Origin of the sequence: Agromyces lapidis (assembly GCF_009749405.1) — a bacterium.
Taxonomy (GTDB): Bacteria; Actinomycetota; Actinomycetes; order Actinomycetales; family Microbacteriaceae; genus Agromyces; species Agromyces lapidis.
On sequence record NZ_WBIQ01000006.1, the window covers coordinates 114803 to 171282 of the forward strand.

Below are 56480 nucleotides of genomic sequence, written 5' to 3' on the forward strand. Positions count from 1 at the left end.
GATCTCGCCGGCGGGGATGCGCGGCACGACCGAGTAGGTGCCGTCCTTCTGCATGTTCGCCATCGCCCGGTCGTTCGTGTCCTGCAGGCCGCCGCGGCCGCCGTCGAGGATGTACGAGCCGTGCTGGGTGGCGAGGATCGAGGCGATCACGGGCTTGCAGATGTCGCAGCCGAGACCGGTGCCGAGGCGCTCGATGATCTCGTCGAACGAGGTCAGCCCGATCACGCGCACCGACTCGAACAACTCCTGGCGGGAGAGCTCGAAGTGCTCGCACAGCGCCCGCGAGAGGGCGACGCCCGACTTCTTCAACTCGCCCTCGAGGAGCTTCTTCACGAGCGGGACGCACGAGCCGCACTGCGTGCCTGCACGGGTGCACGACTTCAGTGCTCCGAGCTCCGTGCAGCCCTCCACGTGGCCGTCGCCGGCGATCGCGTCGCGGATGGTTCCCGCCGTCACGTTGTTGCAGGCGCAGACGAGCGCCGCCGCGGGCAGCTCGTCGCCCGCTGGAGGTTCGACCCCCGAGGCCGAGAGGTACGCGGCCGGCTCGCTCGAGAGCTCGGTGCCGAGGAGCGGGCGCAGGCTCGAGTACGGCGAGGCATCGCCGACGAAGATCCCGCCGAGGAGCGTCTTGGCGTCACCCGTCATGACGAGCTTCTGGTACAGCCCGCGCGCGGGGTCGGCGTAGACGATCTCGAGCGCGTGCGGGGTGCGGGCGAGCGCATCGCCGAAGCTCGCCACATCGACGCCCGAGAGCTTCAGCTTCGTCGCGTCGTCGACCGTCGTGAATTCGGCCACGCCGCCGAGCAGACGGTCGGCGACGACCTCGGCCATCGCGTTCGCCGGTGCGACGAGCCCCGTGCAGCGCCCCTCGAAGCTCGCGACCTCGCCGATCGCCCGAACATGCGGCAGCGACGTCGCGCAGGCCGAGTCGATCGCGACGCCGCCGCGCGGCCCGAGCTCGAGACCGAGTTCGCGGGCGAGCTCGTCGCGCGGGCTGATGCCGATCGCGAAGACGACGAGATCGCAGTCGATGCGGCGCCCGTTCGCGAGGTCGACGCCGACCACCGCGTCGTCGTCGACGAGCAGCGCGGTCGGGCGCACGCCGAGGTGCAGGCCGATGCCCTGGCCCGCGATGATGCGGCCGAGCGCCCGCCCCGCGCCCTCGTCGAGCTGGGCCGACATGAGCCAGCCGCCCGAATGCACGATCGCGGCATCGGCCCCGAGCGCGGTGAGTCCGCCGGCCGCCTCGAGCCCCAGCAGGCCGCCGCCGGCGACGACGACCCGGGCGGGCCGTCCGTGAAGCGCGGCGATCGCCGCGGTCTCGGCGACGAGCGCGTCGACGTCCTCGATGGTGCGATACACGCGGGCGTGCTCGGAACCGGGCAGCTCGGGCACCGGTGCGCTCGAACCGGTCGCGAGCACGAGTTCGTCCCAGTGCAACCGGCGTCCCGTCGAGGTGGTCGCCGTGTGCGCGACGGGGTCGATCGTCACGACGCGTTCGCCGACGACGAGCTCGACGTGCCCGCCGTCCCACATCTCGCTCGGTTGGAGTGAGAGGTCGGTGGTGCGGTCGGCGAGGCGGGTGCTGAGGGCGACCCGGTCGTAGGGCGCGTGCGGCTCTTCGCCGACGACGGTGACCCGCAGGCTCCGGGCCGCGTCGCGGGCGTGCAGGCTGTCGGCCAGCCGGTGCGCGGCGGGCCCGCCGCCGACGATGAGGACGTCGCGCACCCCGGTGCTGCGGCGGTGCTCGGTCGTGCTGCCGGTCATGCTGCCTCCCCGGATCGGATGAGGCGAGCGTAGGAGCGAGTCGTTTCCGGGCTGTTTCGGCCCGGTAACCGCGGAACGCGTGCGCCGCACGCTCGCAGGCGGGGGAGGTGAGGCGGTCTTCACCGCGCCGAAACACGGCGACCGGTCGGCCGAAACGACCCGGGGTTAGCGTCGGCGCAGGCACCGCCGGGCAGGAGCGCCCGGCTCGACCCTGGAGGAACCGCCATGACGCCGACCGCCGCCGACACCGCCACGAGGACCACCTGGCTCGCGGCCTGCCTTCTCGACGATCTCGAGCCGGAGTGGGGCGAGGTCGCACTGCACGGCCGCCGGCAGATCGCGCTCGTGCGCCTCCGCGACGACGAGGTCTACGCCGTCGACCATCTCGATCCCCACACCGGGGCGCCCGTGATGGCGCGCGGCATCGTCGGATCGCGGGGCGAGCGCCCCACCATCGCCTCGCCGCTGCACAAGGAGGTCTACGACCTCGGAACCGGCGAGTGCTTCACCGATGCGGCGCTCGCTCTGCGCACCTATCGCACGAGGATCGTGGGCGGCATGATCGAGGTCGAGCTCGACGGGTGAGCGCCGTCAGCGGGGCGCACCGCGCCCCGCTGCCTCGAGTAACGCATCAGCCGCGCTGCGTGAGCACGATCGGGTCGCCGTCGGTGATGGCGATCGTGTGCTCGGAGTGCGCACCGCGCGAGCCGTCGGCACTGCGCAGCGTCCAGCCGTCGGGGTCGGTGAAGATCTCGTCGGTCGTCTGGAGGAACCACGGCTCGATCGCGACGACGAGGCCCGGCTTCAGCGGCAACCCGCGACCCGGTCGCCCGTTGTTCGGGATGTGCGGGTCGCCGTGCATGGTGCGACCGACGCCGTGGCCGCCGAAATCGGTGTTGATCGAGTAGCCGTCGGCCTTCGCGACGTCGGCGATCGCGCGCGAGATGTCGCCGATGCGGTTGCCGGTGCGGGCGGCGGCGATGCCGGCGTCGAGTGCGCGCTGCGTCGTGTCGATCAGGCGCAGGTCCTCGTCGCGCGGGGTGCCGACGACGACCGAGATCGCCGAGTCCGAGACCCACCCGTTCAGCGAGGCCGCGAAGTCGAGGCTCAGCAGGTCGCCGTCGCGCAGCTTGTAGTCGCGCGGGAGGCCGTGCAGCACCGCGTCGTTCACCGAGGTGCAGATGACCTTGCCGAACGGGCTCGCCCCGAACGACGGGTGGTAGTCGATGTAGCAGCTCTCGGCACCCGCCTTGCGGATCATCTCGTGCGCGAGCGCATCGAGCTCGAGCAGGTTGACGCCGACGGCGGCCGCCTTCGACGTCGCCTCGATCACGCTGGCCACGAAACGGCCCGCGGGCCGCATCTCCTCGAGCTCGGCGGGGGTCCTCAGTTCGATCACGCTCATCATCTCCGAGACCATTCTGTCGTCTCCGCCCTGAGTGAACACCCGGCGCGCTCACGGCCCGGCGGATTACGCTGGCCTCATGCTCATCCGGCGCCTCTTCTACCGCTGGCAGTTCATCGCGATCGTCGCACTGCCGGTGTGGCTGCTCGTGGGCTGGGCGATCTTCGGCTCGGGGGGCTGGGGCACCCTCGGCCTCGTGATCGTCGTGCCCGTCGCCTTCCTCACCCTCGGGGTCGTCGCGCTCCTGGTGAACGCGCGGACGACGGTGCGGAGTGAGCGGGCGGTCTCCTGGACCGACGTCGGCGTGATCGGCGCCTGGCACGCCTCCCTCATCGCCACCGGCTTCTACACCGAGGGGTCGACGTTCTTCGGCGTCCTCGCGATCGTCGCGGCGATCGCCGCGTTCTGGGTCGCGCTCTGGCAGCTCGTGAAAGACGGCGCGAAGCGCATGAACGCCTCGATGGCCGAGTTCGAACGGCTCGCGGCCGAGCAGCAGGGCGGTGCGCCGCGTCAGGATGCCCCCGGCACGCGCCGTCCGCCGTTCGACGACGGCGACGACGTCATCATCATCCACGAGGTGCGCGACTGACGCGTGCGGCGGCGGCGCCGTGGCATCCTCGGGACTGTGTCGCCCGCTTTGCCTGCCGGGGGATCGGCATGGCACAATAGAGGATTGTGCCGCTGCGGGAGCGATCCCGCCGACGTCTCTGCCTCCGGGGAGCATGCGACGCACGGGTCATCCGTGCGAGGCGGCACCAGACACTTTCCATTCAAGATCCGCGTTCGACCGGTTGCGGGCGCAGAGAGCGAACATCATGCACATTCTCGACCATGTCGACGCCGCGAGCCTGCGGTCGGACATCCCCGACTTCCGCCCCGGCGACACCGTCAAGGTGCACGTGAACATCATCGAAGGCACCCGCTCGCGCATCCAGGTCTTCCAGGGCGTCGTCATCGGCCGCTCGGGCGAAGGCGTGCGCGAGACCTTCACGGTCCGCAAGGTCAGCTTCCAGGTCGGCGTCGAGCGCAAGTTCCCGGTGCACTCGCCGGTCATCGACCACATCGAGGTCGTCACCCGCGGTGACGTGCGTCGCGCGAAGCTCTACTACCTGCGCAAGCTCCGTGGCAAGAAGGCCAAGATCAAGGAGAAGCGCGACGCCTGATCCGTCAGCGCGAATCGCGGTCACCCGCGAACTCCGACCGAGCTCCTCACCAATAGACTGGTGGGGAGCTCGGGCGGTTAAATGACAGAAGACACCACCATGCGCGAAGATCGCGCTGGTTCGGCATCGGCACGCGGCAGGCAGCGCGGCATCCTCCTCTTCCTGAGGGACCTGCTCGTCATCTTCGTGGTGGCGGTGCTCGTTTCGTTCCTCATCAAGACGTTCCTCATCAGATCGTTCTTCATCCCATCGCAGTCGATGGAGATGACGCTCGTGAAGGACGATCGCATCATCGTGAACCAGCTGGTTCCCGAGGTGACGCCGATCTCCCGCGGCGACGTGGTGGTCTTCAAGGACCCTGGCGGCTGGTTGCCGGCCCGTGTCGAAGAGCCGCAACCGCCGCTGATCGCGGCGGTCGACTGGTTCATGGCCTTCGTCGGGCTCTCGGCGCCCGATTCGAACGATCACCTCGTCAAGCGGGTGATCGGACTGCCCGGCGACCACGTCGTCTGCTGCAACGCGCTCGGACAGATGAGCGTCAACGGCGTGCCGCTCGACGAATCGGCCTACGTCGCCCTGCCGCCCGGTGACACGAAGGTCTCCGAGGTCGACTTCGACGAGACCGTGCCCGAGGGGGCGCTCTGGGTGATGGGCGACAACCGCGGCAACTCGAAGGACTCGCGCTTCAACGGCGACACGCCGCTCAAGGGGTTCGTGCCGATCGACAACGTCGTCGGCCGCGCGTTCGTCGTCAGCTGGCCGATCTCGCACTGGGCGTGGCTCGACAACTACCCGACGGTCTTCGAGGGCGTCGACGAGGGCGCGGGTTGATGGCCGGGCAGGCGATTCCCAATCTCCGCGCCGAGCGCGAGCTCTTCGACGAGGGGGCGCCATTCGTGCTCGCCTGCGACGAGGTCGGCCGGGGGGCGCTCGCGGGCCCCGTGTCGGTCGGGCTCGTCGTCATCGACCCCGCCGTGCGGCGGATGCCCACTGGCCTTCGCGACTCGAAGCTCATGACCGAGCCCAAGCGTGACGCGATGGCGCCGCGCGCCGGCGCCTGGGTGCGCGCGTGGGCGGTGGGCGAGGCCTCCGCCGCCGAGATCGACGAGCTCGGCATCATGGCGTGCCTCGGGCTCGCCGGTGCCCGTGCCTTCGCCGCGCTCGCCCCCGGCACCCCGCTCGCCGACGAGGTGGCCGGCTCGCCGCTCATCCTCGACGGCAACCACGACTGGCTGAGTCCTGCGATCGCCCGACGGGTGGCCGTGCGCACCCGCATCAAGGCCGACCGAGACTGCGCTTCGGTGGCGGCAGCGTCGGTGCTCGCGAAGGTGCATCGCGACGGCGGGATGCGCCGCGCCCACGCCGAGACCCCGCTCTACTCGTGGGACGAGAACAAGGGCTACTCGAGCCGCGCGCACTTCGCCGCGATCGACGAGCACGGTCCCGATGCCCTGCACCGACGCACCTGGCTGCACGAGCGTGCACCCGAGGCGCCGGCGCTCTTCGACCTCGGCGTAGGATGAACGACGATGGATGAAGACGAGTTCGAAGACTACGACCGCGAGGTCGAGTTGGCCCTGTACCGCGAGTACCGAGACATCGTCTCGCAGTTCAAGTTCGTGGTCGAGACCGAGCGACGGTTCTACCTCGCCAACGAGGTCGAACTCGTGCGCCGGGACACCGAGCACGACTTCTACTTCGAGCTGACGATGAAGGACGTCTGGGTCTGGGACGTCTACCGTGCCGATCGCTTCGTGAAGGCCGTGCGCGTGCTGACCTTCAAGGACGTGAACGTCGAGGAGCTGGCGACCCGCGAGTTCGAGCTTCCGAAGGAACTCGCGCTCGACGAGTAGTCGTTCGCCGGAGTCGCCTCGCCGCCGCCCTCCGGCGCGGTCGTTGCGCACCGTCATCGGCGCCGCGCCCGGCTCTTCCAACTGCCGTCGACGTCGCGGGCGACGAGCAGATCGACCTCGAGCTCCGCCAGCGTCGACATCACGAGCCCGGGTGCCATGCCGCTACGACGGGCGAGGTCGTCGACCGTTCGCGGGCTTCTCGGACTGAGTGCGTCGAGCAGGCGAACGGCGTCGGGCGAGGGCTCCGGCTGGGTCGTGGGGCGACTCGGCGAGCCCGCCGCGCCGATCCCGAAGCCCATGCCCGAGGCGAGTTCGGCCATCTGCGCCGCGTCCACGACGCACATCGCGTTGTGCTCGCGCATCAGGCGGTGGCATCCGGCCGACGACGGACTCGTCACCGGACCGGGGACGGCGCCGAGCGGGCGGCCCAGCTGCGCAGCGTGCCCGGCGGTGTTCAACGAACCCGAGCGGAGTCCGGCCTCGATCACGACCGTCGCCGCACCGGCTGCGGCAATGAGCCGGTTGCGCTGCAGGAAGCGCCACTTGGAGGGCGCCGTGCCGCAGGACACCTCCGAGATGATCGCGCCGGCCTGGGCGATGCGGGTGAGCAGCGCATCGTGGCCGGTCGGATAGAAGCGGTCGATGCCGCCGGCGAGGAACGCGACCGTCGTGCCGTCGCTCGCGAGCGCCGCACGGTGGGCGGTGCCGTCGATGCCGTACGCGCCGCCCGAGACGATGAGGAACCCGCGATCCACGAGGCCCGACGAGGCCTCGGCAGCCACGTGCTCGCCGTACCCGCTCGCGGCGCGGGCGCCGACGAGTGCGATCGCCGGCTGGGAGCCTGCGAGTGCGTCGGGTCGACCGCGCACCCAGAGTGCGAGCGGGGCGTTGGCGCCGAGATCGTCGACGCCCATCGGCCACTCCGCGTCGCCGGGGATCAGGAGACGGGCACCGACGCGGGCGGCCTGCTCGAGCGAGCGCTCGAACGCCGTCGCGTCGATGCGCGGGCGCCAGCGCCGTATTCCGTGTGCGATCGTCGGTTCGGCGAGGATCCCGCCCGCCTCGCCCGATGCTCCGAGCGCGGCCGCGAACTCGGCGGGCCGGGCGCCCGCGACGACGAGGTCGAGCACCGCGGGCGCGCCGGCGGCGGCGACGAGGCGGCCGAGCACACCGTCACCGGGCTCGGAGAGGAACCCGAGCGCGGCGCGTGCGGCCGCCTCGGCACGGCGCTCGTGGTCGTCGGGCGCATGGCCGCCCCTGACCGCGGCGATCGCGGAGGAGTACGCGGCGACGGTGCGGAGTGTGGCGCTCACGTGGCGACTCCCGTCTTGAAGAACATGGCTCGGCCGACGTGTTCCGCGTTCGGAGCGGCGGTCCCGGCGAGGTCGGCGAGGGTCCACGCGACCTTCAGGATCCGGTCGTACCCGCGCATCGTGATGCCGCCGCGTTCGAGCAGCCGATCGAGCGTGGTGGTCGCACGGCTTCCGGGGTGCAGCCGGCCGGCCCCGCGGAGCCACGGGCCGGGCATCTCGGCGTTGGTCCGCCAGGGAGTGCCGCGCAGTCGTTCGGCCGCGGCGGCGCGGGCCGCCGAGACCATCACTCGCCCCTGCGCGGTGGAGACCCCGCCCCCGTCGGTCATGCGCATCGCCGCGACGGTGACCCTGGGCACGCGCAACTGCAGGTCGACGCGGTCGAGCAGCGGCCCCGAGAGGCGCGCGAGGTAGCGGCGCTGCACGATCGGTGCGCACGTGCACTCGGCGGTGCCCGAGTTGCCGCATGGGCACGGGTTGGCCGCGAGCACCAGCTGGAACCGGGCGGGAAAGGTCGCGACGGCGTTCGCCCGGTGGATGGAGATCGTGCCCGACTCGATCGGCTGGCGGAGCACGTCGAGCACGGCTCTCGGGAACTCGGGCGCCTCGTCGAGGAAGAGCACCCCGTGGGTCGCCCGCGCCGCCGCTCCCGGCCGGATGAGCCTGCTGCCTCCGCCGACGATCGCGGCTGCGGTGGCCGTGTGGTGCGGCGCCTCGTACGGTGGCCTGAACGAGAGCTGCCCACCGGGTCGGCGACCCGCCAGCGAGTGGATCGATGCGACCTCCAGAGCCTCGTCGGCGTCGAGGTCGGGGAGGAGCCCCGGCAGACGCGAGGCGAGCATCGTCTTGCCGGCGCCGGGCGGCCCGAGCATGGAGACGTGATGCCCGCCGGACGCGGCCACGAGCATCGCCTCGACCGCGTCGCTGTTGCCGGCGACCTCGGCGAGGTCGCCGGTTGGTTCGGGCGCGTCCTCGACGGGCGACTGGCCGGGCACAGGGTCGCTGACCCGGGGTTCGAAGGCGCCGCCGTGCCAGATCGCGGCGTCGAGCAGCGACGCGACGCCGACGACCCGCGCACCGGGGACGAGCGACGCCTCCTCGGCGTTGGCCGAGGGGACCATGACGAGGTCGTGCCCCGCGCGGACCGCGGCGAGGACGGCGGGCAGGATGCCGTCGATCGGGCGGAGGCGGCCGTCGAGCCCGAGTTCGCCGAGGTGGACCACCCGTGCGACCGACTCGGTCGAGAGCTCTCCCGCCGCCGCGAGGCAGGCGATCGCGATCGCCAGGTCGAACCCCGAGCCGTGCTTGGGGAGGGCCGCGGGCGAGAGGTTCACGGTGAGGCGGCGGCTCGGAAGCGGGCAGCCCGCGTTGCTCGCCGCCGAGCGCACCCGATCGCGTGCCTCGCCGAGCGCGGCGTCGGGCAGGCCGATGATGACGACGCCCGGCAGCTGTGCGGAGAGATCGGCCTCGACCTCCACGATCGAACCGGTGAGCCCGAGCAGGGCGACCGAGGCCGTGCGCGCGACCGGCATCAGCTCACCCCCTCGAGATGCTCGATGTCGGCGGGCGCGTCGCGCGGCAGGGTGACGGCGATCGCGTCGATGCGGATCCGGGTCGGGTGCGCGCCGGACTGTTCGCACCAGGCGATCGCGAGTCGTCGCATCCGAGCGAGCTTCGGGGGCGTGATCGCCTCGAACGGGTGCCCGTAGCCATGACCGGACCGCGTCTTGACCTCGACGAACACGACGGCCTCGCCGTCGCGGGCGACGAGGTCGATCTCGCCGAGTCGACATCGCCAGTTGCGCTCGATCACCGACATTCCACGCGCCTCGAGATGCTCGGCCGCGAGTTGTTCGCCGTGCCGGCCGAGCTCCGTGTTGTGGGCCAAAGCGACCACCTCCGCGTCGAGCCTCGCGTGCCGCGGCGACGGATCCACGCCGGGCGCCCGCTCCGTGGAGAGCCGGCGCCGGGCGGGAGCTGTGAAGGAGAAGTCGGCGGTCACGGCCCGGCGCCCGTCGGCTGTCGGTGCCGGATCGTAGGCTGGCCCACGAAGGGCGGGGGAGATGGAACGACTCGGCAGGTACCCGGCGGCGACGACGGTCATCGCCCATGTCAGCGACACGCACCTGCTGTCGGGCGGCGCCCCGCTCGGCGGTGCCGCCGACACGGTCGCCGCGCTCTCGCAGACTGCGGCGCAGCTCGAACGGCTCGGCGCCTCGCTCGACGCGGTCGTCGTCACGGGTGACGTGGCCGATCTCGGCGAGCCCGACGCCTACGTGCGCGCCCGCGCCGCGCTCGACCCCCTCGCGCGGGCGACCGGTGCCGAACTCGTCTGGGTGATGGGCAACCACGATGAGCGCTCGGCGTTCCGGTTCGGCCTGCTCGACGAGGAACCCGGCGGTGCGGCGTTCGATGAGCCGGTGCACCGCGTCGTCGACCTCGACGGACTCCGGATCATCGCGCTCGACACGACCGTGCCGGGCTATCACCACGGCGAGCTCGATGCCCGCTCTCTCGACTGGCTGTCCCGAGCGCTCGCCGAGCCGGCGCGGCGCGGCACGATCGTCGCCATGCACCATGCGCCGATCGCGACGCCGCTCGCCCTCATGGACGTGCTCGAGCTCCGCGGACAGGATGAACTGGCCGGGGTGGTGCGCGGCAGCGATGTGCGGATGTTCCTCGGCGGACACCTCCACTACGCAACGCACGGCGCGTTCGCCGGCATCCCCGTCTCCGTCGCCGGGGCGACCGCCTACACGATGGACCTCTCCGCGCCGCCGCGGGAGTTGGTCGGCATCGACGGCGGACGCTCGTTCTCGCTCGTCCACATCTTCGAGGACTCATTCGCGACCTCGGTCGTGCCGGTCGGCCCCTTCGAGGTCGTCACGAGCTTCGGCGAGTCCTATCTCGCAGAGCTCGAGGCGATGACTCCGGCCGAGCGACTCGAGCGGTTCTCACGCAAGCCGTCGCCGTGACCTCGCCCCTCGACGTCGTCGTCGACGACTACCTGGCGCACGTCCGCACGGAGCGCGGCTACTCCGAGCACACCGTCTCGGCGTACCGTTCAGACCTCGCCGATCTCCTCCGCTTCGCCGAGGAGCAGGGCGTCGCCGAGATGGGCGAGATCGACCTTCCGATCCTGCGGGACTGGCTCTGGGCGGCGACCGAGCGGGGGCTCGCACGGGCGACGATCGCACGTCGCGCCGCCTCGGCACGCGGGTTCACGGCATGGATGACCCGGCGCGGACTCGTGCCGGTCGATCACGGCGCGCGTCTGCGGGCCCCGCGGGCCCAGCGCACGCTGCCGCGCGTCGTGGCGGCGCCCGCCCTCGACGAGGCGCTCGCACGGCTCGAAGCCCGGGCGGTCGCCACCCACGACCCGATCGACGTGCGAGACGTCGCGATCGTCGAGCTGCTCTACGCCTCGGCGCTGCGCGTCTCCGAGCTCGTCGGGATCGATCTCGGCGACGTCGATCGGCGGCGTCGCACCGTGCGGGTGGTCGGCAAGGGGGCGAAAGAGCGGGTCGTGCCGTACGGTGCGCCCGCCGCGCGAGCCCTCGACCGGTATCTCGACGAGGGCCGCCCGATGATCGCGGCGGGGGCAGCGGCGAAAGAGGGAGTGAGCGGCGCGCCCTCGTCTCCCCGTGCCGCGCCGACGGCGAGCGATGCGTTCTTCCTCGGCGCCAGGGGAGCGCGCATGGGCACCCGCAGCGTCTACGCGCTCGTCGCCAGGCTCCTCGCCGAGATCCCCGGCGCCGGACCGAGCGGGCCGCACACCTTCCGCCACACCGCGGCGACGCACCTCCTCGACGGCGGCGCCGATCTTCGTGCGGTGCAGGAGTTCCTCGGCCACGCGAGTCTCGGCACCACGCAGATCTACACCCACGTCTCGGCCGAGCGGCTGAAAGAGAGCTATCGCACGGCCCACCCGCGGGCGTGACCGGCCGCGTCACGCGGAGGGCAGCAGCACCGCACGCGGGAGGCCGCCGAGGAACAGGAACGGCGAGACGTACTCCCCGTCGACCCGGACGCCGAAGTGCACGCAGTCGCCCTCGCAGTGGCCGCCCTGAGATGCCGTGCCGATCGCTGCGCCGGCGATGATCGGGTCACCCGCTTCGACCGAGGGGTCGACGGGCTCGATGGCGCTGACCACGCCGTCGCCGTGATCGATGGCGACCACGCCGCGGCCGGCGACCATTCCCGCGAAGCTCACGACGCCCGATTCTGCGGCGACGAGGGGTGAGTCGCGCTCGACCGCGAGGTCGATGCCCCGGTGGCCCGAGGCGTACGGGGTCGGCGGAGCCCGGAACGGCGAGACCACTCGGATGGGCACCGGCACCGGCCAGACCCACTGCACCGTCTCGACCCGTGGCGCCTCGGCGGGAGGCGTTGCCGACACGAATCCCAGGGCGAGCGCCGCCGGGGGAGAGACGGCGATGAGCGCGGAGAGCGTTGCGAGCACGAGCGTCGTCGCCGCGATGGCCGAGGCGATCGCGCGGCGAGGCCGCGGGGCGGGGGAGGGCGGGCGTCGGTCCATGCCCACGAGCATGGGGCGACCGCGAGGCATCCGGCCCGACCGACCGCCCCATGGTGGACGACCCGCACCGCCCTGCGGTTGGGGAGGAGGAGTGCCGATGGTAGAGTGTCCAGAGCGCCTCGCGTGTCGAGGTGACTACGCGTGCCCATTCGGCGATCGACTCCATTCAGTCCGACCCCTGAGATCTCAGGGAGACGGCGGAGCCGTGCCGGGCACCAGGGCTCCCGGCCGCCGGCCGGTTGCGACAACTGAGAACAGAAGGAGAACGGCTCATGGCCGTCGTCACCATTCGCCAGCTGCTCGACAGCGGCGTGCACTTCGGGCACCAGACCCGCCGTTGGAACCCGAAGATGAAGCGCTTCATCTTCACCGAGCGTTCCGGCATCTACATCATCGACCTGCAGCAGTCGCTCGCCTTCATCGACAAGGCGTACGACTTCGTCCGCGAGACGGTCGCCCACGGCGGCACCATCCTCTTCGTCGGCACGAAGAAGCAGGCCCAGGAGTCCATCGCCGAGCAGGCGACCCGTGTCGGCCAGCCCTACGTCAACCAGCGTTGGCTCGGCGGCCTCCTCACCAACTTCCAGACGGTCTCCAAGCGCCTCGCGCGCATGAAGGAGCTCGAGGAGCTCGACTTCGAGGGCACCACGAGCGGCTTCACCAAGAAGGAGCTCCTCATCAAGAAGCGCGAGCTCGACAAGCTGCACAAGTCGCTCGGCGGCATCCGCAACCTGTCGAAGACGCCGTCGGCCCTCTGGGTGGTCGACACCAAGAAGGAGCACCTCGCGATCGACGAGGCCAAGAAGCTCGGCATCCCCGTGATCGGCATCCTAGACACCAACTGCGACCCCGACGAGGTCCAGTACCCGATCCCGGGCAACGACGACGCGATCCGCTCCGTGAGCCTGCTCACCCGCATCATCGCCGACGCCGCGGCCGAGGGCCTCATCGAGCGCCACCAGAAGCCCGAAGAGGCCGGCAACGTCTCGGCCGTCGAGCCGCTCGCCGAGTGGGAGCAGGAGCTCCTCCAGCAGAGCGCCGCGACCGAGGCTGCGTCGCCCGCTGAGGGCGCCGAGACCGTGGCTGAGGCCGAGGTCGAGGCCGCCGAGGTCGAGGCCGCCGAGGTCGTCGACGAGGTCGCAGCGACCGAGTCGGCCGCTGACGCCGAGGCCGCCGAGGCCGCCACTCCCGCCGAATAAGTCCCCGAAGGAGACAGCCAGACATGGCAATCAGCATCGCTGACATCAAGACCCTGCGCGAGCAGCTCGGCACGGGCATGGTCGACACCAAGAAGGCGCTCGAGGAGGCCGACGGCGACCTCGAGAAGGCCACCGAGATCCTGCGCCTCAAGGGTGCAAAGGGCAACGCCAAGCGCGCCGACCGCTCGACCACCGAGGGTCTCGTCGCGGCGAAGGAGTCGCCCGCCGGCTACACGATGATCCAGCTCGCCTGCGAGACGGACTTCGTCGCGAAGAACGACAAGTTCGTCGCGCTCGCCGACAAGGTGCTCGACGCGGTCGCCGCGGCCGGTGCCACCGACGTCGCGTCGGCGCTCGCCGCCCCCGTCGACGGCAAGACCGTCGGCGAGGTCATCGACGAGCAGGCCGCGACCCTCGGCGAGAAGGTCGAGCTCGCGAAGGCCGTCACCCTCTCGGGCGACGAGTTCGCGGTCTACCTGCACAAGACCTCGAAGGACCTCCCGCCGCAGATCGGTGTCGTCGTCGCCTACTCGGGCGCCGACGCCGAGACGGCTCGCGCCGTCGCGCAGCACATCGCGATGTTCGACCCGCAGTACCTCACCCGTGAGGACGTGCCGGCCGAGCTCGTCGAGAAGGAGCGCGACATCGTCACGGAGATCAGCCGCAACGAGGGCAAGCCCGAGGCGATGCTCGAGAAGATCGTCGACGGTCGACTCACCGGCTTCTTCAAGCAGATCGTGCTGCTCGAGCAGGGCTACGCCCGCGACGACAAGCAGCAGGTCAAGAAGGTGCTGGAGGACGCCGGTCTCACCGTGACCGGGTTCGCCCGCTTCAAGGCCACGGCGTAACGCCTTGGTGAGGGAGTCCGGATCGTTCAGTCGATCCGGACTCCCTTTTCCATGCGCGGATGCTTCGGCGCGGGCGTCCTCGGACGCCCGCCCGCCGCGCGCCGCCGGCCCGGCACTGTGCCCGGGCGCGGTGAAGCACTAGTTTTGACACGGGTACCGGAAGGACGGCGGGGATGACGGAACGCAAGCGCAGAGTGATGCTGAAGCTCTCAGGGGAGGCATTCGGCGGCGGAGCGCTCGGGGTGAACCCCGACGTGGTGAGCGCCCTCGCACGCGAGATCGCCGATGCGGCCAAGACGGTCGAGGTCGCGATCGTGGTCGGCGGCGGCAACTTCTTCCGCGGTGCCGAGCTCAGCCAGCGCGGCATGGACCGCGGCCGGGCCGACTACATGGGCATGCTCGGCACGGTGATGAACTCGCTCGCGCTCCAGGACTTCCTCGAACAGGCCGGCGCCGAGACGCGCGTGCAGTCGGCGATCGCGATGACGCAGGTCGCCGAGCCGTACATCCCGCGCCGCGCCGAGCGCCACCTCGAGAAGGGCCGCGTCGTGATCTTCGGCGCGGGTGCGGGCCTGCCGTACTTCTCGACCGACACGGTCGCCGCGCAGCGCGCGCTGGAGATCGACGCCGAAGTCGTGCTCGTCGCGAAGAACGGCGTCGACGGCGTGTACTCCGACGACCCGCGCACGAACCCCGAGGCGACGAAGATCGACCGGATCAGCTACCAGGAGGCGTTGCAGCGCGGCCTCAAGGTCGTCGACTCGACCGCCTTCAGCCTCTGCATGGACAACGGCATGCCGATGCAGGTGTTCGGCATGACGCCCGCCGGAAATGTGACCGCTGCGATCCTCGGCGCCGACCTCGGCACCGTCGTGAGCAACGGTGTGGAGCCGACCAGTCGATAGACTGGGTCGAGTAGCGAACCGTAAGGAGTTCCCGTGATCGCGGATGTACTTTCCGATGCCACCACTCGCATGCAGAAGGCGGTCGAGGTCGCCAAGGACGACTTCGCCACCGTTCGGACGGGCCGGGCGAACCCCCAGCTCTTCCAGAAGATCATGGTGAGCTACTACGGCACGCCCACGCCGCTCGCGCAGCTCGCCTCGCTCCAGAACCCCGAGGCGCGCACCCTCGTCGTCACCCCGTACGACAAGGGCGCGATGAAGGACATCGAGCAGGCCATCCGCGACATGCCGAACCTCGGGGCGAACCCGTCGAACGACGGCAACCTCATCCGCGTCACGCTTCCCGAACTCACCGAGGAGCGCCGTAAGGAGTTCGTCAAGATCGTGCGTTCGAAGGGCGAGGACGCGAAGGTCTCGGTGCGCAACATCCGCCGCAAGGCGAAGGACGACCTCGACGCGCTGAAGGGCGAGGTCGGCGACGACGAGGTGGCGCGCGGCGAGAAGGAGCTCGAGCAGATCACCAAGTCGAACGTGGACGCGATCGACGAGGCGCTCAAGCGCAAGGAAGCCGAACTCCTCGAGGTCTGAGGGAGCGAGATGTCAGGCGTCCCAGAAGAGGGCAAGTCGGACGCCGGGGGGCATGAACGGACCGCGCGCGGCGAGTTCCGCGCCCAGGTGAACGCACGCAAGGCGGGCCTCGAGCGTCAGTTCGAGGCATCCAAGGCGCAGTTCGACGTGGCGCAGGAGAAGATCAACGCGCGCACCGGGCGCAACCTGCTCGTGGCCATCCTCATCGGCCTCGTGTTCGGCGGGGCGGTGCTGCTGAGCCTGCTCGTCGTCAAGGAGCTCTTCATGCTCCTTGCCGTGGTGATCGCCGGGTTCGCGAGCTACGAGCTCGCGCAGGCCCTGCGCAAGGCCGACTACCGCGTGCCGCGCATCCCGACCGTCGCCGTGGCGGTCGCGGCAGTGCCGCTCGCATATTACGGAGGAGCCGGCGCGCAGTTGATCGCCGTGCTCGGCGGCATTGCGCTCGTCGCGATCTGGCGGCTCGTCGAGCAGGCGGTTCCCGGTCGTCGCACGGAGGCGCGCGCCCTCGTGCGCGACCTCGCGGCCGGCGCATTCGTGCAGGGCTACGTGACGTTCCTCGCGACCTTCGCCGTGGTGCTCACCGCAGCCGACGGCGGCGAGCTGTGGACGCTCGCGTTCATCATGGCGGCCGTCGCCGCCGACACCGGCGCCTACGCGTTCGGGCTCATGTTCGGCAAGCACAAGATGGCGCCGGTGATCAGCCCGAAGAAGACCTGGGAGGGCTTCGCCGGGGGAGCGGCGACGAGCGTCGTCGCCGGACTCCTGATCTCGATCTTCCTGCTCGGCAACACCTGGTGGTTCGGGCTGCTGTTCGGCGCCGCGATCTTCCTCAGTGCGACGCTCGGCGATCTCGTCGAGTCGCTCATCAAGCGCGACATCGGCATCAAGGACATGAGTTCGTGGCTGCCGGGGCACGGCGGCTTCCTCGACCGTCTCGACTCGATCCTCCCGTCCGCGGCGGTCGCGTTCGTGGCGTTCCGGATCTTCGGGTGAGCGTGCGCGATACTGGTGCGGTGGATCCGACCTTTCCGCTCGCCCGTAAGCCCCGCCTCGGCTACAACACCGCCCAGGTCGAGGAGTTCCTGCAGCGCGCGCGCCGCGCGTACGACGGCGCCGCGCTCCCCGATGACGAGCCGCTGACCAGCGAGCAGATCCGCCTCACGGCGTTCGCGATGCAGAAGCGCGGCTACTCGACAGATCACGTCGATGCCGCGCTCGCCCGACTCGAGGACGCATTCGCCGCACAGGAGCGCCAGGTGGCCGCCCGCCTGCACGGCGACGAGGCGTGGCTGCGCGAGGCGCGCATGACGGCCCAGGTCGTCTCGAACCGGCTCGCGCGTCCCGAGGGCGAGCGGTTCGAGCGGATGAATCCGCTCGTGCTCGGGTACAGCGTGCGCGAGGTCGACCGCTTCACCGAGCGGTTGACGCGATACTTCCGGGACGGGTGGCCGATCTCCGTCGAAGACGTCCGTTCCGTGGTCTTCAAGACGCAGCGGGGCGGCTACCGCGAGGCCCAGGTCGACCTCGTCCTCGACGCCGTCGTCGATGTGATGCTCGCCGTTCGATGACGTGCCGACTCGTGTTCGACCTGCCCGGCCCCGCTCCGATACACTCGACGAATCGTGGGTAGACACAATGGAGCAGACGCGGCCGCACAGCAGGCGCCGGTGACGAGGAGTCGACCCACCAGGGGTCCCGTCAAGCAGGCCGCCTCGGTGCTCTTCGCGTTCTTCGCGGCGTCGGGTCTCGTGCTCGTCAATATCGTCGACCCGTATTCCGGCGCGACCGCGTCCGCCGAGTTCGCGTTCGACGGCGATCGCTTCGACGGCGAGTCCGCGCAGTCGATCGCCGCGGGCACGGGCTACGAGGTCACGCTCGGCGGCCCCGAGAACTACGTCGTCGAGGAGAAGCCCGAGGTCGTCGTCGTCCCGGCCTCCTCGGGCAGCGGCTGGGCGCCGCCCGCGGTGACGCCCGACCCCGGTTCCGCGCAGGCGTACGCGGCGGGTGCGGTGGCCGCACGCGGTTGGGGCGCCGGAGAGTTCGACTGCCTCGTCGCGCTCTGGAACAAGGAATCGGGCTGGAACGTGAACGCCTACAATGCCGGCAGCGGCGCGTACGGCATCCCGCAGGCGCTGCCCGGCTCGAAGATGGCCACCGCCGGCGCCGACTGGGAGACCAACGCGGGAACCCAGATCGAATGGGGACTCGGGTACATCTCGGGCCGCTACGGCACTCCCTGCGGCGCGTGGGGGCACTCCGAGTCCGTCGGCTGGTACTGAGTCCACCGAGGGCGAACGGGCCTCTCTCGTCGCCCTAGACTTGACGGCATGGCGCGTTCGAACCGATCCCGGGGCCGCGCTGCGCGTGCACGCGAAGGGCACCCCGACCTCGACATCGACCGTCTGACCGCCGGATGGCGGCGCACCGAGGTGCACGCCGGTCGCGAGTGGAACGTCCAGCCCGTCTCCGAGGCGCAGGCCGTGAAGGCCTATCTCTGCCCCGGTTGCGGGCTCGAGGTCGCACCCGGCGTCGCGCATCTCGTCGCCTGGCGCGCCGACGGCGTCCTCGGCGATGCCGCGGACCTCGCCGGCCGGCGGCACTGGCACACGCACTGTTGGAGGTTGGGCGCACGGTGAGCGGAACAGACGAATCGATCGAGATCCGGGCGGGTGTCGAGCTGCCCGCCCGCCGCGAGGAGATCGAGCTCCGCACGAGCGACGGGTTGCGTCTCGTCGGCGAGCTGGCGCTGCCTGCCGAACGCGAACCGGTCGCGACGCTGGTGACGCTCCACCCGCTGCCGACAGCCGGCGGATTCATGGACTCGCACATCCTCCGCAAGGCGGCCGCGAGGCTCCCGGCGCTCGCCGACCTCGCCGTGCTGCGCTTCAACACACGCGGCACCGCATCCCCCCGTGGGACGAGCGAGGGCGCGTTCGGCGAAGGGCTCGCCGAGCGCGCCGACGTCGCCGCGGCGATGGCGTTCGTCGCCGAGCGGGAGCTGCCGCATCCCTGGCTCGTCGGCTGGTCGTTCGGCACCGAGCTCGCGCTGAAGTACGGACTCGATCACGGCATCGACGGCGCGATCCTGCTCTCTCCGCCGCTGCACCGCACGAGTGAGGGCGAACTCGCCCGCTGGCGCGACGCGGCGCCCGCACTCGTCGCGCTCATTCCCGAGCACGACGACTACCTGAAGCCGGCGGAGGCCGCCGAGCGGTTCGCCGGGCTCCCGCGACTGCGGCGCATCGATGTCGCCGGCGGCCGCCACCTCTGGGTGGGGGAGTCGCAGACCAGGCGGGTCCTCGACGAGATCGTCTCCGTGGTGAACCCCGCCGCAGCGCCGCTGCCCACCCGTTGGCCGGCGGTCGACGGCGGTGATGCAGGCGAGTCGCGCGTGTCTGACGAGGCTTCCGGCTCGTGAACGCAGCACCCAGGACGGGCGATCTCGATCGCTCGGCGTCCGAGGTTGCGTGCATCATGGAGCGATGAGCGCAGGATCGGATCGTCTCCCGGTCGTGCTGCTGCACGGCTGGCCGGTCACCGAGACGCATTGGCGACACCTGATTCCCCTCCTCGACGAGGCTGGCTTCACCGCCGTTCCGATCAGCCTGCCGGGTCTCGGCGTGGCACCAGACATGAGCACGAGCTTCCGCAAGGCGGATCTCGCGCGTTGGGTGATGGAGCAACTTGCTCGACGTGGGATCACGAAGTTCGCGTTGATCGGCCATGACTGGGGTGCCGCAGTCGCCGTGTTCCTGGCTGATGTCCTGGGTTTCGCGGTGCCCGCTCTTGTCGTCGAAGAAGAGATCCTCCCCGGAATCGACACCGACATCCCCTTCCCGGGCAGCGACCACTATCCGGCCTGGCACGGGCCTTTCAACCGTGCAGTCGGTCTCGCGGAACACCTCGTCCCGGGCCGCGAAGCCGCCTACTACGGTTCGTTCCTCCAGCAGAGCGCGGGCCCGGCGGGACTCGACCCCGCCGCGATGCGTTCATACGTCGACGCATATTCCGCGGCGGGCGTTCTGGAAGCGAGCCTCGGCTACTACCGCACCCGTAGCGGTGATCTCAGCGACGTCCAGGCGCTCGTCACGAATCACCTCGCAACACCGGTGCTCGCGATCGGCGGCCGGTTCGCGATGGGCTCCGCCGTTGCCGACGCCATGCGTCGCATCGCCGGGGATGTGACGGCTCTCGTCCTCGACGACTCGGGGCACTATCCACTCGAGCAAGAGCCTGAAACAGCCGGGCGCGCGGTCATCCGGTTTCTTCACCAGCACTGCTCGAAACCTGTTGCGCGCGGGCGATGACGGCGTCCACGACGTCCGCGGAGGTCGCCGATCGCCTGCTCAGCCCCGCGTCGCGAAGCTGCGCGACGACCACTTCGACGAAGTCGATACTGCGCGAGTCCGCGCGTACGGCGTCCGCTCACCCGGGTTCGGTCGAAGACAGACCCTAGCGCTCGTTCTGCCGGGGGATCACGACCTGCTTGATGATCAGCAGGAGCGCGGCGGCGACCGGGATCGCGACGAGCGCCCCGAGCACGCCGCCGAGCGCACCGCCCGCGAGCGCGGCGATGACGACGAGGGCACCCGGCACCTTGACCGCGCGGTTCATGATGCGCGGACTCAGCACGTATGCCTCGACCTGCATGTAGATCACGTAGTAGATCGCCGCCGCGAGTGCGGTGAGCGGTGAGCCGATCGACGGGATCAGGCAGACGAGCACGATGACGATCGAGCCCGTGAGCGTGCCGACGAGGGGCACGAGCGAGAACATGAACGCGAGGAACGCCAGGACCGCGGTGAACGGCGCGCCGATGATCGAGAGATAGATGAAGCTCAGCGCGCCGTTGACGGCGGCGAGCGACACCTGCCCGAGCACGAACCGCCCGACCGACTGGGTGATCTGCTCGGTCAGGTCGGCGAAACGGGCACGCTTCGAGGCGGGCACCAACTGGTAGGTCGCCCGCTTCATCGTGTTGAGCGACGCCGTGAAGTAGAGCATCAGGATGAACACGATGATGACCGCGAACACCCCGGTGCCGATCGCCACGGCGACCTGCAGCACCCCGCCCGCGAGTTCCGAGAGCTTGTCGGGGTTCGTGAAGAAGTCGGTGAGCGCCGCGGTGACCTGATCGGCGATCTCGTCGACCTTGAGCAGCGGGAACTGCTCCTGGAGGAACTCGAGCCAGTCCTGGGCGGTCACCTGCTCGACGATCCGCGGGATCTCGTCGATGAAGTCGCTCACCTGCTCGACGATCGTCGGCACGACCGCGAGCACGAGGGCGGCGGCGATGAGCCCGACGCCGCTCATGACGATCAGGATCGCGGACCAACGCGGAAGCCCTCGGCGCTCGAGCCAGCTGATCGCCGGGTCGAGGCCGAGGGCCAGGAAGAGCGCTGCTCCGATGTAGGTGATGATCGCCGAGAGGCTGACGATCGAGGCCAGGATGAAGAGCCCGACTCCGACACCGAGGGTGCCGACGAGCCCGATTCGGAACGCGTTCTGGATCTTCACGGGATACGCGCTCCTTCCAGCCGGACTACTTCGTGTCGGCCGCGATCTGCTCTGCCTGCGTCAGCACGCCGCGCAGGCTCTCGAAGTAGCCGGCGACCGCGTCGCGCTCGATCCTAATCTGCGAGAGCCGGTCCTCCGCGTCCGCCACGAGGGCGCGGGTGCGCTCTTCGGCGTCGGCGATGAGCTTGCGCGCCTGGTCATGCGCGGCGGCGATGCGCTCGCGCGCCTCTTCGTCGGCCTTGTCGCGCACCCCGGCGATCTCGGCGCGGACCTCGGTCTCGAGGCGCTCGGCCTCGGCGCGGCTCGAGGCCGTGCGTGCGACCGCCTCGGCGAGCTCGGCGTTGGCGTCGTCGAGGAACTGCTGGGTCTGGGCGACCGCCTCCTGGTGCGCGGTGAGACGCTCCTGCTCGGACTCGTCGCGCTTCGCGGTGAGCTCCGATTCGAGGTCGAGGTGCGCCTTCTCGATCTCGCGGCGCATACGGTTCACCTCGTGCGTCGTCTTCTTGCGCATCGCGGTGAGCTGGTTGTCGAGGTCGATCCGTGCCTGCTCGGACTCGGCGTCGAAGTCGGCGCGGGCCTGCTCCTGCTCGAGGGCGAGGTCGGCGCGCATCTGGTCGAGGTCGGCGGCGTGCTTCGCGCGGATGCGCTCGAGCTCGTGCTGGAGCTTCAGGCGTGCGGCCTCGGCCTCGCGCTCGAGGTCGACCTTGGCCTGCTCGCGCTGCTGGGCGAGTTCTGCCCGGCTGCCCTCGAGTTCGCGGTCGAGGTCGGCGCGGGCCTGCTCGAGCTCGTGCACGAGTGCGGCGCGGCGCTCGGTGATCTCGGCGTCGATGTCGGCGCGGGCCTCGGCCGACTCGCGGGCGAGGTCGAGCTTGGACTGCTCGGACTCGCGGGCGAGGTCGATGCGGGCCTGCTCGGTCTCCTTCGCGAGCTCGGCGCGGGCGCGGTCGAGCTCGATCGCGACCTCGGCACGCGTCTGCTCGGTCTCCTGGGTGAGCCCCGCCGCGGTCGCACGGGCCTCGCTCGCCTCGCTGTTCGCGGCGACGAGGATCTCGGAGGCCTTCCGCTCGGCCGCCGACACGAGCGCCGCCGACTCGCGCTTCGCGGTGGAGCGCAGCTCGGCGGTCTCGGTCGCGACGGCGCCGCGGATCGCCGCGGCGTCGCGCGCGGCGTCCTGACGGAGCTGCTCGCTCGTCTCGTGGGCGCGGGAGACCATGTCGTCGGCCTCGACGCGGGCGTTCTCGAGCACGCGGTTCGCCTGCGCGCGGGCCTCGGTGAGCGTGCGCTCGGCGAGTTCGTGCGCGTCGGAGCGCATGAGGTGCGACTCGTCCTCGGCGGCGCGGCGGAGCTTCTCCGCGTCGATGTCGGCCTGGGCGATGAGCCGGGTCGACTGCTCCTCGGCGACGCGCAGCGTGTTCTCGAGCTTGGTGCCGAGCCCCGAGAAGGTCGGGCTGCCGACCTCTTCGAGCTCCGCGGTGAGCTCCTCGATGCGCGCGAGCAGGCGCTTGTTCTCCTTCACCGAGTCGGACGACTGGTTGTTCGCGGTGATGATGTCACGACGAAGACCGTTGATGGCCTTGTCGACCTCGTCCTTGTCGTATCCGCGGAACACCTGTGTGAACTCGGTCTCTTCGACGGCCATGCTTCCTCCGGGTCGTGTCCCGCGTTTGTGGGGGCTCATGCGGGAATCGTTCCGATTGTACGGGGCTTCGGGATGCCGCGTGGCCCGGCCGCTGCCATCGTTCAATGAGGCGACTCACAGACTCAGCCGGTAGTGTGGAATGTCTTTGTCGGATGCCGCGTCGAGCGGCTTTGGAGGTTGTTCGTGCGCTTCGCCCTCGCAATCGTGGCCTTCGTCGCCGCGGCCGTGATGATCGGGCTCGGCATCGCCCAACGCACCGTGTTCATGGAAGCCGATCGGGTCTCGATGTCCGCGGAGTCCGACGGCGAGAGCGCGTTCATCGTGATCGGACCCGATGCGCTTGCCGCGAATCCCGGCAAGCAGGAGGTCTCCGTGTCTGGCGACGGCCCCATCTTCATCTCGTACGGCCGCACCACCGACATCGAGGCCTGGCTCGGTGAGATCCCCTACGAGTCGGTGCACTACGACGCCGAGGAGAAGGTGCTCGTGACCGAGACGGTGGAGGCGTCGTCGATCGACGAGCCCGCCGCGGAGACGCCGACCGAGGCTCCTGCGCCGACGGCGACTCCTGCGCCGACGGCGACCGCCGAGACCCCCGCCGCGAACGAGGCTGCGCCCGACCCCGAGGCGCTTGCCGCGGCGACCCCAATCGGGTCCGACCTCTGGCTCGACGAGTTCACGGGGGAGCGTTTCGTGACCACGACCATCGACGTCCCCGAGGGTATCTCCGTGCTCGTCGCCTCCGACGGGCTCTCGCCCGCACCTGCCCGCGTGACGCTCGACTGGCCGACCGACACGGCGACGCCGTGGGCCGGGCCGCTCATCGCGGGCGGCGCCCTCGTCTTCCTCGTGGGGCTCGCGCTGCTCGCGTCGGGATTCATACGGCATCGACGTTCGCGCGGCCCGCGTCGCAATCTTCCCAAGGGCTCGCGCGGGCGCCTCCCGAGCGCACCGAAGCCCACGCGGAACCAGGTCGGCGCCGGCGGGGGCCGACGTGCCATCGGACGCGCCAAGCGCGTCGCGATCGTACCGGCCCTCCTCGTCCCCGCCCTCGCGCTCTCCGCGTGCTCGGCCGACTACTGGCCGAGTTTCGACGGGGAGACCGCGCCCGCCACGACGGCACCGGCGACCCCGCTCGCGTCCGCAGAGCCCGAGGAGACGGTCGATCCCGATGCCCCGATCGTGGAACCCGCGGTGACGGTTCCGCAGATGGAGCGAATCATGCGGCGCCTCGCCGTCTTCACGGCCGGCATCGACGAGTCCCGCGGGTCCGCCGCCGCCGAAGAACGTTTCGTCGGGCCGCCGCTCGACGCCAGGGTCGCCAACTACGCGATCCGGGGCACGCTCCCGGACCACCCGCTCCCGCCCGCGATTCCTGCCGCGCCGGTGACGTTGACGCTGCCGCAGCAGTCAACGGGGTGGCCGCGCACGGTGCTCACGATCGCGAAGAACGCCGACGACGAGACGATCGCGCCGACCGCGCTCGTGCTCGTGCAGGAGACCCCGCGGGACAACTACCACGTGATCTCGCAGACCGCGCTGGTGCCCGACACCGATGTTCCCGAGGTTGCACCGGCCTCGATCGGGGCCCCGCCGATCTCGCCCGAGTACAAGGGGCTCGTGATGCCCACCGGTCAGGTCGCGGCGGCCTACGCCGACATCCTGCAGAACGGCGCCGAGAGCACCTTCGCTCCGATGTTCGCGCTCGACGACTCCGACCTCGACGAGGCGCTCAACGCCGCGAGCCGCAAGCAGGCGGCCCAGGCAGAGAACCCCACCGCGACGCTCACGGTGTCGACGGCTGCGGGCACGACGCCTCCGATCTCGTTCGGCACGATCGACGCCGGGGCGATCGTCGCGGTCGACGTGCTCCGCGGTGAGAAGAGCGTGCCCAACGACGGAGGCACCACTGGTTTCCAGGAGGGCGGCAGCGCCGCGGCGCTGTCGGGATTCACCGGGCAGAGTGCCAAGGGAGTGACGCGACGAAGCGGCATCCAACTGCTCTTCTACGTGCCCGGCGTCAGCGCCGGTGAGGACGCGCAGATCCAGCTCCTCGGCTGGTCCGAGAACCTCATCCAAGCATCGGAGGTCAAGTGACGAACCCGATCCCTCCCTCAGGAGCGGCCCTTCGCGGCGCCGTCGACCTGTCGGCGCTCGTGCAGCGGCAGCAGGCTTCCGCTGCGCCCGGCGGCGCGCACGCACCGTCCTCGGCCGACCGGATCGTCGTCGAGACGGACGACACCGGCTTCGGAGCCGTCCTCGAGCTCTCGCGCACGGTTCCCGTGGTCGTCGCGCTGTGGGCCTCGTGGAGCGAGCCGTCGCAGGCCCTCCTCGGCGTCCTCGAACGCCTGGTGCGTGCTCGGGACGGACGGTTGGTCCTCGCCGCGGCCGACGCCGATCGAAGCCCGCAGCTCGTGCAGGCGTTCCAGGCCCAGGCGATCCCGACCGTCGTGGCGCTCGTCGCTGGGCAGCCGGTGCCGCTCTTCGCAGGCGAGCAGCCCGACGACGTCATCTCGCAGCTCTTCGACCAGCTGCTCGAGCTCGGAGCCCAGCACGGCGTGTCGGGCCGGGTCGAACCGGGCGAGGGCGATGGCCAGGCCGACGCACCCGAACCGGTCGAGGCACCGCTGCCGCCGCTCCATCAGGAGGCCTACGAGGCGATCGAGCGACGCGACTACGAAGCGGCCGCTGCGGCGTACCGCACCGCCATCGCCCAAGACCCCCGTGACGCCCTGGCCGTCGCCGGGCTCGCGCAGGTGAACCTCCTCGGCCGACTCGCCGGCAAGACCCTCGACGAGATCCGCCAGGCGGCCGCCGCGGCGCCCGACGACCTCGCCGCACAGCTCGACGTCGTCGACCTCGACGTCTCGGGCGGCCACGTCGACGACGGGTTCGATCGGCTCCTCACGATGTTCCCCTCCCTCGACGCCGACGGGCAGAAGCTCGTGCGCGAACGGCTCGTCGAGCTGTTCGAGGTCGTCGGCACGGAGGATCCTCGGGTGGCGACGGCCCGCCGCCGTCTCGCGAGCCTGCTCTACTGAGTCGTCGCGAGCCGACGCCCGATGCGTCGGGTGACCGGCCGAGCCGTCGAGTCGCGAGGCGGGCGATGCCGGACGGGACCGCCCGCTCGCGTCACCGATCGAGCTCGAACCAGACTGCGCCGAGCGGCGGCAGCACGAAGCTCGCCGACGCGGCCCGCCCGGCCCACGGCACGGGTTCGGTCTCGACGCCGCCCGCGTTGCCGACGCCCGAGCCGCCGAACTCCGCAGCATCCGAATTCAGCACTTCGCGCAGGCGACCGGTGAACGGCAGGCCGAGCCGGAAGCCCTCGTGGGGTCGCCCGGCGAAGTTCACGATGCAGAGCAGCGGCCGTCGATCGCGGTCGAAGCGGAGGAACGCGAGCACGTTCTCGGCGGCGGCACCGCCCTCGACCCATTCGAAGCCCGCGGCATCGTCGTCGAGCTGCCACAGCGCGGCCGTGTCGCGGTAGCGCCGGTTCAGGGCGCCGACGAACTCGGCGAGCTGCCGGTGGCTCGGCTGATCGAGGATCCACCAGTCGAGGCCGCGCTCCTCGCTCCACTCGCTGAGCTGGCCGAACTCCTGGCCCATGAACAGCAACTGCTTGCCCGGGTGCGCCCACATGAACGCGAGGTAGGCGCGCACGTTGGCGAGCTGCTGCCAGTGGTCGCCGGGCATCTTGCGCACGAGCGAGCCCTTGCCGTGCACGACCTCGTCGTGCGAGATCGGCAGGATGAAGTGCTCGCTGAACGCGTAGGGGAACGAGAAGGTCAGTTCGTGGTGGTGATGCGAACGGTGCATCGGGTCGCGCTGCACGTATTCGAGCGAGTCGTGCATCCAGCCCATGTTCCACTTGTAGCCGAAGCCGAGGCCGCCCGAGTTCGTCGGTGCGGTGACCCCGGGCCACGACGTCGACTCCTCCGCGATCATGACGATGCCGGGGTTGCGCTTGTACGCGGTCGCGGTCGCCTCCTGGAGGAACCCGATCGCCTCGAGGTGCTCGCGCCCGCCGTGCACGTTCGGCAGCCATTCGCCTTCGTCGCGCGAGTAGTCGAGGTAGAGCATGGAGGCCACGGCGTCGACGCGGAGTCCGTCGACGTGCATCTCCTCGAGCCAGAACAGGGCGTTCGCGACGAGGAAGTTGCGCACCCGCGGGTTGCCGTAGTCGAAGACCAGGGTGCCCCAGTCCTTCTGCTCGCCGCGCCGGGGGTCGGCGTGCTCGTAGAGCGGTTCGCCGTCGAAGCGGGCGAGCGCCCACTCGTCCTTCGGGAAGTGCCCGGGCACCCAGTCCATGATCACGCCGATGCCGGCCTGATGCAGGCGGTCGATGAGGTATCTGAGGTCGTCGGGGGAGCCGAACCGGCTCGTCACGGCGTAGTAGCCGGTCACCTGGTAGCCCCATGAACCGCCGAACGGATGCTCCGCGAGGGGCATGAACTCGACGTGCGTGTAGCCCAGCCAGTCGAGGTACTCGATGAGCTCGTCGGCGATGTCGCGGTACCCCTTGCCGGGCCGCCACGAGCCGAGGTGCAGCTCGTAGATCGACATCGGGCGCTCGTGCGCGTTCGTCGCGGCGCGCCCCGACATCCAGTGCCCGTCGCCCCACTCGTGCGTGCCCACGTCGACGATCGAGGCGGTCGCCGGCGCCTGCTCGGCGCGCCGTGCCATCGGGTCGGCCTTCATGATCCACTCGCCGGCGCCGGTGAGGATCTCGAACTTGTAGCGTGCGCCCGGTTCGAGCTCGGGCACGAAGAGCTCCCAGACGCCGCTCGCGCCCATGCTGCGCATCGCGTGCCCGGCGCCGTCCCAGCGGTTGAAGTCGCCCACGACGCGCACCGCTCGCGCGCGCGGCGCCCAGACCGTGAACGCCGTGCCGTCGATCGCTCCCGAGACGCCCCAGTGCTCCCGGTGCCGAGCGCCGAGCGCGTGCCAGAGCTCCTCGTGGCGGCCCTCCCGGATCAGGTGGAGGTCGAGCTCCCCGATCGTCGGTGCGAAGCGGTACGGATCCTCCGCGTCCCACTCCCCGCCGTCCGCGTAGCGGGCGCGGATCCGATAATCGCTCGGGCCGAACGCGCCCGCGCCCGCCCAGATGCCGTGGCCGACGTGCTCCAGCGCCACGATCCCGCCGTCCGCGAGGATCGCGTCGACCGAGTCGGCGAGCGGCCGGCGGGTGCGGATCGCGGAGTAGGGGCCGGGTTCGCCCGCGCGTGCGAAGCCGTGCTGCCCGAGGACGGAGTGCGGGTCGGCGTGGCGTCCTTCGGCGACGGCGGCGAGCACTTCGTCGGCGACGGTCGGTGCGACGATCGGTTCAGGCATCGGGGGCCCTTCTCACGTGGAGGATGTGCGCGGGGCGGGTGAACGCGTCGAGCCGCACGTAGTTGGAGGCTCCCCACTCCCACTTCGCGCCGGTGACGAGGTCTTCCACCTCGAAGCGCGCGTCGTCGTCGAGTCCGATCGTCGCGAGATCGAGGTGCACCGTGGTCTCGCGGACCGAGTGGGGATCGACGTTGGCGACGACGATGATCGTGTCGTCGGCGCCGTCGGGCGTGAACCGGCCGTCGAGGTGCTTCGAGTACACGATCACGGAGTCGTCGTCGCTCGCGTGGAAGCGCAGGTTGCGGAGCTGGGCGAGCGCGGGATGCTCGGCGCGGACGCGGTTGAGGATCCCGAGGTAGAGCGCGAGCGAACGGCCGCCCGCCTCGGCCGCGGCGAAGTCGCGGGGCTTGTACTCGTACTTCTCGTTGTCGATCGCCTCCTCCGCGCCGGGGCGGGCGACCGACTCGAACAGCTCGAACCCCGAGTAGACGCCCCAGAGGGGCGCTGCGGTCGCCGCGATCGTGGCCCGTACGGTGAACGCGGCAGGCCCGCCGAACTGCAGATACTCGGTGAGGATGTCGGGGGTGTTCACGAAGAGGTTCGGGCGCATGAAGTCGGCGGTCTCCTGGGAGACGGAGGTGAGGAACTCCTCGAGTTCGGCCTTGGTGTTGCGCCAGGTGAAGTAGGAGTACGACTGCTGGAAGCCGACCATCGCGAGCGCCTGCATCATCGCAGGTCGGGTGAACGCCTCCGCGAGGAACACGACGCCCGGGTCCTCCGCGTTCACGGCGGCGATCAGCCGCTCCCAGAACACGAGGGGCTTCGTATGGGGGTTGTCGACGCGGAAGATGCGCACGCCCTGCTTCATCCAGTGCCGCACGACGCGCAGCACCTCCGCGAAGATGCCTTCGGGGTCGTCGTCGAAGTTCACCGGGTAGATGTCCTGGTACTTCTTCGGCGGGTTCTCCGCGTAGCGGATCGTGCCGTCGGGCAGCTGCGTGAACCAGTCGGGATGCTCGGCGACCCACGGGTGGTCGGGCGAGGCCTGGAGCGCGAGGTCGAGTGCGATCTCGAGATCGAGCGCGTTCGCCCGGCGCACGAACGCACGGAAGTCGGCGAGGGTGCCGAGATCGGGGTGCACGGCGTCGTGGCCGCCTGCGCCGCCGTCCTTCATCGGGCCGCCGATCGCCCACGGCGATCCGGGATCGTGCGGGCCGGGCGTCAGCGTATTGTTCGGGCCCTTGCGGTTCGTCACGCCGATGGGGTGGATCGGCGGCAGGTAGACGACGTCGAAGCCCATCGCGGCGACCGCGTCGAGGCGCTTCTGCGCCGAGCGGAACGTGCCGGATCTCCACGAGCCGTCCTTCAGGAGCCTGGCGCCTTCCGAACGCGGGAAGAACTCGTACCAGGCGCCGACGCCGGCGCGTCGACGCTCGACCAGGATCGTGTGCTCGGCCGAGTCGCTCGCGAGCCGTGCGAGCGGGCGGGCGTCGAACTCGTCGAAGACGGGGTCGTCGACGAGCGGGCGGCGATCGGCGACGGACGACCCGGGGTCGCGGAGCCGCCCGGCGAGCCCGGCGAGCCGGGTGCGCACGGCCTCCGGCCGCGCGGTCTCCGCGGCGGCGCGGTCGAGGAGCCGCGCCCCGATCTCGAACATGAGCAGAGTGTCGACGCCCGCGTCGATCTTCACGGCCGCGTCGTGGCGCCAGGTCGCGATCTCGTCGTCGAAGCCGGTGACGTGCCAGTGCCACTCGCCCAGCTCGTCGAGCCGTACGAGCGCCTCCCAGCGGTCGGTTCCGGGAGCCAGGGGCGACATGCGCGCGCGGCGCACCTCTCCCGACGGCGCGGTGATGACGAGCATCACGCCGACCCGGTCGTGGCCCTCGCGGAACACGGTCGCCCGGAACGGCACCACCTCGCCCTCGAACGCCTTCGGGTGCCAGCGGGGGTCGGGCACGGCCGGGGTGATCCGGGTCACGGGGATGCGGCCGGCGAGGGGAGAAGCGATGCTCACGTTCCGACCGTAGCGCGTCGCGCGCCGATCGAACCGCGCAGCACGCTGTTCACATGTTCGACACGGTGGCCTCATAGTCTGAGGGAGTGAAGTCGATCCGGAAGTTCACCGTCCGCGCCGTCGTCCCCGCCCGCCTCGGCGCACTCGAGGAGCTCGCGGCGAATCTCCGCTGGGCCTGGCACGAGCCGACCAGGCGGCTCTTCGAGCAGATCGACCCCGACGCGTGGGCGCGCTCGGAGCGCGACCCCGTCACCTTCCTCGGGGAGATCGATCCCTCGAAGCTCGAAGCCCTCGCGGGCGACGACGAGTACGTCGCCCGGGCCGATCGCGAACGCGACGCGCTGCGCGCCTACCTCGCCGAGCCGCGCTGGTACCAGGGGATCGACGGCGAGACCCCGCGACTCGTCGCCTACTTCTCGCCCGAGTACGGCATCGCCGCCGCACTGCCGCAGTACTCGGGCGGGCTCGGCATCCTCGCGGGCGACCACCTGAAGGCGGCCTCCGACCTCGGGGTGCCGATCGTCGCGGTCGGGCTCTTCTACAAGGCCGGCTACTTCTCCCAGTCGATCTCGTCCGACGGGTGGCAGCAGGAGCGGTACCCGGTGCAGGATCCCGACGGCCTGCCGCTCAGCGTGCTCCGGCGTCCCGACGGCAGCGCGGTGCAGATCTCGATCGCCCTGCCGGGCGGGGCGACGCTCGCGGCGCGGGTGTGGCGGGCCGCGGTCGGGCGGGTGACGCTGCTGCTCCTCGACACCGACGTCCCCGCGAACGCCGACGACATGCGGGGCGTCACCGACCGGCTCTACGGCGGCGGCAGCGAGCACCGCCTCCTGCAGGAGCTGCTGCTCGGCATCGGCGGCGTGCGCGCGATCCGTGCGTGGTCGGAGCTCACCGGCGCGTCGGCGCCCGAGGTGTTCCACATGAACGAGGGGCACGCCGGATTCCTCGGCCTCGAGCGGATCTCGAGCTACATCGGCGAGGGGCTCGGATTCGCCGAAGCGCTGCAGCTCGTGCGCGCGGGCACGGTGTTCACGACGCACACGCCGGTGCCCGCGGGCATCGACCGATTCGATCGCGCCCTCGTCGAGCGCTACGTCACGCCGGAGCTGCTCCCGGGCGTCGACCCCGCCGACGCGCTCGCGCTCGGCGTCGAGCCCGGAGCCGACCCCGCGACGAGCGCCTTCAACATGGCGATCATGGGGCTCCGTCTCGCCGGGCACGCCAACGGCGTCTCCGAGCTGCACGGTCGGGTGAGCCGGCGCATGTTCGGGTCGCTGTGGCCGGGCTTCGATCCCGAGGAGGTGCCGATCACCTCGATCACGAACGGCGTGCACGCGCCGACCTGGATCGACCCGGCGCTCACCGCGCTCGCCGAGCGCACCCTCGGCACCGACGACAGCGAGCACGCCGACTGGCTGAGCCCCGCGGTCGGCGACGCCGAGCTGTGGGCGGTCAAGCGGCAGATGCGCGAGCGGCTCGTCGGCGACGCCCGCCGACGTCTCGCGGCGGCCTTCGTCGAACAGCACCCCGGGGCATCCGCACCCGACTGGATCACCCGCGCGCTCGACCCCGACGCGCTCACGGTCGGCTTCGCCCGGCGCGTGCCGACCTACAAGCGGCTGACGCTCATGCTGCAGGACCCCGAACGTCTGACCGCGATCCTGACCGACCCCGAGCGGCCGGTGCAGTTCGTGATCGCCGGCAAGTCGCATCCCGCCGACGACGAGGGCAAGCGACTCATCCAGCAGCTCGTCCAGTTCGCGGCGCGACCCGAGCTGCGGGAGCGGATCGTGTTCCTGCCCGACTACGACATGGCGATGGCCGAGACCCTCTACCCGGGCTGCGACGTCTGGCTCAACAACCCGCTCCGCCCGCTCGAGGCGTGCGGCACCTCTGGCATGAAGGCCGCGATGAACGCCGCACTCAACCTGTCGATCCTCGACGGGTGGTGGGCCGAGTACGCGGCCGAGGACTACGGCTGGGTGATCCCGTCGGCCGATTCGGCCGGCGATGCCGGCGAACGCGACGCCCGCGAGGCGGCGGCGCTCTACGACCTCCTCGAGCACCGCATCGTGCCCGCGTTCTACGATCGGCCCGCCGTCGACCCGGTGCAGTCCGGCTACTTCGAGCGCGACGCCGACCGGGTCCCGGCCGAGTGGGTGCGGATGCTGCGCACCACCCTGACCCGTCTGGCGCCCGAGCTCGGGGCCGACCGCATGGTGCGCGACTACGTCGAGCGCCTGTATCGGCCGGCGGCCTCGCGGTTCGGGGCGATGGTCGCCGACGACGCACGGGCGGCACGCGGCTTCGCGGCCTGGGCGGCGAAGGTACGGGCGGCGTGGCCGCAGGTGGCGGTGCTGCATGTCGAGTCGGGCGGCCTCGACCAGCCCGCCGTCGGCGACGAACTGCACGTGCGCGCCGAGGTCGCGCTCGGCGGGCTCGACGCCGGTGACGTCGCCGTCGAGCTCGTCTCGGGCCGCAGCACGGCCGCCGACGTCCTCACCGATGCCGAGCGCACCCCGCTCGCCGCCGTCGGTGGGGGCAGCTGGGAGGGCACGGTGACGCTCGACCGGGCCGGCTCGTTCGGCTACACGGTGCGCGTGGTGCCCGCGCACCCGCTGCTCGCCGATCCGGCGGAACTCGGGCTCATCGCCGTCGCGGGCTGAGCCGCGCTGATCGGCCGTGCGGGTTCAGCGCTCGCGGGCGATCGCGGCGTATCGGCCGGCGGTGACCGCGAGAAGGTCGTCTGGCGCGAGTTCGAGGTCGAGGCCGCGGCGGCCGCCCGAGACGTAGATCGTCTCGCAGAGGATCGCCGACTCGTCGAGCACCGTGGGCGACGGCGTCTTCTGGCCGATGGGGCTGATGCCGCCGACGACGTAGCCGGTCCTGCGCTCGGCGACGCGCGGATCGGCCATCTCGGCGCGCTTTCCTCCGAGTGCGGCGGCGAGCGCCTTGAGGTCGAGCTGGCGGGCGACCGGCACGATGCCCACGGCGAGCTCGCCGTCGACCTGTGCGAGCAGCGTCTTGAAGACCCGTGCCGGATCGAGCCCGAGCTTCTCGGCGGCCTCGAGCCCGAACGCCTGGGCCCGCGGATCGTGCTCGTAGGCGAGGGCGGTGAACGCGATCCCCGCCCGGGCGAGGGCGAGGGTGGCTGGCGTGCCGGCCGAGGAGGCCTCCGCGCGTCTGGCCATCACGCGTCGCCCTCGGCGCGGAACAAGCGCATCGACGGGCCGGTGATCGCCATGCGGTCCCCGGGGGCGAGCATCGTCGGCCGGTCGTCGCCGTCGGCGACGCCCGCGGGCGACTCCTCGGCCGAGTCCCAGAGGAGGGTGTAGCCGCTGACGCCCGCCGCACTGGGCAGCACGACCTCGACCTCGGTCTCGCGAGCGTGCACGACGAGGAGGATGCGGTTGAACGCCTCGGTCTCGGGGGTCGACGCGGCGAGGTACTGGAGGGTGCGCTCGGCGGGCGAGTTCCAGTCGTCGGCGTCCATGGTGTCGCCGTCGGCGTTGAACCAGTCCATCTGCGAGGCGCTCGGGATTCGCTCGCCGAGGCGGCCGAAGCGGATCGGGCGGAGCGCGGGGTTCTCGGCGCGCAGGCGCAGCAGGTGCCTCGTTGTCGCGAGCAGCTCGTCGCCGTGGCGCGGGCGCTCCTCGGCGGCCCATGCCAGCCAGGTGAGCGGCGAGTCGTGGCAGTACGCGTTGTTGTTGCCCCGCTGCGTGCGCCCGAACTCGTCGCCCGCGGTGAGCATGGGCACGCCGGCCGAGAGCAGCAGGGTGCCGAGCAGGTTCCGGATGCTGCGCCGTCGCGCCGCACGGATCCCCGGGTCCTGCGCCTCGCCTTCGACGCCGTGGTTGTACGAGTTGTTGTTGTCGGTCCCGTCGCGATTCTGCTCCCCGTTGCCGAGGTTGTGCTTGACGTCGAAGGCCGTCAGGTCGGCGAGGGTGAAGCCGTCGTGCGCGGTCACGAAGTTGAGGCTCGCGAGCGGCCCCCGTTCCTGCGAGAACGTGTTCGATGAACCGGCGAGACGGGTGGCGAATCGGCCGATGCCGCTGCCGGCCGAGCCCGTCTCGCGCTCGCGGCGCAGGTCGCCGAGCCAGAAGTCGCGCATGCGGTCGCGGTAGCGGTCGTTCCACTCGGTGAAGCCCGCAGGGAAGTTGCCGGTCTGCCAGCCGCCGGGGCCGACGTCCCACGGTTCGGCGATGAGCTTCGTCGTGCGAAGCACCGGGTCGGCGAGCATGCGCTGCAGCAGCGGATGCTCGGGGGTGTAACCGCCGTGGTCGTCGCGGCCGAGGGTCGCGGCGAGGTCGAGGCGGAACCCGTCGACCTGCAGCTCTTCGGCGAAGCAGCGCATCGAGTCGAGCACGAGTCGTACCGGCGCCTCGCGCCCGAAGTCGAGGGTGTTGCCGCAGCCCGTCGTGTCGACGTAGCGGCCGTGGGCGTCGTGCCGGTAGTAGCTCGCGTTGTCGATGCCGCGGAAGCTGTACGTCGGCCCCTGCCGGCCCTCCTCGGCGGTGTGGTTGTAGACGACATCGAGCACGACCTCGAGGCCCGCCTCGTGCAGGCGCCGCACCATGCTCGCGAACTCGCGCCGCACCGCGTGCGCCCCCTCGGCCTGCGCCGAGGCGCTCGCATAGGGCGCGTGCGCGGCGAAGAAGGCGAGCGTGTTGTAGCCCCAGGCGTTCGACCGCCCCTGGCGCACCAGGCGCTGCTCGGAGACGAAGGCGTGCACCGGCAGCAGCTCGACGGTCGTGACCCCGAGGCCGGTCAGGTACTCGAGCGACGCGTCGTGGGCGAGGCCCGCGTATGTGCCGCGCAGCGGCTCGGGAACGGCCTCGTTGAGCTTCGAGAAGCCGCGCACGTGGGTCTCGTAGACGACCGTCCGGTCGAGCGGCACCAGCGGCTTCGACACGCCGCCCCAGTCGAAACCCGACTCCTCGAGCCCGCCGAGCACGACACCGCGCCACGACCCGTCGTCGGCGCGGGCGAGCCCGCGCGCGTACGGATCGAGCAGCGTGTGCACGGGGTTGAAGGCGTGGTCGGAATGGGCCGGCCCGTCGACCCGGAGTCCGTAGTGCGCGCCGGCGACGAGCCGCGCCGACCGGCCCGACCAGACGCCGTTCCCGTCGCGCTCGAGCGGCGTGCGTTCGACCGCCCAGTCGAGGTCGTCGGGATCGAACACGACGAGGTCGATCGCACTCGCATGCTCGGACCAGACGCGGACCCGCCCGCCGTCGCCGTCGGCGCGGACGCCCAGGTCGGCGAGGGCATCGGGCACTGGCATGCGTTCTACAGTAGTTCTTGCGGGCGATCGGCCTGCAAGCGCGTGCAGGCGGCGCGCCGGAGCATCCCGCCTCATCGTTCGAAGCTCTCGGGAGGGTGCATGGTCTATCTCGACCACGCGGCGACCACGCCGATGCTGCCCGAGGCGATCGAGGCGCTGACCGCCGCGCTCGCCGTGGTCGGCAACCCCGCCTCGATACACAGCGCGGGCCAGCAGGCGAAGCGGCTGCTCGAGGAGTCGCGCGAGCAGATCGCCGCGACCCTCGGCGCCGACGGCATCGAGATCGTGTTCACGGGCAACGGCACCGAAGCGGTGAACCTCGCGATCAAGGGCCTCTGGTGGCAGCGGCGAGCGGCGATGCCCACGGGCGCCGAGCCGGCCGGTGCCGCACGGCCGCGCATCCTCGTGCCCGCCGGAGAGCACCACGCCACGATCGACGCCGTCGAGTGGCTCGCCGTGCACGAGGGCGCCGAGGTCGTCGAACTCCCGATCGACGAGGTGGGCCGGGTGCGGCTCGACGTGCTCGCCGACGAGCTCGCGCGCGACGCGTCGTCCGTCGCGCTCGTCACGATGCTCTGGGCGAACAACGAGGTCGGCACCATTCAGCCGGTCGACGAGGTGGCGCGCCTGACCGCGCGGGCCGGCGTGCCGCTGCACATCGACGCGATCGCCGCCTACGGGCAGGTGCCGATCGACTTCCACGCCCTCCGTCGGGCCACCGAGGCGCCGCGTGGCGGCGGGCTCGTGGCGCTCAGCGTCTCGGCGCACAAGATCGGCGGGCCGGCCGGCATCGGCGCGCTCGTCCTCGACCGCTCGGCGGCGGTCGAGCCGCTCATCCACGGCGGTGGGCAGCAGCGCAAGGTGCGCTCCGGCACGCAGGACGTGGCGGCCGCCGCCTCGTTCGCGGCGGCGGCCGGGGTGGCGGCGTCACGGCTCGGCGACGACGCGGCGCGGATGTCGGCGCTTCGCGACCGGCTCGTCGCGGGGGTCGCGGCGGCCGTGCCCGAGGCGCGCCTGTCGGGCGACGTCGGCCCCGGGGCATCCGTTCGCCTGCCGGGCAACGCGCACTTCTCGTTCCCGGGCTGCGAGGGCGATTCGCTGCTCTTCCTCCTCGATGCGGCCGGAGTCGCCGTCTCGACCGGCTCGGCCTGCCAGGCCGGCGTGCCCGAGCCCTCGCACGTGCTCATCGCGATGGGTCGCAGCGAGGCCGATGCCCGCGGCGCGCTGCGCATCACGATCGGGCACACCTCGACCGACGCCGACGTCGACGCGTTCCTCGCGGCGCTGCCCGCGGCGCACGCGCAGGCCGCGAAGGCCGGCCTCGCGGCTCGGGCGACCTCGTTCGACCGCTGAGCCGCCGTCGGTGTTCCGGCGCCCCCGCGTCACCTGAATCGAGTGATGGACACCGTGCGGCGCCTCGCCGTAGGCTGCGGCCAACAGTCGCACGCAGTCCAGTCGGCATCGGGGCCGCTGGCGAGAACGGGGGTCGTGAGATGGCTGATCAGCAGTATGCGGCGATCGCAGCACAGTACGAGGACGAAGCAGGGGCGTCGGCCGACTTCGCCGAGGTCGCCGCGCATTTCAGAGAATCGGACCACAAGCACGAGTCGTTCGACGCCGCGCTGATCCGCCGAGGTCTGGGCGGCGAGCTCACCGTGGTCGAGCGCGAGTACAGCGGCAAGCACCATGGCACCAAGACGGGACTGGCAGTCGGCCTCGCCACGGGTCTCGCCGTGGCGCTGTTCCCCGCCGTCGCGCTCGGCGGCGCGCTCGTGGTCGCCGGCGGCTCGGGGGCCGGGATCGGCGCGATCGCCGGACACCTCGCACGCAAGTCGCCGTCGAAGGACCTCGAGGCGATCAGCGAGACGCTGGACGCCGGCAGCGCGGGGATCGTGGTCGTCGTCGACCCCGCCGACGCCGATGAGGTCGAGACCCTGCTGGCGAAGGCGGCGAAGGTGACCAGGAAAGACCTCGCCGTCGACCGCGACGAGCTCGACGACGAGGTCGACGAAGCGTACGAGTGAGCCCACGGGGCATCCGTTCAGCCGGGCTGCCTACACTGGAGGGGTGAAGGTTCTCGCAGCGATGAGCGGCGGCGTCGACAGCGCCGTCGCTGCTGCGCGCGCCGTGGAGGCAGGCCACGAGGTCGTCGGCGTGCATCTCGCGCTCAGCCGCATGCCCGGCACGCTCCGCACCGGCAGCCGCGGCTGCTGCACCATCGAGGACTCGATGGACGCGCAGCGCGCCGCCAACGTGCTCGGCATCCCGTACTACGTGTGGGACTTCTCCGAGCGGTTCAAGGCCGACGTCGTCGACGACTTCATCGCCGAGTACTCGGCGGGGCGCACGCCGAACCCCTGCATGCGCTGCAACGAGCGCATCAAGTTCGCCGCCCTGCTCGAGAAGGCGCTCGCGCTCGGCTTCGACGCCGTCGCGACGGGCCACTACGCGAAGGTCGTCACCGGCGACTCGGGCGCGCTCGAGCTGCACCGCGCGAACGCGGAGTCGAAAGACCAGTCGTACGTGCTCGGGGTGCTCACGGCCGAGCAGCTCGCCCACGCCTATTTCCCGCTCGGCGACACCGCCTCGAAGCAGCTCGTGCGCGCCGAAGCGGCCGAGCGCGGGCTCAGCGTCGCGCAGAAGCCCGACTCCTACGACATCTGCTTCATCCCCGACGGCGACACGAAGGGCTGGCTCGCCGAGCGCGTCGGCACCGAGACGGGCGACATCATCGACCGCTCGGGCGCGGTCGTCGGCTCGCACGAGGGCGCCCACGCGTTCACCGTCGGCCAGCGACGCGGCATGCGCCTCGGCACGCCCGCGGCCGACGGCAAGCCGCGATTCGTGCTCGAGGTCCGTCCGAAGGAGAACACGGTCGTCGTCGGACCGAAGGAGGCGCTCGCGATCGGCCTCATCGCCGGAGCGCGGTACTCCTGGGCCGGCCTCGGCCCCGTGGCATCCGGTCTCGTGACCGCCGACGGCGAGGCGTTCGACTGCGAGGTGCAGATCAGGGCGCACGCCGACCCCGTGCCGGCGTCGGCCGTGCTCGACGGCGGCGAGCTCGTCGTCACCCCGGTGCAGCCGCTCGACGGCGTGGCGCCCGGCCAGACCGCAGTGATCTACGTCGGCACGCGCGTGCTCGGCCAGTTCACCATCGACCGCACCGTCAGCGCGGTGCCGGTCGAGGCGTAGCCCGTCGTCCGACCCGGCTGTCGGGGGCGCCTCATATGATGGCGATGTGAGCGAGACCCCCGCCGAGAACGACCTTCCGACCGATTTCGCAGCGGCTCGCGCCGAAGCCGACGCGCTCACGGCGCGCATCGAGGGCGCGCGGCTCGCGTACTACGGCGACGGCGATTCGCCGCTCTCCGACGCCGAGTACGACCTCGCGTTCCACCGCCTCGAAGCGCTCGAGCGCGCGTTCCCCGAACTCGCCGGCCAAGACAGCCCCACCCAGCAGGTGGGCGCGGCGGTGGCCTCGGCCGGGTTCCCCGAGCACGAGCACGCCGAGCGCATGCTGAGCCTCGACAACGTCTTCTCGATCGACGAGTTCCGCGAGTGGGCGGCGAAGGCGCAGTCCGCGGCCGGGCGGCCCGTGCACTGGCTCTCCGAGCTCAAGATCGACGGCCTCGCGATCAGCCTCGCCTACCGCGACGGCGTGCTCGAGACCGCGACGACGCGCGGCGACGGCCGGGTCGGCGAAGACATCACCGAGAACGTCGACCTCATCCCCGTGATCCCGCGCCGGCTCGAGGGCTCGGGGTATCCGGCCTTCTTCGAGGTGCGCGGCGAGGTGTTCCTGCGCACCGTCGATTTCGAGGCGCTGAACGACCGCCAGCACGCGCTGCAGGCCGCGTTCGAGGCCGACTGGCGCGCGAAGGGCCGGCCGGCCGACGCCGTGCCGACGCGGTACCCCGAGTTCGCGAACGCCCGCAACACCGCGGCGGGCAGCATCCGTCAGCGGCGCGAGAAGAAGAGCGAGTTCGAGCTCTCGCTCATGCGAGAGCGGCTCGGCCGGCTCTCGCTCTACCTGCACGGCATCGGCGCGTGGGCCGACCCCGAGGTGCGGGCGCAATCCGAGATCTACGGGCTGCTCGCCTCCTGGGGGCTCCCCGTGTCGCCGCACTCGCGCGTGTTCTCCTCGGTCGACGAGGTCGCCGACTACATCGTCGATCGGGGCGAGCACCGCCACGACGTCGAGCACGAGATCGACGGCATCGTCGTGAAGATCGACGAGCTCGAGCTCCACGCCGAGCTCGGCGCGACGAGCCGGGCGCCGCGTTGGGCGATCGCCTACAAGTACCCGCCAGAAGAGGTGCACACGACGCTCCTCGACATCGTGGTCGGCGTCGGTCGCACCGGGCGCGCCACCCCCTACGCGGTGATGGAGCCGGTGAAGGTCGCGGGTTCGACCGTTCGCCAGGCGACCCTGCACAACCAGCAGGTGGTGCGCGCCAAGGGCGTGCTCATCGGCGACACGGTCGTGCTCCGCAAGGCGGGCGACGTGATCCCCGAGATCCTCGGCGCGGTCGAGCAGTTGCGCGACGGCAGCGAGGTCGAGTGGCACATGCCCGAACGCTGCCCAGAGTGCGGCACGCCCCTGCGTGCCATGAAAGAGGGCGACATCGACCTGCGCTGCCCGAACGCGAGGTCGTGCCCGGCGCAGGTGCGAGGCCGTGTCGAGCACATCGGCTCGCGCGGCGGGCTCGACATCGAGGCGCTCGGCGAGGTCACCGCCGCGGCGCTCACCCAGCCCTCAGTGCCCGCCGAGCCGCCGCTCGCGACCGAGGCGCGGCTCTTCGACCTGACCCTCGACGAGCTCGTGCCCATCGAGGTCGTCGTGCGCGACGCCGAGACCGGCGAATCGAAGATCGACGAGGCGAGCGGCGAACCCGTCAGGCGCGCTCCGTTCCAGAAGGTGCGCATCACGTATCCGCCCGGCACCGAGCAGCTGACGCCGGCCGAACGTCGTGCGGCCGGGGTGAAGAAGGACTTCCGCGAGGTGCGTCCGTCCGAGGCGGCGACGAAACTCCTCGCCGAGCTCGAGAAGGCGAAGACGAAGCCGCTCTGGCGCCTGATCGTCTCCCTCAACATCCGTCACGTCGGCCCGGTCGCGGCGCGCGCGCTCGCCGACTGGTTCGGCTCGCTCGACGCCGTCAGTGCGGCCTCGCGCGACGAGCTCGCCGAGGTCGACGGCGTCGGGGGCATCATCGCCGATTCGCTGATCGACTGGTTCGGCATCGACTGGCACGTCGAGATCGTCGACCGGTGGACGGCGGCGGGCGTGCAGTGGGCGACCCCGGGGCATCCCGGGCCGGGCGCGGCGGCCGCGGCAGGCGGCGTGCTCGCGGGCCTGACCGTCGTCGCGACGGGCAGCCTCGACGGGTTCACCCGTGATGGCGCCCAGGAGGCGATCATCGCCGCCGGCGGCAAGGCGGCATCGAGCGTCTCGAAGAAGACCGATTTCGTCGCGGCCGGCCCCGGTGCCGGCTCCAAGCTCGCGAAGGCCGAGGAGCTCGGCATCCGGGTGCTCGACGCGGCGCAGTTCGCCGTGCTGGTGACCGAAGGGCCGGCGGCGCTCGACTGAACGGTGATCGAACCGGGCCGGGGGAGCAGGGGGAGATGGCGAGCGAAGGCGCGACCCGTCCCGACGAATCGCGCTCCGAGGCCGACGCCGACGCGCTCGAGGTGCTCGAGCGGCACGGGCACGGGTCTTCGGCGCACCCCGATAGAATCGTTGGATTCCCACCACGAGACGACGGAGCAGCATGTCCGAAATCAGTGCGGAGCAGGTCGCGCATCTCGCGAACCTCGCACGTATCGCGCTCACCGACGAAGAGATCGGGCACTTGACGACCGAACTCGCCCAGATCATGCACGCGGTCGAGAAGGTGAGCGAGGTTGCCACGCCCGACGTGCCGCCGACGAGCCACCCGATCCCGATGCAGAACGTGTACCGCGACGACGTCGTCGGCAACACGCTGACCGCGGAGGAGGCGCTCTCGGGCGCCCCCGAGTCCGACGGCTCGCGCTTCGTGGTCACGGCGATCCTGGGAGAAGAGCAGTGAGCGACGAGCTGATCCGCCTGACCGCCGCCGAACTCGGCGAGAAGCTCGCCGCGGGCGACGTCTCCTCGGTCGAGGCGACGCGTGCGCACCTCGACCGCATCGCCGCCGTCGACGGCGCGGTGCACGCCTTCCTGCACGTCGACGGCGAGCGCGCCGTCGAGACGGCCGCCGACATCGACCGGCGTCGCGCCGCGGGCGAGGCCCTCGGCCCGCTCGCCGGCGTGCCGATCGCCATCAAGGACGTGCTGGTCACGAAGGGCATGCCCTCGACCTCGGGCTCCCGCATCCTCGAGGGGTGGATCCCGCCCTACGACGCCACCCCGGTCACGAAGGTCCGCGCTGCGGGACTCGTCCCGCTCGGCAAGACCAACATGGACGAGTTCGCGATGGGCTCCTCGACCGAGCACTCGGCCTACGGGCCGACCCACAACCCGTGGGACCTCGACCGCATCCCCGGCGGCTCCGGCGGCGGCTCGGCCGCATCGGTCGCCGCGTTCGAGGCGCCGCTCGCGCTCGGCAGCGACACCGGCGGCTCGATCCGCCAGCCCGCGCACGTCACCGGCACCGTCGGCGTGAAGCCGACCTACGGCGCCGTCAGCCGCTACGGCTCGATCGCCCTGGCGTCGAGCCTCGACCAGATCGGCCCGGTCACCCGCACCGTGCTCGACGCGGCGCTGCTGCACGACGTCATCGCCGGGCACGACCCGCTCGACTCGACCTCGCTGAACATGGCCTGGCCGTCGATGGCCGAGGCCGTCAGGCGGGCGGATGTCTCGGGCCTCCGCATCGGCGTCATCACGGAGCTCGACGGCGAGGGCTTCCAGCCCGGCGTCCGCCAGCGCTTCCACGAGGCGCTCGAGCTCCTCGAGCGCAACGGCGCCGAGATCGTCGAGGTCAGCGCCCCCCACTTCGAGTACTCGATCGCCGCGTACTACCTGATCCTGCCGGCCGAGGCCTCGTCGAACCTCGCGAAGTTCGACTCGGTGCGGTTCGGCCTGCGGGTCACGCCCGACGGCGCCGGCACGGTCGAGCAGGTCATGGCCGCGACGCGCGAGGCGGGCTTCGGCCCCGAGGTGAAGCGCCGCATCATCCTCGGCACCTACGCGCTCTCCGCCGGCTACTACGACGCGTACTACGGCAGCGCCCAGAAGGTGCGCACGCTCGTGCAGCGCGACTTCGACGCCGCGTTCGCGAAGGTCGACGTGCTCGCCTCGCCGACCGCGCCGACCACGGCGTTCAAGTTCGGCGAGAAGCTGGCCGACCCGGTCTCGATGTACCTCAACGACATCGCGACCATCCCGGCGAACCTCGCCGGTGTGCCGGGCATCTCGGTGCCGACCGGCCTCGCCCCCGAAGACGGCCTGCCCGTGGGCATCCAGTTCCTCGCGCCGGCTCGCGAGGACGCCCGCCTCTACAACGTCGGCGGCGCGCTCGAGCAGCTGCTCGTCGCCGAGTGGGGCGGCCCGCTGCTGGGCAAGGCCCCCGACCTGACCGCACACGAGCTCTTCGCGACCGAGGAAGGCGCACTCTGATGGCCCGCGCTGAACTGATGGACTTCGACCAGGCCCTCGAGCTCTTCGAGCCGGTGATCGGCCTCGAGGTGCACGTCGAGCTGAACACGACGACGAAGATGTTCTCGTCGGCGCCGAACCCGGCGAACTCCGCGTTCCACGGCGCCGAGCCGAACACGCTCGTCTCGCCGGTGTGCCTGGGGCTCCCGGGGTCGCTGCCGGTCGTGAACGGCGACGCCGTGCGCAAGTCGATCTCGCTGGGTCTCGCACTCGGCTGCTCGATCGCCGAGTCGAGCCGCTTCGCACGCAAGAACTACTTCTACCCCGATCTCGCGAAGAACTACCAGATCTCGCAGTACGACGAGCCGATCGCCTTCGACGGCGAGCTCGAGGTCGAGATCGAGGGCGGCAAGACGTTCATGATCCCGATCGAGCGCGCACACATGGAGGAGGACGCCGGCAAGCTCACGCACGTCGGCGGTTCGACCGGCCGCATCCAGGGCGCCGAGTACTCGCTCGTCGACTACAACCGCGCGGGTGTGCCGCTCGTCGAGATCGTCACGCGTCCGATCTTCGGCGCCGAAGCGGATGCCCCGGCGCTCGCGAAGGCGTACGTCGCGACGATCCGGGACATCGCGATCGCCCTCGGCATCTCCGAGGCGCGCATGGAGCGCGGCAACCTTCGCTGCGACGCGAACGTCTCGCTGCGCCCGCGCGGCCAGGAGAAGCTCGGCACCCGCACCGAGACGAAGAACGTGAACTCGTTCCGTTCGATCGAGCGCGCGGTGCGCTACGAGATCCAGCGGCAGGCGGCGATCCTCGCCAAGGGCGGCACGATCACGCAGGAGACCCGGCACTGGCACGAGGACACCGGTGCGACGAGCGCCGGTCGTCCGAAGTCCGACGCCGACGACTACCGCTACTTCCCCGAGCCCGACCTCGTGCCCGTGGTGCCGTCGGCCGAGCTGATCGAAGAGCTGCGCGCGGCCCTGCCCGAGGCGCCGGCCGCACGTCGGCGTCGCCTGAAGGGCGAGTGGGGCTTCACCGACCTCGAGTTCCAGGACGTCGCGAACAGCGGCCTCCTCAACGAGGTCGCCGAGACGGTCGCCGCCGGCGCTTCGCCCGCGGCCGCGCGCAAGTGGTGGACGGGTGAGCTCACGCGCCTCGCGAACGCGTCGGAGCGCGACGTGGTCGAACTGGCCACGCCCGCGCAGGTCGCCGAGCTCGCGGCGCTCGTCGACGCCGGCACGCTCACCGATCGCCTCGCCCGCCAGGTGCTCGAGGGCGTCGTCGCCGGCGAGGGTTCGCCGCAGCAGATCGTCGACGCCCGCGGCCTCGCCGTCGTCTCCGACGATGGAGCGCTCATCGCCGCGATCGACCAGGCGCTCGCCTCGCAGCCCGACGTGCTCGCGAAGATCCGCGACGGCAAGGTCCAGGCCGCCGGCGCGGTGATCGGCGCCGTCATGAAGGCGATGCAGGGCAAGGCCGACGCGGCTCGCGTGCGCGAGCTCGTGCTCGAGCGCGCGGCCGCGGTCGAGTAGCGGTCGACACCCGTCGAGCGCAGAGCCGGGCAGGACGGTCGCGTCCGCCCGGCTCTCAGCCGTTTCCGGGGGAAGGTCGAGAGAATCGAACTCCCTTCACGATCAGCGAGGACACCATGGGATTCTTCGACCGGCTCTTCGGCGCACCCGAACAGCCCGCACCGCGGCAGGCACCGCCCGCCAGACGGCTCGACGATGACGAACTCGCGCTCGAGCGCTATCGCTACCTGCTGCGCACCGCTCCGCCCGAGTCGATCGAGCAGGTGCACGCCGAGGCCTTCGCGAAGCTGACGCCCGAGCAGCGGTCGGCCGTCTACCGCTCCCTCGCCGAGCAGGCACCCGCGGGGGAGCGACTCGTCTCCGACGAGCCGTCGGCCCTCGCCCGCGCGGCGACCCGCGCCGAGCTCCGCGCGCCCGGCAGCATGGAGCGGGCGTTCCGAGGGGCGGATGCCGGCGGCGCACGCGCCGGCCAGGCCGGCCCCTCCTTCGGTCAGATGTTCGGCGGTTCGCTGCTCGGCTCGATCGCGGGCGTCGTCGTCGGCTCGGCGATCGCGCAGGCGCTGCTGCCCGATCCATCGGCGTTCGAGGCCGGCGGCGCCGATCAGGGCGCCGACGGCTCGGCGGGCGCAGGTGCGAGCGAGGCCTCGGCCGACGCAGGTTCCGACTCCGGTGGCGATTTCGGCGGGTTCGGCGACTTCGGCGGGGGCGACTTCGGCGGCGGCGGCGACTTCGGGTTCTAGCCGCGTCGCCGTGGCCGCCGTTCCCGCGGCGCCATGGCTTCGCGCGGGCGGCGCCGCGGGAGCGGTGTCGGTGGGCGCGGTTAGGGTCGGAGCATGAGCAAGCAGGACGGCTCGTCGAGGCAGGTGACGACGGGCCCCGTCGACGATTCGGCGACGCCGATCCTGCACGTCGACATGGACGCCTTCTTCGTCTCGGTCGAGTTGCTCTCGCGACCCGAGCTGCGCGGCAAGCCGGTGCTCGTCGGCGGTACCGCCGGGCGGGGGGTCGTGTCGGCGGCGAGCTACGAGGCTCGCCGCTACGGCGTGAACTCGGCGATGCCGATGTCGATCGCACTGCAGCGCTGCCCGAACGCGATCGTGCTCCGCGGCGACTACGCGAGCTACTCGCGGTACTCGAAAGAGGTCATGCGCATCTTCGAGTCGATCACGCCGCTCGTCGAGCCCCTCTCGATCGACGAGGCGTTCCTCGATGTCTCGGGGGCGCGCCGCCTGCATGGCAGCCCCGCCGAGATCGCCTGGACGATCCGCGAGCGCGTGCAGCGCGAGACCGGGCTCACCTGCTCGATCGGGGTGGCCGCGTCGAAGTACGTGGCGAAGGTCGCCTCGAGCCGGGCCAAGCCCGACGGCATGCTCGTGGTTCCGGCCTCCGACACCGTGTCGTTCCTGCATCCCCTGCCCGTCTCGGCGCTGTGGGGCGTCGGGCGGGTGACCGAAGAGTCGCTCATGCGACTCGGGTTGCGCACGGTCGGCGACGTCGCCGCGATGCCCCCCGACGCGCTCGAACGGGCGGTCGGCCCGTCGCTCGCGGCGCGCCTGACCCGGCTCGCCAACGGCGTCGACCCGCGCGACGTCGAGACGACGCGCTCCGAGAAGAGCATCGGCCACGAGGTGACCTTCGGGCACGATCTCACCGACCCCGAGCAGATCCGGCGCGAGCTGCTCCGCCTGTCCGACGACGTCGCCGTGCGGTTGCGACGTGCCGGGCTCGTCGGTCGCACGGTCGTCCTGAAGCTCCGCTACGGCGACTTCCGCACGGTCACGCGTTCGCGCACCCTCGGCGAACCGACCGACGTCGCCCGTCGCATCTACGACGAGGCGCAGGCCGCACTGCCCGAGCTGCTCGGCGACGGCGCGCGCATCCGGTTGATCGGCGTGCGCGCCGAGCATCTGCGTCCCTCAGGCGGCGGCGCCATGCTGTGGGACCCAGACGAGGAGTGGCGCGAGGCCGAGCGTGCGATCGACGAGGTCACCGCGCGCTTCGGCCGCGGAGCGGTGCGGCCGGCGGCGCTCGTGCGCACGGGCGAGGCGGCGGCGCGGGTCGAGTCGATGCGTCGCAAGCCCCTCGACGCCGAGGTTCGGGCCCGTCTCGCTGCCGAGCGGGCCGAGGCCGCTGAGGAGGCCGAAGGGCGCGCAGGGGTGGATCGAACCCAGTTCGGCGGGTAGCGTGGCGACATGGCTGATCTCGTACTCGAACTGGCAGAGACCGTCGCCGGCGTCGGCGTGAAGACCTCGTACGGCGAGCCGATCGACCTCGACGGCACCAAAGTCGTGCCCGTCGCTCTCGGCTACTACGGCTTCGGGGCGGGCAGCGGCAGCGACGACAGCGGTGACCAGGCGGGCGGCGGCGGTGGTGGGGGGCTGTCCATTCCGCTCGGCGCATACGTCGGCCGCGCCGGTGGCGAGGTGCGCTTCGAGCCGAACCTGATCGGCCTGATCCTCGTCGTGACGCCGCTCATCTGGGTGACCGGCAAGGCGCTGCGCTGGGTCATCCGAGCGCTCAAGCGCTGAAGCGACCGAACTGTCGCCTCGCGGCGTATACTCGTCTGCGAACACGGGAGTCCGGTGAGCCGGGCTGAGAGGAAGGTTCTCAACCTTCGACCGTCGAACCTGATCTGGGTCATGCCAGCGCAGGGAGGGCAATCGATCTCAATATCCCGTGCCTCTTTCCACGATCAGAAAGGGCACGACAGTGCACAGCACCGCATCCTCCACCTCGACCGCACGTGAGGCCGCGCCGAAGCGCAATCTCCGCTGGCGCGTCGTCGACATCGTCGTGGCGGCCGTCATCGGCGTCGCGACGGGCCTCCTGTTCCTGTTCTGGAACAACATCGGCTACGCCTGGTTCGTCGCCGCCGACGCGGTGACCCCCGGTCTCGGCGGCATCGCCGTCGGCATCTGGCTCATCGGCGGCGTGCTCGGCGGCCTCATCATCCGCAAGCCGGGTGCGGCGCTCTTCGTCGAGCTCGTCGCCGCGATGGTCTCGGCACTCATCGGCAACCAGTGGGGCATCGAGACGATCTACTCGGGCCTCGCGCAGGGCCTCGGAGCCGAACTCGTGTTCGCGCTCTTCCTGTACCGCCGATTCGGCCTGACGCAGGCGATGCTCGCCGGTGCGGCGGCCGGCGCCGCCGCGTGGACGCTGGAGCTCTTCACCTCGGGCAACCTGCAGAAGTCGGCCGAGTTCCTCGCGCTCTACTTCGGCACCGTCGTCGTCTCGGGCGCGGTGCTCGCCGGGCTCCTCGGCTGGCTGCTCGTTCGGGCTCTCGCCGCGACCGGAGCACTGAGTCGCTTCGCCGCGGGCCAGGACGTCACCCAGCGGGTGTGACCATGCCCACCTCGTCGGTGTCATCACCGGCCGCCATCGAGGCGCGCGGCTGGGGCTGGCGCCACGCATCCCGGCTCCGCCCGGCGATCGAGCACCTCGACCTGCGCATCCACGCGGGAGAGCGGGTGCTCCTCCTCGGGCCCTCAGGGGCGGGCAAGTCGACGCTGCTGCACGCGCTCGCGGGCGTGCACGGCGGCGACGACGAGGGCGAGGAGTACGGCGAGCTCGCCGTCGACGGGGTCGCGCCGTCGGCGGCGCGGGGTCGCGCCGGACTCGTTCTCCAGGATCCCGATTCGCAGGTGATCCTCGCCCGGGTCGGCGACGACGTCGCCTTCGGCTGCGAGAACCTCGGGGTGCCGCGCGACGAGATCTGGCACCGCGTTCGCGCAGCGCTCGCCGAGGTGGGACTCGGGCTTCCGCTCGACCATCCGAGCTCAGCGCTCTCTGGCGGGCAGAAGCAACGGCTCGCCCTCGCGGGCGCGATCGCCATGCGGCCCGGGCTCCTGCTGCTCGACGAGCCGACGGCGAACCTCGACCCCGACGGCGTGCGCGAGGTGCGCGACGCGGTCGGGCGCGTGCTCGACCGCACGCGCGCGACGCTCGTCGTCGTCGAGCACCGGGTCGACGTCTGGCTCGACCTCGTCGATCGGGTCGTCGTGCTCGGACACGACGGTCGGCTGCTCGCCGACGGCGCGCCGCGCGAGGTGCTCGCAGAGCAGCGCCAGGTCCTCCTCGACGCCGGCGTCTGGGTGCCGGGCGTGCCGGTGCCGGGCTCCGCCGCGGCCGACGCCGTCGGGCGTGCGTCCGAGGTCGGTGCAGCCGGTTCCGCAGACCGCATCTCGCTCGAGCCCGCGCTCACCACGCGGGGGCTCGCGATCGGCCGGCGTGCGAACGCCGTCGTGCAGCGCGGTCTCGACCTCGGCATCGCAGCCGGAGCGAGCACGGTGGTGACCGGTCCGAACGGTGTCGGCAAGTCGACGCTCGCGCTCACCTTGGGCGGCCTCCTCCGCCCGCTCGAGGGGCACGTGGAGGCATCCCGCGTGCTCGCTGCCGGGCTGCGGCGCGAGCCGATCGCCTGGCGCTCGCGCGAGCTCCTCACCCGGATCGGCACGGTCTTCCAGGAGCCGGAGCACCAATTCGTGGCATCGACCGTGGCGGGCGAGCTCTCGGTCGGGCTCCGGGCCCTGCGGCTCGAAGAGCCCGCGATCACCGCGCGCGTCGACGAGCTCCTCCAGCGGCTCCGCCTCGACCATCTCGCCCGGGCGAACCCCTTCACGCTGTCGGGTGGGGAGAAGCGGCGCCTCTCCGTCGCCGCGGTGCTCGCGACCCGTCCGTCGGTGCTCATCCTCGACGAGCCGACCTTCGGCCAGGACCGCCTGACCTGGATCGAGCTCACCGCGCTCCTGCGCGGCCTCGTCGACGACGGGCTCGCGCTCGTCTCGGTGACACACGACGCCGCGTTCATCGCCGAGCTCGGCGATGAACGCATCGCCCTCGCCCCGTCGACATCGAGGGAGTTCGCATGAGCGCCGAAACACTCCCGGCCGTGCTGGATGCTCCGCGCCTGCGCTTCGTCGACCGGGTGAACCCCGTGAGCCGGCTCGCTGCGGCGATGCTGCTCACCACCCCGCTGCTCCTCACCGTCGATTGGGTCAGCGCGGCGACCGCGCTCGTGATCCAGCTCGTGCTCTTCGCCCTCGCGGGGGTCACCCCGTCGACGCTCCTGCGCCGCGCCTGGCCGATTCTCATCGCCGCGCCGGTCGCCGGGGTGAGCATGCTGCTCTACGGGCAGCCGTCGGGCGAGGAGTACTGGAGCTTCTGGCTCGCCCGCATCACCGACGGCTCGATCGAACTCGCGATCGCGGTCACCGTGCGGGTGCTCGCGATCGGCCTCCCGGCCGTGCTGCTCTTCATGCACGTCGACCCGACCGAGCTCGCCGACGGACTGGCGCAGGTCTGGCACCTGCCCAGCAGATTCGTGCTCGGGGCCCTCGCCGGCGCCCGGCTCGTCGGCCTCTTCATCGAGGACTGGCAGGCGATGTCGCTCAGCCGCCGGGCTCGCGGGATCGGTGACCACGGGGCGTTGCGGCGATTCGCGACGATGGCGTTCGCGCTGCTCGTGCTCGCCATCCGCAGAGGGTCGAAGCTCGCCACCGCGATGGAGGCGCGCGGCTTCGGCAGCGAGGTGCCGCGAACCTGGGCGCGCGAGTCGAGGGTCGGATGGCCCGACCTCGTGCTCATCCTGCTCGCCGTGACGATCGCCGTCGTCTCGATCGCCGCGGCGGTCTGGGCCGGAACCTTCCACGCGGTGTGGTCGTGAGCGCGGGGGCGCACCGCCGCCCTGCGGCGCTGCACCTCGTGCAGGCCGCAGTGCGGCGTTCGGCCGCCGGCGAGCCAGGGGCGGCCCTCGGCGGTCGCAACGGCGTGGTCGTCGTGATCGACGGGCCGAGCGGATCGGGCAAGAGCACCTTCGCCGACGAGCTCACCGCCCACTGGCCGGGCGGCCGCGCCAGGCTCGTGCGGCTCGACGAGGTCTATCCGGGCTGGCACGGGCTCGCTGCCGCCGCAGGGTCGCTCGACCGCACGCTGCTCGCGCCGCACGACCGAGGGGTGCCGGGGGGATGGCGGCGCTGGGACTGGGCGGAGGACCGCCGGGCCGACGCCGTCGTGCTGCCGCCCGTCGAGCCGCTCGTGCTCGAGGGATGCGGTGCGTTCGAGGCGGTCGGGCGTCGCCGGGGCACCGTGCGCGTCTGGCTGCGCGCCGCCGACGACACCCGCAGGCAGCGCGCACTCGCACGTGATGCGGGTCGCTTCGACCCGTACTGGGAGCTCTGGGAGACGGAGTGGCGGCGCTACGTGCACCGGGTGCGGCCGCTTCGATCGGCCGATCTCGTCGTCACGCTCCCGGCGGTCGACTGACACGATTCGCCCGGGCCTTCGGGTGCAGAACGGCGGCTGAGGGCTACGGTGGACACATGAGTGCAGATTCGGTCGGCGCCCAGTACGTCGCAGAGTTCATCGACGGACCGCTTGAGGGCGAGTTCGACCACCGCGCCCTGGTCGGCGGTGCCGCCGAGCGGCGCATCGGCATGGTCGCCGCCGTCGACGGCCTCGAATCGCTGTTCTGGTACGACGCCGTCGACGAACGCCAGGTCAATGGCGAGCTGCGGGTCAGGTTCCGCTTCGACGCCGACGACTCCGACCCCGTCGAATCCGACGACGAGAACGACTGAGGCGCTCGCTCAGCGCGACTGCCCCGCGAAGAACGCGGTGATGAGGGGTGCCGGATTCACGAGGCGCCACAGTGGTCCCGGGTCCTCGATGTCGGCCGACAGCTCGAGTTCGCTGCGGATGTCGCCGTTCGCCGTGGGCACGGTCACGGTGCCGACGGCGCGCCCGGCGGGCGCGGTCGTGAGCGGTTCCACGACGACGGATGCCTCGCCGGGATCGCTGCCCCACGCGGCATCCGTTCGGCCGGTGCGCGCGATCAGCGCGGCGGAGTCGCCCCAGGCCGTGGTGACGGTGCCGTACTCGCCTCCTTCGGCGATGACCGCGACCGGCTGGGAGGCCGCGATCACCGACGTCACGGCCTCGGAGACCGCCGGGTCGAGCGTCTCGTAGTCGGGCATGGTCGTCATCGCCCCGGTGATGCGGGTGGGCTCGCCGCCGTCGACGGCCGGGAGCACCGTGCTGAAGATGAAGCAGACGCCCGCCTGGTCGGTGTAGCTGCGTGAGAGGGCGCGCACGCCCGCCTCGCGGAGATGGTCGATGACGTCGGGCACGTTGCGTGCCGTCGAATCGGATGCCTCGGGGGCGGTCACGATCGCCGTGAGTGCGGGGTCGGCGTAGAGGAGCGCGCCGAGCCGTGCGAGCTCCTCCGCGGTGCCCACGTTGTCGCCCGAGAGGCCGGTGGCGTCGGCCACCCTGGTCGCCTCGAAACCGTTGGCCTCGAGCCACGCGTTCGCCTCGTCGACGTACGCTTCGGTGCTGCCGAATGCCCAGCGGACGAGGGTGTCGGCGTGGTTGTTGCTCGACGCGAGCAGCGTCGCGCGCACGACGTCGCGCTCCGACCACGAGTCGCCGGGCGAGACCTGCAGCGTGCGGTTGCCGTTCTTCACATGATCGAGGTAGTTCGTGTAGTCGACGGGGCCGATCGCGATCGAGGGGCCGGGCCCGGTCGCGGGCAGGGGCAGCGAGTCCAGGGTCACGAGCACCGCGACGAGCTTCGCCGCGCCGCCGATCGGCAGAGTCTCGGTGTCTCCGCCGACGGCGAGGGTTTCGGCCGCTCCGTCGTCGCCGGCGATGGCGAGCGCGCTCGCACCGGTGTCGGGCAGCACGATGGGTGCGGCGGGCTCGCCGGCGGTCGCGGATGCGGCATCGACGCGGACGGTGGCTTCGGGCAGCGGGCCGAGCAGCATGGCCGGGCCGTAGACGCCGATGGCGAGGATCGCGACGGCGCCGAGGGCGATTCCGACGATCCGGCCGGGGGAGAGACTCATGGAGATCAGCGTAACGGTGCGGGAATCAAGCCCAGCCCAGCTCGTGCAGCCGGTCGTCGTCGATGCCGTAGAAATGGGCGATCTCGTGCACGAGCGTCACGTGGATCTCGTCGCGCAGTTCGTCTTCGTCCTCGCAGATCGCGAGCAGGGAGTCGCGGTAGAGGATGATGCGGTCGGGCATCTCGCCGAAGCCGTAGCGGTCGCGCTCGGTCAGTGCGAAACCGTCGTAGAGGCCGAGCAGGTCGAGGGACCCGTCTTCGGGGCGATCCTCGATCACGAACACCACGTTCTCGAGCCCGTCGACCATGTCGTCGGGCAGCAGGTCGAGTTCATCGACGACGAGCGCTTCGAAGGCTTCGGCATCGAGTTCCACGAATCTCCTCCGTCGATGGGTGCGTCATTGCGGTCGGGCGGTCGTGCTTCGATCGTGCGAAAGCGCGAAGCGCGGGCCCGCATCGGACCCGCGCTTCGCGGACTTGGGGTGAGTAACGGGGCTTGAACCCGCGACCTCCTGGACCACAACCAGGCGCTCTACCAACTGAGCTATACCCACCATGTGTCGGACCGCCGTGGCGATCAGGCAACTAGAAGAGCGTACTACACCTTCTGCCTCTGCTCGAACTCGACGACCACCTCGGCGGCGAGAGCCTGGAGTTCGTGGCTCGCCGGCCCGGGGTCGGCGACGAAGACGGCGCGGCGGTAGTAGTGCAGCTCGCGGATCGACTCGAGGATGTCGGCGAGGGCGCGGTGCCCGCCGTTCTTGGCAGGCGCGTTGAAGTAGGCGCGTGGGAACCACCGCTTGGCCAGCTCTTTGATCGAGGAGACGTCGACGTTGCGGTAGTGCAGGTGCGCGTCGAGCCGGGGCATGAACTTCGTGAGGAACGCCCGGTCGGTGCCGATCGAGTTGCCGGCGAGCGGGGCCTTCTGCTCGTCGGGAACGTGCTGCAGCACGTACTCGAGCACCTGGTACTCGGCGTCGGCGAGGCTGACCCCGTTCGGGATCTCTTCGATGAGGCCGGACTCGGTGTGCATGCGACGGACGAACTCGCCCATCGACTCGAGCGCGCTCGCGTCGGGCTTGATGACGATGCTGAGCCCCGCATCGACGGGGTTGAGGTCGTAGTCGGTGATGACGACCGCGATCTCGACGAGCTCATCGACCTCGAGGTCGAGCCCGGTCATCTCGCAGTCGATCCAGACCAGTCGGTCGCTCGAAGAAGCCATGCGGCGAGTCTACCGGGGCGCGCCGACACGCCTGCCGCACCATGGTGCCCCCGGCAGGAATTGAACCTGCGACCAAGAGATTAGAAGGCTCCTGCTCTATCCGCTGAGCTACGGGGGCGGTCTCGGCAAGCATACCGGGCGCTGCGGCTCAGCCCTCGGTCGGCACGTGCACGTCGTCGGTGCGGGTGCGTCGTCGCGAACCGCCGCGCTTGCGGAGTGCGAGGGCGATGAGGGGGAACAGCAGCACCGAGATCATGCCGGCGCCGACCAGCGCGGCGGCCGTGCCGCTCGAGAGGTCGCCCGCGTCGACCCCGATCGCCGTCACGGCGACGATGATCGGCAGGCCGGTCGCGCCGAACAGCGCGGTCGCGGCGAGGTCCCGCGGCGAGGAGCCGGCAGGCGCGGCGAGGAGTGAGGGCAGACCCCGGATCACGAGGAGGAGCACCACGAAGACCGGCAGCATCGCGAGCGTGCGGCCGTCGGCGAAGAGCGCCTCGAGATCGAAGGTGACGCCCGTGTTGATGAAGAAGATCGGGACGAGGAAGCCGTACCCGAGACCCTCGAGCTTGGACTCGATGGCCTCCGCGTCGCGCTTGGGCGCGCCGACGAGGAGCAGGCGGTAGAGCACGCCTGCGGTGAACGCCCCGAGCAGCATGTCGAGGTCGAGCACGATGCTCAGGGCGACGAGGGCGAGCAGCACGAAGATCACGAGCCGAACGGCGAACTGCCCGCTCGTGTGCAGCGTCGCCGTGATGACGCGGTGCATCCGCTTGCCGACGCCCTTGGCCGCCAGCCAGATGGCGATCCCCGCGACGACCGCGAAGCCGAGCAGCACGATCGCCGCGACGAGCGGTGAGCGCCCGCTCAGGAACAGCGAGATCGCGAGCAGCGGTCCGAACTCGCCGACCGCGCCCAACGCGAGTACTGAGATGCCGAACGGCGTCGTGAGATCGCCGGAGTCGCGCAGCACCGGCATGATCGTGCCGAGCGCCGTCGAGGTGAGCGCGATGCCGATGAAGGCCGCCGCGGGAAGGTCGGGTGCGAAGAGGGCGGCGATGCCGACCCCGGCGGCGAGCGAGATAATCCAGCCGATCGCGGCCCGGTTCAGCGGCCGGCCGCGGATGGCTCGGAAATCGATTTCGTTGCCCGCGAGGAAGAAGAGCATGGCGAGGCCGAACTCGGAGATCAGACCCATGAACTCGTCGGGCACCACCCAGCCGAGCAGGGCCGGGCCGAGCAGGAGCCCCAGCACGATCTCGAACACCACGAGCGGGATCGCGACCCACCGGCCGAGCCCGCGGACGAGCAGGGGCGCGACGACCGCGATCGCCGGCACGAGCACCATGGTGCCGATCGAGATTTCCACGTGACCTCCTGAGCGGGGCGGATCCCTGTCGTGATGCTAGTGGAACGGCTCTTCTCCCACCTTCCGGCGCGGCATCCCGTGCGCGTCGGCGCAGCTCGCGTTTCCTCCGCGAAACATGACGACGGTATCGTCGGGGCATGCGAGACCTGCAGACGCGAATCATCGCCGAGCTCAACGTCAGCCCGACCATCGATCCCGCCGCCGAGGCGCGCTCGCGCATCGATTTCCTGAAGGACTACGTGCGGGCGACCCGCGCGAAGGGGCTGGTGCTCGGCATCAGCGGAGGGCAGGACTCGTCGCTCGCCGGGCGTCTCTGCCGGATCGCGGTCGACGAGCTCGTCGCCGAAGGCGTCGCCGCGCGATTCGTCGCGGTCAGGCTGCCGTACGGGGTGCAGCGCGACGAAGACGACGCTCAGCTCGCCCTGCGGTTCATCGAGCCGCAGGAGACGGTCGTGTTCAACATCGAGGGCGGGGTCGACGGCGTCGCGTCCGGCTTCGAGGAGGCGCTCGGCGAACCGGTCAGCGACTTCGGCAAGGGCAACGTGAAGGCCAGGATGCGCATGGTCGCCCAGTACGCCATCGCGGGCGAAGGCGGCCTGCTCGTCGTGGGCACCGACCATGCGGCCGAGGCGGTCACCGGCTTCTTCACGAAGTTCGGCGACGGCGGCGCCGACGTCCTGCCGCTCACCGGGCTCACCAAACGGCAGGGGCGTGCGCTGCTCGAGTCGCTCGGCGCCCCCGAGCGCCTGTACCTCAAGGTGCCGACCGCCGATCTGCTCGACGGGCAGCCGGGCCAGTCGGACGAGGCGAACCTCGGGCTGCGCTACGCCGATATCGACGCCTATCTCGAGGGCGAGGAGATCGACCCGGAGGTCGCAGAGAAGCTCGAGGCGCGGTTCCTGCAGACGCGGCACAAGCGCACCGTGCCGGTGTCGAAGTTTGACGAGTGGTGGCGCTGACCGCCGATCAGCGCTGATCGGCGATCAGCGCTGATCGGCGATCAGCGCTGACCTCGGATCAGCGCTGCGGGTCCGACATCGGCATCGTCGCGGTCGGGCCGGTGCCGCCGGCGGCGACCGTCGGCGTCGGTGCCGTCGACGCCTCGGCCGTGTCGGTGATGGTCACGGCATCGCGGTAGCGGTCGTGGTGCTGCTGCGCGACCCACGCCTCCTGCTCGTCGATGGTCGTCTGCTCGGGCGTCTCGTCGCGCTGGGTGCGCCACCGCGCGAGGTCGTTCTGGAACTGGCGCTTCGTGCGCGACGGGTGCCGCTGCCACTCGAGCAGGCGGTCGCGGAACTCGACCACGGCGGGGTCGAGCTGATAGCCGAAGGTCGCCGAGGCGCGCTTGAGCTCGTGCAGCTGGTGCGAGGCCCAGTTGGCGGCGACGTCGGAGCCGCGGATCGGCAGGAGCCGAACGAGGATGTCGGCCTGGCCGACGGTGCGGTCGGCGAGCACCTGCTCCTGCGGGGTGAGCGAGTTCCACACGGAGGCCTCGGTCGCCGCGTCGACGAGCGCGGCGATCGCGGCCGTCTTCGCCTCGCGATCGCGCTGCGCGACGACGCG

Annotated in this window: 54 protein-coding genes, 2 tRNA genes and 1 riboswitch (2 of these 57 running past the window's edge); of the genes, 37 read left to right on the top strand and 19 right to left on the bottom strand. The window is 71.3% G+C overall.

The features are described 5' to 3' along the window. Positions 1 to 1767 carry the 5' portion of a nitrite reductase large subunit NirB gene (gene nirB / locus GQQ93_RS09580; RefSeq protein ID WP_157424020.1) on the bottom strand. Its footprint begins 849 nt before the window's first position, so the window shows 1767 of its 2616 coding nt (coding positions 1–1767); it begins with the start codon at positions 1765 to 1767; the stop codon falls past the left edge of the window. Positions 1768 to 1992: 225 nt separating this feature from the next. Here nirB and nirD point away from each other — a divergent pair, with 225 nt between their 5' ends. Continuing rightward, positions 1993 to 2352 (top strand): nitrite reductase small subunit NirD, encoded by a 360-nt coding sequence (gene nirD / locus GQQ93_RS09585; protein ID WP_157424021.1) that lies wholly within the window; start codon positions 1993 to 1995, stop codon positions 2350 to 2352. A gap of 46 nt (positions 2353 to 2398) precedes the next feature. Here the strand turns inward: nirD and map are convergent, their stop codons facing one another. Further along, positions 2399 to 3166 (bottom strand): type I methionyl aminopeptidase, encoded by a 768-nt coding sequence (gene map / locus GQQ93_RS09590; protein ID WP_157424022.1) that lies wholly within the window; start codon positions 3164 to 3166, stop codon positions 2399 to 2401. An 85-nt stretch (positions 3167 to 3251) separates the two neighbouring features. Between map and GQQ93_RS09595 the strand changes: the two genes are divergently transcribed. The 5 genes from GQQ93_RS09595 to GQQ93_RS09615 all read left to right on the top strand — a co-directional run bounded on the left by GQQ93_RS09595 (position 3252) and on the right by GQQ93_RS09615 (position 6188). After that, the gene (locus GQQ93_RS09595; RefSeq protein ID WP_157424023.1) at positions 3252 to 3761 is read left to right on the top strand and encodes a hypothetical protein; all 510 of its coding nucleotides are present in this window, start codon (positions 3252 to 3254) and stop codon (positions 3759 to 3761) included. Between the two features lie 226 nt (positions 3762 to 3987). Continuing rightward, the gene (rplS, locus tag GQQ93_RS09600; RefSeq protein WP_022887850.1) at positions 3988 to 4335 is read left to right on the top strand and encodes a 50S ribosomal protein L19; all 348 of its coding nucleotides are present in this window, start codon (positions 3988 to 3990) and stop codon (positions 4333 to 4335) included. Between the two features lie 81 nt (positions 4336 to 4416). Continuing rightward, positions 4417 to 5166 carry a signal peptidase I gene (gene lepB / locus GQQ93_RS09605; protein WP_157424024.1) on the top strand — a complete coding sequence of 250 codons (750 nt, stop codon included), beginning with the start codon at positions 4417 to 4419 and terminating at the stop codon, positions 5164 to 5166. Further along, positions 5166 to 5858, top strand: a complete 693-nt coding sequence (locus GQQ93_RS09610; protein WP_157424025.1) for a ribonuclease HII — start codon at positions 5166 to 5168, stop codon at positions 5856 to 5858. The genes lepB and GQQ93_RS09610 overlap by 1 nt, the downstream gene beginning before the upstream one ends. Before the next feature lie 6 nt (positions 5859 to 5864). Beyond that, positions 5865 to 6188 carry a DUF2469 family protein gene (locus GQQ93_RS09615; RefSeq protein WP_157424026.1) on the top strand — a complete coding sequence of 108 codons (324 nt, stop codon included), beginning with the start codon at positions 5865 to 5867 and terminating at the stop codon, positions 6186 to 6188. Between the two features lie 53 nt (positions 6189 to 6241). On the opposite strand, the gene dprA is transcribed toward GQQ93_RS09615, so the two are convergent. Genes dprA through GQQ93_RS18095 form a run of 3 tightly spaced genes read right to left on the bottom strand, consistent with a single transcriptional unit; the run spans position 6242 to position 9386 of the window. Next, positions 6242 to 7501, bottom strand: a complete 1260-nt coding sequence (gene dprA, locus GQQ93_RS09620) for a DNA-processing protein DprA (protein WP_246192257.1) — start codon at positions 7499 to 7501, stop codon at positions 6242 to 6244. Beyond that, the gene (locus tag GQQ93_RS09625; protein ID WP_157424027.1) at positions 7498 to 9030 is read right to left on the bottom strand and encodes a YifB family Mg chelatase-like AAA ATPase; all 1533 of its coding nucleotides are present in this window, start codon (positions 9028 to 9030) and stop codon (positions 7498 to 7500) included. The genes dprA and GQQ93_RS09625 overlap by 4 nt, the downstream gene beginning before the upstream one ends. Further along, positions 9030 to 9386 (bottom strand): YraN family protein, encoded by a 357-nt coding sequence (locus GQQ93_RS18095; RefSeq protein ID WP_157424028.1) that lies wholly within the window; start codon positions 9384 to 9386, stop codon positions 9030 to 9032. The genes GQQ93_RS09625 and GQQ93_RS18095 overlap by 1 nt, the downstream gene beginning before the upstream one ends. A 175-nt stretch (positions 9387 to 9561) precedes the next feature. Between GQQ93_RS18095 and GQQ93_RS09635 the strand changes: the two genes are divergently transcribed. Together GQQ93_RS09635 and GQQ93_RS09640 are read left to right on the top strand one after the other, a co-directional pair. Next, a complete protein-coding gene (locus GQQ93_RS09635; protein WP_157424029.1) occupies positions 9562 to 10473 on the top strand; it encodes a phosphodiesterase in 912 nt (303 codons plus the stop codon). Then, a complete protein-coding gene (locus GQQ93_RS09640) occupies positions 10470 to 11438 on the top strand; it encodes a tyrosine-type recombinase/integrase (protein WP_157424030.1) in 969 nt (322 codons plus the stop codon). The genes GQQ93_RS09635 and GQQ93_RS09640 overlap by 4 nt, the downstream gene beginning before the upstream one ends. 9 nt (positions 11439 to 11447) lie before the next feature. Here the strand turns inward: GQQ93_RS09640 and GQQ93_RS09645 are convergent, their stop codons facing one another. Continuing rightward, positions 11448 to 12035, bottom strand: coding sequence for a M23 family metallopeptidase (locus GQQ93_RS09645; RefSeq protein ID WP_170296167.1), 588 nt, complete (start codon positions 12033 to 12035; stop codon positions 11448 to 11450). A gap of 272 nt (positions 12036 to 12307) precedes the next feature. Between GQQ93_RS09645 and rpsB the strand changes: the two genes are divergently transcribed. The 10 genes from rpsB (at position 12308) to GQQ93_RS09695 (ending at position 19882) form a co-directional block, all read left to right on the top strand. Then, positions 12308 to 13234 carry a 30S ribosomal protein S2 gene (gene rpsB, locus GQQ93_RS09650; RefSeq protein ID WP_157424032.1) on the top strand — a complete coding sequence of 309 codons (927 nt, stop codon included), beginning with the start codon at positions 12308 to 12310 and terminating at the stop codon, positions 13232 to 13234. A gap of 23 nt (positions 13235 to 13257) precedes the next feature. After that, positions 13258 to 14082: a translation elongation factor Ts gene (tsf, locus tag GQQ93_RS09655; RefSeq protein ID WP_157424033.1), complete on the top strand. Its 825-nt coding sequence runs from the start codon at positions 13258 to 13260 to the stop codon at positions 14080 to 14082. 173 nt (positions 14083 to 14255) lie between these two features. Next, positions 14256 to 14987: a UMP kinase gene (gene pyrH, locus GQQ93_RS09660; protein WP_157424034.1), complete on the top strand. Its 732-nt coding sequence runs from the start codon at positions 14256 to 14258 to the stop codon at positions 14985 to 14987. 33 nt (positions 14988 to 15020) lie between these two features. Beyond that, on the top strand, positions 15021 to 15575 hold the full coding sequence (gene frr, locus GQQ93_RS09665) for a ribosome recycling factor (RefSeq protein WP_157424035.1): 555 nt from the start codon (positions 15021 to 15023) through the stop codon (positions 15573 to 15575). 9 nt (positions 15576 to 15584) lie between these two features. Beyond that, complete coding sequence (locus tag GQQ93_RS09670; protein ID WP_157424036.1) at positions 15585 to 16568, top strand: phosphatidate cytidylyltransferase; 984 nt, start codon at positions 15585 to 15587, stop codon at positions 16566 to 16568. A 20-nt stretch (positions 16569 to 16588) separates the two neighbouring features. Next, entirely contained in the window at positions 16589 to 17143 is a 555-nt protein-coding gene (locus tag GQQ93_RS09675) for a DivIVA domain-containing protein (RefSeq protein ID WP_157424037.1), read from the top strand. A 54-nt stretch (positions 17144 to 17197) separates the two neighbouring features. Further along, positions 17198 to 17854 (top strand): aggregation-promoting factor C-terminal-like domain-containing protein, encoded by a 657-nt coding sequence (locus GQQ93_RS09680; RefSeq protein WP_246192258.1) that lies wholly within the window; start codon positions 17198 to 17200, stop codon positions 17852 to 17854. A gap of 48 nt (positions 17855 to 17902) precedes the next feature. Further along, positions 17903 to 18211, top strand: a complete 309-nt coding sequence (locus GQQ93_RS09685) for a hypothetical protein (protein ID WP_212277303.1) — start codon at positions 17903 to 17905, stop codon at positions 18209 to 18211. Between the two features lie 17 nt (positions 18212 to 18228). Then, positions 18229 to 18993 carry an alpha/beta hydrolase gene (locus tag GQQ93_RS09690; protein ID WP_157424243.1) on the top strand — a complete coding sequence of 255 codons (765 nt, stop codon included), beginning with the start codon at positions 18229 to 18231 and terminating at the stop codon, positions 18991 to 18993. A 64-nt stretch (positions 18994 to 19057) separates the two neighbouring features. Further along, positions 19058 to 19882 (top strand): alpha/beta fold hydrolase, encoded by an 825-nt coding sequence (locus GQQ93_RS09695; RefSeq protein ID WP_157424038.1) that lies wholly within the window; start codon positions 19058 to 19060, stop codon positions 19880 to 19882. 145 nt (positions 19883 to 20027) lie between these two features. Here the strand turns inward: GQQ93_RS09695 and GQQ93_RS09700 are convergent, their stop codons facing one another. After that, the gene (locus GQQ93_RS09700; protein ID WP_157424039.1) at positions 20028 to 21092 is read right to left on the bottom strand and encodes an AI-2E family transporter; all 1065 of its coding nucleotides are present in this window, start codon (positions 21090 to 21092) and stop codon (positions 20028 to 20030) included. 25 nt (positions 21093 to 21117) lie between these two features. Further along, positions 21118 to 22731, bottom strand: a complete 1614-nt coding sequence (locus GQQ93_RS09705; protein WP_157424040.1) for a DivIVA domain-containing protein — start codon at positions 22729 to 22731, stop codon at positions 21118 to 21120. 183 nt (positions 22732 to 22914) lie between these two features. Here GQQ93_RS09705 and GQQ93_RS09710 point away from each other — a divergent pair, with 183 nt between their 5' ends. After that, a complete protein-coding gene (locus GQQ93_RS09710; protein WP_157424041.1) occupies positions 22915 to 24828 on the top strand; it encodes a hypothetical protein in 1914 nt (637 codons plus the stop codon). Then, positions 24825 to 25772, top strand: coding sequence for a tetratricopeptide repeat protein (locus tag GQQ93_RS09715; protein ID WP_157424042.1), 948 nt, complete (start codon positions 24825 to 24827; stop codon positions 25770 to 25772). Before GQQ93_RS09710 ends, GQQ93_RS09715 begins: the two co-directional genes overlap by 4 nt. Positions 25773 to 25863: 91 nt before the next feature. Here GQQ93_RS09715 and glgB read toward each other — a convergent pair whose 3' ends face one another. Beyond that, complete coding sequence (glgB, locus tag GQQ93_RS09720) at positions 25864 to 28065, bottom strand: 1,4-alpha-glucan branching protein GlgB (RefSeq protein ID WP_157424043.1); 2202 nt, start codon at positions 28063 to 28065, stop codon at positions 25864 to 25866. After that, positions 28058 to 30079 carry an alpha-1,4-glucan--maltose-1-phosphate maltosyltransferase gene (locus GQQ93_RS09725; protein ID WP_246192260.1) on the bottom strand — a complete coding sequence of 674 codons (2022 nt, stop codon included), beginning with the start codon at positions 30077 to 30079 and terminating at the stop codon, positions 28058 to 28060. The genes glgB and GQQ93_RS09725 overlap by 8 nt, the downstream gene beginning before the upstream one ends. Before the next feature lie 86 nt (positions 30080 to 30165). On the opposite strand from GQQ93_RS09725, the gene glgP reads away from it, so the two are divergent. Next, positions 30166 to 32745, top strand: coding sequence for an alpha-glucan family phosphorylase (glgP, locus tag GQQ93_RS09730; protein WP_157424045.1), 2580 nt, complete (start codon positions 30166 to 30168; stop codon positions 32743 to 32745). Between the two features lie 24 nt (positions 32746 to 32769). Here the strand turns inward: glgP and ybaK are convergent, their stop codons facing one another. Both ybaK and glgX read right to left on the bottom strand, forming a co-directional pair. Further along, positions 32770 to 33270: a Cys-tRNA(Pro) deacylase gene (gene ybaK / locus GQQ93_RS09735; RefSeq protein ID WP_157424046.1), complete on the bottom strand. Its 501-nt coding sequence runs from the start codon at positions 33268 to 33270 to the stop codon at positions 32770 to 32772. Continuing rightward, entirely contained in the window at positions 33270 to 35363 is a 2094-nt protein-coding gene (gene glgX, locus GQQ93_RS09740; protein WP_157424047.1) for a glycogen debranching protein GlgX, read from the bottom strand. The genes ybaK and glgX overlap by 1 nt, the downstream gene beginning before the upstream one ends. 99 nt (positions 35364 to 35462) lie before the next feature. Between glgX and GQQ93_RS09745 the strand changes: the two genes are divergently transcribed. From GQQ93_RS09745 to GQQ93_RS09815, 15 genes are all read left to right on the top strand, one after another. Further along, the gene (locus tag GQQ93_RS09745) at positions 35463 to 36716 is read left to right on the top strand and encodes a cysteine desulfurase family protein (RefSeq protein WP_157424048.1); all 1254 of its coding nucleotides are present in this window, start codon (positions 35463 to 35465) and stop codon (positions 36714 to 36716) included. A 140-nt stretch (positions 36717 to 36856) separates the two neighbouring features. After that, a complete protein-coding gene (locus GQQ93_RS09750; protein ID WP_157424049.1) occupies positions 36857 to 37387 on the top strand; it encodes a DUF1269 domain-containing protein in 531 nt (176 codons plus the stop codon). Between the two features lie 61 nt (positions 37388 to 37448). Continuing rightward, entirely contained in the window at positions 37449 to 38555 is a 1107-nt protein-coding gene (gene mnmA, locus GQQ93_RS09755; RefSeq protein ID WP_157424244.1) for a tRNA 2-thiouridine(34) synthase MnmA, read from the top strand. Positions 38556 to 38601: 46 nt separating this feature from the next. Beyond that, positions 38602 to 40950 carry an NAD-dependent DNA ligase LigA gene (ligA, locus tag GQQ93_RS09760; RefSeq protein WP_157424050.1) on the top strand — a complete coding sequence of 783 codons (2349 nt, stop codon included), beginning with the start codon at positions 38602 to 38604 and terminating at the stop codon, positions 40948 to 40950. A 181-nt stretch (positions 40951 to 41131) separates the two neighbouring features. Then, positions 41132 to 41431, top strand: coding sequence for an Asp-tRNA(Asn)/Glu-tRNA(Gln) amidotransferase subunit GatC (gene gatC / locus GQQ93_RS09765; RefSeq protein WP_022887882.1), 300 nt, complete (start codon positions 41132 to 41134; stop codon positions 41429 to 41431). After that, a complete protein-coding gene (gene gatA, locus GQQ93_RS09770; RefSeq protein WP_157424051.1) occupies positions 41428 to 42963 on the top strand; it encodes an Asp-tRNA(Asn)/Glu-tRNA(Gln) amidotransferase subunit GatA in 1536 nt (511 codons plus the stop codon). Before gatC ends, gatA begins: the two co-directional genes overlap by 4 nt. Then, positions 42963 to 44483: an Asp-tRNA(Asn)/Glu-tRNA(Gln) amidotransferase subunit GatB gene (gatB, locus tag GQQ93_RS09775; protein ID WP_157424052.1), complete on the top strand. Its 1521-nt coding sequence runs from the start codon at positions 42963 to 42965 to the stop codon at positions 44481 to 44483. The genes gatA and gatB overlap by 1 nt, the downstream gene beginning before the upstream one ends. Positions 44484 to 44599: 116 nt before the next feature. Beyond that, complete coding sequence (locus GQQ93_RS09780) at positions 44600 to 45223, top strand: hypothetical protein (RefSeq protein WP_157424053.1); 624 nt, start codon at positions 44600 to 44602, stop codon at positions 45221 to 45223. A gap of 93 nt (positions 45224 to 45316) precedes the next feature. Next, positions 45317 to 46666: a DNA polymerase IV gene (locus GQQ93_RS09785; protein WP_157424054.1), complete on the top strand. Its 1350-nt coding sequence runs from the start codon at positions 45317 to 45319 to the stop codon at positions 46664 to 46666. Positions 46667 to 46675: 9 nt separating this feature from the next. Further along, a complete protein-coding gene (locus GQQ93_RS09790) occupies positions 46676 to 47011 on the top strand; it encodes a hypothetical protein (RefSeq protein ID WP_157424055.1) in 336 nt (111 codons plus the stop codon). A gap of 33 nt (positions 47012 to 47044) precedes the next feature. After that, positions 47045 to 47154, top strand: a riboswitch (TPP riboswitch). A 38-nt stretch (positions 47155 to 47192) separates the two neighbouring features. Further along, the gene (locus GQQ93_RS09795; RefSeq protein ID WP_157424056.1) at positions 47193 to 47828 is read left to right on the top strand and encodes an ECF transporter S component; all 636 of its coding nucleotides are present in this window, start codon (positions 47193 to 47195) and stop codon (positions 47826 to 47828) included. A gap of 2 nt (positions 47829 to 47830) precedes the next feature. After that, positions 47831 to 49354, top strand: a complete 1524-nt coding sequence (locus GQQ93_RS09800) for an ABC transporter ATP-binding protein (protein WP_157424245.1) — start codon at positions 47831 to 47833, stop codon at positions 49352 to 49354. Next, entirely contained in the window at positions 49351 to 50148 is a 798-nt protein-coding gene (locus GQQ93_RS09805) for an energy-coupling factor transporter transmembrane component T family protein (protein ID WP_157424057.1), read from the top strand. The genes GQQ93_RS09800 and GQQ93_RS09805 overlap by 4 nt, the downstream gene beginning before the upstream one ends. Next, complete coding sequence (locus GQQ93_RS09810; RefSeq protein WP_246192262.1) at positions 50145 to 50747, top strand: nucleoside/nucleotide kinase family protein; 603 nt, start codon at positions 50145 to 50147, stop codon at positions 50745 to 50747. The genes GQQ93_RS09805 and GQQ93_RS09810 overlap by 4 nt, the downstream gene beginning before the upstream one ends. 56 nt (positions 50748 to 50803) lie before the next feature. Beyond that, positions 50804 to 51061, top strand: coding sequence for a hypothetical protein (locus GQQ93_RS09815; RefSeq protein WP_157424058.1), 258 nt, complete (start codon positions 50804 to 50806; stop codon positions 51059 to 51061). A gap of 9 nt (positions 51062 to 51070) precedes the next feature. On the opposite strand, the gene GQQ93_RS09820 is transcribed toward GQQ93_RS09815, so the two are convergent. From GQQ93_RS09820 to GQQ93_RS09845, 6 genes are all read right to left on the bottom strand, one after another. Next, a complete protein-coding gene (locus tag GQQ93_RS09820; protein ID WP_157424059.1) occupies positions 51071 to 52327 on the bottom strand; it encodes a serine hydrolase family protein in 1257 nt (418 codons plus the stop codon). A 25-nt stretch (positions 52328 to 52352) separates the two neighbouring features. Beyond that, positions 52353 to 52700 carry a metallopeptidase family protein gene (locus tag GQQ93_RS09825; RefSeq protein WP_157424060.1) on the bottom strand — a complete coding sequence of 116 codons (348 nt, stop codon included), beginning with the start codon at positions 52698 to 52700 and terminating at the stop codon, positions 52353 to 52355. Between the two features lie 104 nt (positions 52701 to 52804). Then, positions 52805 to 52880 (bottom strand) — tRNA-His (locus tag GQQ93_RS09830). A gap of 44 nt (positions 52881 to 52924) precedes the next feature. Then, positions 52925 to 53551 (bottom strand): oligoribonuclease, encoded by a 627-nt coding sequence (orn, locus tag GQQ93_RS09835; protein ID WP_157424061.1) that lies wholly within the window; start codon positions 53549 to 53551, stop codon positions 52925 to 52927. Positions 53552 to 53593: 42 nt separating this feature from the next. After that, positions 53594 to 53669: transfer RNA gene (locus GQQ93_RS09840), tRNA-Arg, on the bottom strand. Positions 53670 to 53699: 30 nt separating this feature from the next. Next, positions 53700 to 54917 (bottom strand): cation:proton antiporter, encoded by a 1218-nt coding sequence (locus GQQ93_RS09845; protein WP_157424062.1) that lies wholly within the window; start codon positions 54915 to 54917, stop codon positions 53700 to 53702. 137 nt (positions 54918 to 55054) lie between these two features. Between GQQ93_RS09845 and nadE the strand changes: the two genes are divergently transcribed. Further along, positions 55055 to 55876: an ammonia-dependent NAD(+) synthetase gene (gene nadE, locus GQQ93_RS09850; RefSeq protein WP_157424063.1), complete on the top strand. Its 822-nt coding sequence runs from the start codon at positions 55055 to 55057 to the stop codon at positions 55874 to 55876. A 58-nt stretch (positions 55877 to 55934) separates the two neighbouring features. Here nadE and GQQ93_RS09855 read toward each other — a convergent pair whose 3' ends face one another. Next, positions 55935 to 56480, bottom strand: partial view of a hypothetical protein gene (locus tag GQQ93_RS09855; protein ID WP_157424064.1) — the 3' portion only. 138 nt of this gene lie beyond the right edge of the window; the window shows 546 of its 684 coding nt (coding positions 139–684); the start codon falls outside the window, past its right edge — the gene reads right to left on this strand; it ends in the stop codon at positions 55935 to 55937.

Bases quoted from the DNA above. Each gene is read 5' to 3' on its own strand.
- GQQ93_RS09645 (WP_170296167.1), bottom strand. From the start codon at position 12,035: ATGGACCGACGCCCGCCCTCCCCCGCCCCGCGGCCTCGCCGCGCGATC.
- GQQ93_RS09615 (WP_157424026.1), top strand. From the start codon at position 5,865: ATGGATGAAGACGAGTTCGAAGACTACGACCGCGAGGTCGAGTTGGCC.
- ybaK (WP_157424046.1), bottom strand. From the start codon at position 33,270: ATGGCCAGACGCGCGGAGGCCTCCTCGGCCGGCACGCCAGCCACCCTC.
- GQQ93_RS09815 (WP_157424058.1), top strand. From the start codon at position 50,804: ATGAGTGCAGATTCGGTCGGCGCCCAGTACGTCGCAGAGTTCATCGAC.
- GQQ93_RS09820 (WP_157424059.1), bottom strand. From the start codon at position 52,327: ATGAGTCTCTCCCCCGGCCGGATCGTCGGAATCGCCCTCGGCGCCGTC.
- rpsB (WP_157424032.1), top strand. From the start codon at position 12,308: ATGGCCGTCGTCACCATTCGCCAGCTGCTCGACAGCGGCGTGCACTTC.
- GQQ93_RS09610 (WP_157424025.1), top strand. From the start codon at position 5,166: ATGGCCGGGCAGGCGATTCCCAATCTCCGCGCCGAGCGCGAGCTCTTC.
- nirD (WP_157424021.1), top strand. From the start codon at position 1,993: ATGACGCCGACCGCCGCCGACACCGCCACGAGGACCACCTGGCTCGCG.
- GQQ93_RS09695 (WP_157424038.1), top strand. From the start codon at position 19,058: ATGAGCGCAGGATCGGATCGTCTCCCGGTCGTGCTGCTGCACGGCTGG.
- nadE (WP_157424063.1), top strand. From the start codon at position 55,055: ATGCGAGACCTGCAGACGCGAATCATCGCCGAGCTCAACGTCAGCCCG.
- glgB (WP_157424043.1), bottom strand. From the start codon at position 28,065: ATGCCTGAACCGATCGTCGCACCGACCGTCGCCGACGAAGTGCTCGCC.
- GQQ93_RS09780 (WP_157424053.1), top strand. From the start codon at position 44,600: ATGGGATTCTTCGACCGGCTCTTCGGCGCACCCGAACAGCCCGCACCG.
- GQQ93_RS09800 (WP_157424245.1), top strand. From the start codon at position 47,831: ATGCCCACCTCGTCGGTGTCATCACCGGCCGCCATCGAGGCGCGCGGC.
- GQQ93_RS09705 (WP_157424040.1), bottom strand. From the start codon at position 22,731: ATGGCCGTCGAAGAGACCGAGTTCACACAGGTGTTCCGCGGATACGAC.
- GQQ93_RS09685 (WP_212277303.1), top strand. From the start codon at position 17,903: ATGGCGCGTTCGAACCGATCCCGGGGCCGCGCTGCGCGTGCACGCGAA.
- GQQ93_RS09745 (WP_157424048.1), top strand. From the start codon at position 35,463: ATGGTCTATCTCGACCACGCGGCGACCACGCCGATGCTGCCCGAGGCG.
- orn (WP_157424061.1), bottom strand. From the start codon at position 53,551: ATGGCTTCTTCGAGCGACCGACTGGTCTGGATCGACTGCGAGATGACC.
- pyrH (WP_157424034.1), top strand. From the start codon at position 14,256: ATGACGGAACGCAAGCGCAGAGTGATGCTGAAGCTCTCAGGGGAGGCA.
- GQQ93_RS09785 (WP_157424054.1), top strand. From the start codon at position 45,317: ATGAGCAAGCAGGACGGCTCGTCGAGGCAGGTGACGACGGGCCCCGTC.
- lepB (WP_157424024.1), top strand. From the start codon at position 4,417: ATGACAGAAGACACCACCATGCGCGAAGATCGCGCTGGTTCGGCATCG.
- gatB (WP_157424052.1), top strand. From the start codon at position 42,963: ATGGCCCGCGCTGAACTGATGGACTTCGACCAGGCCCTCGAGCTCTTC.
- GQQ93_RS09750 (WP_157424049.1), top strand. From the start codon at position 36,857: ATGGCTGATCAGCAGTATGCGGCGATCGCAGCACAGTACGAGGACGAA.
- GQQ93_RS09635 (WP_157424029.1), top strand. From the start codon at position 9,562: ATGGAACGACTCGGCAGGTACCCGGCGGCGACGACGGTCATCGCCCAT.
- GQQ93_RS09805 (WP_157424057.1), top strand. From the start codon at position 49,351: ATGAGCGCCGAAACACTCCCGGCCGTGCTGGATGCTCCGCGCCTGCGC.
- GQQ93_RS09790 (WP_157424055.1), top strand. From the start codon at position 46,676: ATGGCTGATCTCGTACTCGAACTGGCAGAGACCGTCGCCGGCGTCGGC.
- mnmA (WP_157424244.1), top strand. From the start codon at position 37,449: ATGAGCGGCGGCGTCGACAGCGCCGTCGCTGCTGCGCGCGCCGTGGAG.
- GQQ93_RS09670 (WP_157424036.1), top strand. From the start codon at position 15,585: ATGTCAGGCGTCCCAGAAGAGGGCAAGTCGGACGCCGGGGGGCATGAA.
- gatC (WP_022887882.1), top strand. From the start codon at position 41,132: ATGTCCGAAATCAGTGCGGAGCAGGTCGCGCATCTCGCGAACCTCGCA.
- glgX (WP_157424047.1), bottom strand. From the start codon at position 35,363: ATGCCAGTGCCCGATGCCCTCGCCGACCTGGGCGTCCGCGCCGACGGC.
- rplS (WP_022887850.1), top strand. From the start codon at position 3,988: ATGCACATTCTCGACCATGTCGACGCCGCGAGCCTGCGGTCGGACATC.
- GQQ93_RS09595 (WP_157424023.1), top strand. From the start codon at position 3,252: ATGCTCATCCGGCGCCTCTTCTACCGCTGGCAGTTCATCGCGATCGTC.
- GQQ93_RS09625 (WP_157424027.1), bottom strand. From the start codon at position 9,030: ATGCCGGTCGCGCGCACGGCCTCGGTCGCCCTGCTCGGGCTCACCGGT.
- tsf (WP_157424033.1), top strand. From the start codon at position 13,258: ATGGCAATCAGCATCGCTGACATCAAGACCCTGCGCGAGCAGCTCGGC.